Below are 57,671 nucleotides of genomic sequence, written 5' to 3'. Positions count from 1 at the left end.
AGGAGACACCAGACAATCGCGAAGTATTACTGTGTCCTCCTTTCACAGACTTAAGCGTATTGTCCAAATATTTGCATGGTAGCCGCATTCAACTGGGCGCACAAAACGTCCACTGGGAAGAAAATGGAGCCTACACAGGTGAAATTTCTGGCCCCATGCTCGCAGAAATCGGGGTGCGCTTTGTCATTGTTGGTCACAGCGAACGCAGACAATATTTTGGCGAAACAGACGCAACCGTTAACCTCCGGTTAAAAGCTGCACAGAAATATGGTCTTACCCCCATTCTCTGTGTAGGCGAAACCAAAGAACAACGAGATGGTGGTAAAACCGAATCCTTGATTATCAGTCAGCTAGAGAAAGGTCTAGTAGATGTCAATCAAGATAACTTAGTAATTGCTTATGAACCCATTTGGGCAATTGGCACCGGTGACACTTGTGAAGCCACAGAAGCAAATCGGGTAATTGGCATAATTCGCAACCAGTTGACTAATGCCAACGTTTCCATTCAATATGGTGGCTCAGTTAAGCCCAATAATATTGATGAAATTATGGCTCAACCAGAAATCGATGGCGTCCTCGTCGGCGGCGCTAGCCTCGAACCTGACAGTTTCGCCAGAATTGTCAATTATAAGTAATGGGCATAGGGCATGGGGCATGGGGCATTGAAACAATTTTGGATTTTGGATTTTAAATTTTAGATTGGAATCCACGCATCGCAAATCTAGCTTGAAAAGTTCAGAGCTAAGGAAGCCTTATCTGGTGACGCCAGATGCTTTCCGACGCAAGGTGACAGGAACGCACTGGCTCGACTTTTCGCAAAATCTCAAATTCCTTGTCCCCCCTAGTCCTTTGTCCAATGCCCAATGCCCAATGCCCAATGCCCAATATGCCAAACAACCTCATACTCCGGGGACGCTGTTTCCAATGGGGACAGCAAACCTATCTCATGGGCGTGTTAAATGTCACACCAGATAGCTTTAGCGATGGCGGGGAATTTAATAATATTCATGCAGCTGTAGCCCAAGCCAAAGCACTAGTAGCCGCAGGTGCAGATATTATTGATATCGGTGGACAATCCACTCGCCCAGGCGCAGAACAAATCACTCTGGAAGAAGAATTGCAGCGCGTTCTTCCAGTTGTGCAAGCGCTACGCGCAGAAATTAATCTGCCAATTTCTGTAGATACAACTAGAGCAGAAGTAGCAAAGGCATCTGTAGTGGCTGGTGCTGATTTAATTAATGATATTTCTGGCGGCACATTTGACCCGCAAATGTTACCCACAGTAGCCAGCTTGGGAGTGCCGATAGTGTTGATGCACATCCGGGGAAATCCGCAGAATATGCAACAACAAACTGATTATCAAGACTTAATCACAGAAATTTATAACTTTCTCGCACAGCAAATTACTGCTGCAACGGCTGTAGGCATTGACCAGCAGAAAATTATTATCGATCCTGGTATTGGTTTTGCCAAGAACTATGAACAAAATTTAGAAATTTTTCGCCGCTTGCAGTCATTAAAAACATTAAATTGCCCTATTTTAGTAGGGCCATCCCGTAAAAGTTTTATTGGTCGAATTTTAAATCAACCGGATGCCAAAGCACGGGTTTGGGGCACAGCTGCGGCTTGTTGTGCTGCAATTTTTAATGGCGCTGACATCCTCCGCGTTCATGATGTCAAAGAAATGCGCGATGTCTTGCTGGTAACTGATGCCATATATCGGCATTCAGCACCAGACTAACCGCCATTACCATTGCCTTCATGAGTGGCTGACTCAGCAATTACCTCTTTCATCAAGTCTCCGCTTTTACCGGGATCGACAAACACAACTTTAGCATTGGGGCTTTCGCCTAATCTGTAGCTAGCGTTGATATAGTCTTGAGCTACTAAATAACGCAGAATTTCCTTACTTTCAGGATTAGTCCGCAACGCCTCAGCAATTATCTGCATAGAAGTCATAGTTCCTTCAGCTTTCTTAATTGCAGCTTGCCGTTCTCCTTCAGCTTCCGAAATTAGCGCCCGTTTTTTAATTTCCGCAGCCCGTTCTTCTTCCATTGACTTGCGTACACTCTCAGGCGGGGTAATGCGTTGAATATCCAAGCGAATAATTTCCACACCCCAGCCAGCAGTTGTCTCATTTAACTGATCTAAAATGGCTCTATCCATTTCCGATCGCGAAATATTGGTTTCTTCGACACTATTCTGAGCGATAATTTCCCGTAGCGTGGTGTGCGCTAACTGTACCAGTGCGCCTTGCAAATCATCAATGGCGTAAAAGCTCTTTTCTATATCTTTAATCCGCCAATAGAGAATAGCATCAACTTCCAGGTAAATATTATCTCTGGTGATCACATTCTGGGGCTTAATGTCTATATATTGCTCCCTGGTAGTATCTTCCATGACAATCTGATCGATCAACGGAACAATAAAGTTCAGCCCAGGATTAAGTTTTCGATGGTATCGCCCTAATCTTTCCACCAAAGCTACATTACCTTGGTTAATTAATTTTGCAGATCCTAAGGCGTAACCTATAAGTGCTAACACTATAGCAATGATTGGCTCCATAGATGCTCCTATGCTCGCTTTTGGAGAAATTTTAGTTTAAAGGACATGGTACTATCTTGTCCTATCTCTAAGTCTAATGTTTTGAGTTTGTAATTTTTTAAACATCAACTTAAACATCGGTTCGTCGGTTGCAGCTGGTTTGCTACAATCAGAGCAATGTGGCTGAATGCACCCGCTATTAAAGCATCTTGCTCACATCCTGGCAAGGTATCTATCACGCAGTCAGGTTCACCCCTATCCTATGTCAAACCAATGTCAAACTAAAATTTTCTTGGCAGAATGCGCGAAGGGGTAGGTGTAAAAAAAGAAGTTTGCAGAAAAATTGCTGAAACTCTTTATCTGTCAGGTTTTTCAGGTCTATTTAATATCGAAGCACCCGCGCGCTTTACACAGAAAGACTTTCAGGGATTTTGGGTTTGCTTGTTCTCTATTGTGCATGTTATGATTACTTCATTCGCGCTACCGAACCTTGAAAACTCCATATCACTTGACTTTGCAGCTTCCGCAGTTGAAATTTCAAATAATCCCTATTAGGGATTGAAACACGCGCCCAAATTGCAACACTAAGAAGCAATAACGTTGAAATTTCAAATAATCCCTATTAGGGATTGAAACAAACATTTTTTTAAGTTTTATTTGACGTTCGCGTTGAAATTTCAAATAATCCCTATTAGGGATTGAAACATCAATTTAGAGCTAATCCCTAAAGACAGAAAACGTTGAAATTTCAAATAATCCCTATTAGGGATTGAAACAATAAGTTGTACTTCTAACTTATCTGCTAATTCACGGTTGAAATTTCAAATAATCCCTATTAGGGATTGAAACATTAAATCGGCGCACTTTTCACCTTCAGCTATGAGTTGAAATTTCAAATAATCCCTATTAGGGATTGAAACTTCGGGGATGTATTGCCACAAGGCAAAAGACAAAATGTTGAAATTTCAAATAATCCCTATTAGGGATTGAAACAAGCGTACCGGAGTAAGTTGTTCCGTCTGGAGCTTGTTGAAATTTCAAATAATCCCTATTAGGGATTGAAACGTTAGCAAGAATCGCACCCTTGCGACCACGACCAGTTGAAATTTCAAATAATCCCTATTAGGGATTGAAACACTGCCAGGGATAGGACGGACTAAAAGTGGCTCTAGGTTGAAATTTCAAATAATCCCTATTAGGGATTGAAACTACTGTGGTATTTTGTGTTTTGCTTGCTTCTACTGTTGAAATTTCAAATAATCCCTATTAGGGATTGAAACTACAATTCGATAAACCAGTAGACAATAAAGGCAAGTTGAAATTTCAAATAATCCTTATTAGGGATTGAAACACCTTTTATCTAATTCCTGAGACACTTCATCAATTGTTAAAATTTCAAATAATATTTGTGACACATCAATATATTCTAGAGGTCACGGCAGTGCCGTGACCCTACAATCTGTCGCATTTTTTTTTCAAATTGTATTGCTAAGTTGCAGCACGAGCGATCGCTTCAGCTAAAGAGGTAGGTTTTAAGATCAATTCTGCAAAAGCCGAATGAAAATGTCCCAAATTGGGATTTGCTGTCAAACTCAGCCAAGTTTTGATACTTCCCGGTAAATCAGAATTCAGCCGTAAAGGTATTTCCGGTGTAGACAGGGATTGAGCGTAAGCTGGGGTGAGAAATGATTGGTAAATATTCGCTTCTGGCGTTGATTGTTTGACAAACGCCAAGGTAACACCACGAGTTAACTGACGCAGAGAATTAGTTTCTGCACCGCGCTTTTCTTTCACAATGGTAGTCACTTGATTCATGCTATAGGTAGGATCGCTAATACTTAAGTGAGTACCACCTATCGCTGTCACCAAATATTTGTTACCTCGGAGTTGAGAAAAAGGCTGTATTTGATGCTTAAGTGCTGGGGTGAGAGAATCTTCTGTACTAGTTAAAAATAATACTGGGTTAGTAACTTGATTAAGACCTTTATCGCCAAAGAGGTTACCAATTAAAGGATTAAATGCGATCGCACTTTTGACTCGTGCATCTTTTAACTGGAGTTTTTTCTCAGTTAACGGAGCCGCTGCACATTGTAACCAATCTCCAGGAGCTTCGTTAAACGAGAGAGAATTTTGACAGAATTCGCGTACAGCGTCTAAATTTACTTCTCCCCCTAACAATGCTAAAGCCGTGTAACCGCCCAAAGAATGACCAATGACAGTAACATTATCAGTCAAAAATTTTCCTTGCAGTTCTCCTGATTGATAATTGCGCTTGGCTAATTCGTTGAGTAAAAAACTAATATCTTTTGGTCTTTCAATAAATTCTCTAGGCGCTAGCAGTTGGGCTAAATTTTCTGGTGGGGAGTTGCGATTAATCGAGGTAACCTGACTATCAGGATGTTCAATCGCCGCCACAGTCACCCCGTGGGAAGCGAGATGACGCGCCAAATAGCCAAAAAATCGCCGGTTAGCACCAAAACCGTGAGAAAGGACAACCAAGGGCGAGCGCGCATTACCTTGACTCCAATAAATATCGACAGGAATGGTTCTTTGGCGTTGTTGGTCTTGTAAAGTTACAGTTTGCTGCTGTATTACTTGTTTGCCAATAACTGCCGGATCGAATTCTGGTTTAAATGTAGTATTTTTAACAAATAAATCTCGTTCTAATAAAGTGCTTAATGCTTGATTTTGTAAGGAATTAGCATTAAAGGCTATAGCAATTTCTACGGCTTTAGTTGCATCTACAGTTACAGTTTCCCCAGGGTAAGCCCGTAAAAAGCCCACAAAACTCAAACCATTAACTTGACGCAGAGACAGGTTGAGTGCAGCTTGCAAGCCTTCTACCGTACTCCCAGGGATAGCTACACCTAAGGAAGCAATTAATTTTTGACCTTGAGGCGATCGCACCAAATCATCGAAGAATTTATCTGCAACCTCTGGATCTACCTCCAGACGACGATTCAGCAATTCTCGGACTTGTGGGGTTAATAAAGCACCATAGATTTTCAGGTTTTCTGGGAGTTTACCTGTTTTCGCAAATGTTTCTAAATCAGCGATCGCTATTGATTGCTGAAAAGGCCCTAACTTAATATTCACCTTTTGAGCAGCTAAGGTAGCAGGCACTGCCATACCCCAACTCAGAGCAATGGTCATGCTACACAGTAAACCTTGTAACCAAGAGATTTTACGCTGCTGTCTGCCCATTTGAAAAAGCATATTAGCCATTAGCTATGAGTTACCAATCATAACGCATAACCTTGACTAGTAAAGTGTTGGTTTTGTTGCCTTCTGGGGGTAGAAATATCAACCAATACCCCCAGTTAAGCACCAGATCTAAAATCCGCTGAATATAGTTCGCAGAATACCAAAAACAGCTCCTATAGGATTGAACAATACACCCAAGGTATCGCCTGTCCTAGCTGTACCATTACGGCTAACTACCACCACATCATTATTGCGGAGGATAGGATTAGTTTTTTCGTTAATTCCTTGAGAGAAATCTACCTGTACCACACGCTTAGTTACAGAACCATTGGGGTTAAGGCGAATCAAGTCTACAGCACCGCTTTTCGCTCTTGCATCGTTAAATCCACCCGCAGCTAGCAAGGCCTGATTTAAAGAACTATTAGGTTTGAGTTCTACAGAGCCAGGTCTTTTAACTTCGCCCACCACACCAACTTGAATGCTGGTAGGAGATAAGGTGGTAGTAGCTAATTGAGTAGCTTCTGCGGGGTTAATCTCAGTAGCAGTGGGTACAACAATTGTGTCGCCATCTTGGACAATCACATCTTGATTCACATCCCCACTCTGTAATAGTTGCCAGAGATTGACATCTATTGTTTGTTCTGTACCAGTTCTGGTGGGACGGCGTAACTTCAGACCACGAATATCAGCTTGTGCTGTAATCCCCCCAGCCAGTTGAATTGCTCTGGTTAAAGTTGGTAAACCTGTACCAGCTGCTCCTCCTTCTCCCCCTTGGGTGGAACCTGCGGTTACCAGATACGATCCAGGACGGTTAACTTCACCAATAATAGCGACGGTGCGCGGCCTGGTGGGGTCAGCCGCAAAGTTAGCAGCAAACAAATTGCGTGCTTCTGCTACGTTGAAGGTAGCAGCAGTGGGCACAACAATTGTGTCTCCATCCCGCAGGGTAATATCTTGGCCGATTCTACCTGTTTGGATCAGGTCTTTCAAATTGAGGGTAACTGTTTGCTCACCAGAACGTCCTAGCTTGCGGCGCAATTGCACTTGCGTGACATCTGCTGCTAATGTCACACCTTGAGCTGTGGTCAGGGCTGCTAATACAGTTGGGTATTGGACACCAGGATTATTTCCTGCTCCTCCCTGTAAATTGAGAGTATAAGCTCCTGGGCGTGTCACTTCTCCCGCAACAAAAATATTGATCGGCCGAGGTGACAATAAGTTAACAGAAATCAGAGGACGTTTCAAAAAGCGGGCGTATCTTTGAGCAATTTCGTCAGCAGCCTGTTCGGTAGTTAGCCCTAGAACAGAAACACTGCCAATTAAAGGTAAATTAATCGAGCCACCAGGAGGAACTTGGTATTCTCCAGTATATTCTGGTACCTCAAATACGTTTACACGAATGAGGTCACCACCGCCTAATGTATAATTTGTATCTATAGGTGTTGATACTGCTGGTGTTGTTGTAGTAGGTGTATTTTGTGATACTGGTTGTCGCTGAGCTAGGCTGGCAGATGGCGCAGCAACATTGACAGCCGTTAAAAAGACCACACCCAGACTTGATTGGATGAGGATTTTCAGCAAACCTGTATTAAGCATATTTACCCGATACTCTGAAACTACAATTGCTAAAGTACTGTCTAAACATTTTAATCGTGACTATACTGAATTATTCAAGCTCGCCAACATTCTTATTTTCTTAGAAAAACTTGACCTTCCGGAGGAGTATTTATTGAGCAGGTTTAAAATTTATATAAAGTTCATTTAAAGCTGAAGTCACTTAAATCGAGGAATATTGTAAATATCCTCATGGTTTAAGTGACTTCTTTGGTTAGGATACAAATTAATGTTGTTTACTGGCTAGAGTCAGGTGATATTTATTATCCAGTATTAGCTAAGTAAAATTATTTAACAGAATTAGGTTTTTGTTGGATTTGTTGGATAAAAAATTCTTCTAAAGAAGGACGAGACAAGTTCATCGCTATGACTTGACCCCCAGTCAGACGGAGATTAGCCAGAAAATCATAGTAATTATCTTGTTGTAATGTACCTTGCCAAGAACCATCAGCCTTAAATACTATACTGGGTATCGATTGTTGGAGAAATTCGCTATCACCGCCTAGACCTTTAATTTGATAGAGGCTGGAATTACCTAAAAGTTCTGAGAAAGATCCAGTGCAAATTAACTCACCTTGGGAAAGAATCGCAACGCGATCGCAAATTTGTTCTACTTCACTCAGGATATGACTATTGAAAAAAATCGTCTTACCTGCGGCTTTAAGTTTTAAGATAATTTCCCGCATTTGGTAGCGTCCCATCGGATCGAGACCAGACATAGGTTCATCTAAAAAGATTAACTGGGGATCGTTAATTAATGCCTGTGCCATCCCCACACGCTGTAACATTCCCTTAGAATAGCGACGCATTTGTTTTTTGCGTGCATCCGCTAAAGATAAACCGACTAATTCTAATAGTTCGGGAATGCGTTGGCGTTGAACATTTTGGGGAATTTGAAATAGTCCAGCTGCTAATTGCAAAAACTCCCAACCAGTGAGATAGTCATATAAATAAGGATTTTCCGGCAGGTAACCAATATATTGCTTCACGCTGCGATCGCCTAATGGTTTACCCAGCAATAGCCCCCGCCCAGAAGTGGGACGGATAATTCCCAGTAATAGTTTTAACAGAGTAGTTTTCCCAGCACCATTAGGCCCCAATAATCCAAAAGTTTCTCCTGGGTAAACAATCAAGGAGCAACTTTTGAGTGATAGAACTTTTTGCTGCATCCAAAAACCAGTACGATAGACCTTGCGCAAGTCAGAAGTTAATACTACTGGTGGAGTATCGGGAGTATTCAGTCGAGAATCAGAAACATCTACAACAGACTTCATCAGAAAAATGGGTAGAAACCCCGTCCTTCAAGGACGGCTTTACATAGAGCATGGTAAAATAGAGATGGTCAATGACCCACCCGCGACGATGGAGACATAAACCCTAACACCAAAGTTGGCGATACTTCGCAATGGGGAAGAAAAATCGGTAGACCGGGAAAAGAGGATGGGGTAATGGACAGTCCAACCCTGGAATCAAAAATATATCAGAAATTTCTGTTTGAGATTTCGATACATGAGAACCGCAGGGCTTGCGGGGATAGTCTGTGGAGCGAACATAAGACCAAAACTCCTTGTGGGTGGAGGCAGTTGCTATGAAACAGAAACCTAAATCGTGAGATTTAGGAATCACCGCGCCTTTAGGTCGGTGAGGATGTCAACTCGGTTCTATGCACCTTATGGCTGTAACTTTTTATCCAATTACAGGTTACCCATTGGGGAGCAAGAAATAACATGGGGCATGGGGCATTGGGCATGGGGCATCGGTCAACAGTCAACAGTCAACAGTCAACAGTCAAAAGCAATTCATGCCTCCCCCATCCCCTAATTCACAACACACCCTTAGAACTGGGAATCATCCCCCCACGTCGGGGATCGATTTCCACGGCGATACGCATTGCCCTTGCAAAAGCCTTAAATGTGGCTTCAATAATGTGATGGGAATTAATCCCATCTAGCTGACGAATGTGCAGTGTCAATTGGCTGTGGTTGACTAGCGCCACAAAAAATTCCCGTACTAGTTGGGTATCATAGGTACCCACTCGCTGGGTAGGAATCTGTAAACCATAGCTGAGATGAGGTCTACCAGAAAAATCCAGTGCTACTTGAACTAATGCTTCATCAAGTGGTGCGAGGAAATTGCCAAAGCGGATAATGCCCTTGCGATCGCCTAGGGCTTTACTCAAGGCTTGCCCTAAGGTAATACCCACATCTTCGTTGGTGTGGTGGTCGTCAATTTCCCAGTCTCCCTTGGCTTGGACATCCAAGTCAATCAAGCCGTGGGAGGCAATTTGATGCAGCATGTGATCCAAAAAGGGAATGCCCGTTGCTGCTTTACAGATTCCTGTACCATCGAGGTTAACCGTAACTTGCACATCAGTTTCACCTGTAGTGCGATGAACAGACGCAATCCTGGCGCTGGTAATAGATTGGTCGTATTGGGATATATTAACTTGGCGTTGGACAAAGTCCTTACCGGAAGTATCGCTGATTTGCATAATTAATGGCGAGATATGGGGGAGATGGAGGACAAGGAGGATAAGGGAGACGAGGAGGACAAATGCCCAATGCCCCATGCCCCTAACTAACTACATTCCCATAATTTCATATCCTGCATCCACATATATGACTTGTCCAGTAATACCGCTGGACAAATCGCTGCATAGAAAAGCGGCAGTATTCCCAACTTCTAGCTGGGTGACTGTACGTCGCAGGGGTGCAACTTGTTCTACATGATGAATCATATCCAAAATCCCGCCCACTGCACTAGAAGCTAAGGTGCGGATGGGGCCAGCAGAGATAGCGTTGACCCGAATATTTTGCGGGCCGAGTTCCGTTGCTAGGTAACGGACACTGGCTTCTAGACCTGCCTTGGCAACTCCCATAATGTTATAGTTAGGGATTGCTCTAATACTACCTAAATATGAGAGGGTGAGGATACTGCCGCCTTCAGTCATTAACGGTTTGGCTGCACCACTTAACTGTACAAGTGAGTAAGTACTAATTTGTAGTGCTGTGTTAAAGCCAGCGCGTGATGTTTGGCTAAAATCCCCGCTCAAATCGTCTTTATTGGCAAAAGCCAAACAATGAATCAGAATATCTAGTTTTCCCCACTGACTGCGGATAGTTTCAAAGGTAGACTGAATTTGTTCATCGTTTTGGACATCACATGGCAGAAATAAGCTGGGGTTAAGAGGTTCTACTAATTCAGCAACTTTTTTCTCCATCTTGCCGCGCTCATCTGGTAAATAGGTAATACCTAAGTTTGCACCTGCTTTATGCAGTTGTTGAGCAATTCCCCAGGCAATTGAGCGGTTATTGGCAATACCTGTAACTAGGGCATTTTTTCCAGTCAGATCCAGCATATAAATTTTTAATGTGAACAATCATGCTAGAGCATACTAGAATCTGAGGCTACTTTGACTTTGTTTGACACAGGTTTTTTCAAAATGATTACTGGTAGGAGTATTGACATCAATCCAAAAATCCCAGCACAGATCGCAATTTTTGTCAGCGCTTAGCGGTCAATGGCAAAGATAGATAAAAACCGCACACAAGGAAACGTAGTATTAAATCATATCCAAAAAAACAATTGACAACTGACAACTGACGAATGACAAGCAAAGCGTAATAAAATGATTGTTTATTTCTTAATAAATTCTCAAGATATCTTGATTTGTCCTTTAAAAAACCTATTGAATAGAGCCATTACAAGTGCGTTTTATCAAAGTTCTAGCTAAAAATATCAATAATTATGTATCATTATAAACAAATAACTATGAAGCAGGGATTTTGAGTATAGGAAAGTACAAAAAGGTTGACGGTGCTTTATTGATTTTTCAGGTGTATTCTTAGGTAATCAGTTTTTGTTTTTCCGGCATTGGGTAGGGGAAGGGAGATGATCGTGACACAAGATAAAGCCCTAGCAAATGTTTTTCGTCAGATGGCAACTGGAGCGTTTCCGCCGGTTGTAGAAACGTTTGAACGCAATAAAACGATCTTTTTTCCTGGCGATCCTGCTGAACGAGTTTATTTTCTTTTAAAAGGTGCAGTGAAGCTTTCTAGGGTGTATGAAGCAGGAGAAGAAATAACAGTAGCATTGCTGCGGGAAAATAGCGTTTTTGGTGTGTTGTCATTACTGACGGGAAACAAGTCTGATAGATTTTACCATGCCGTTGCATTTACGCCTGTAGAATTACTGTCAGCTCCAATTGAACAAGTAGAGCAAGCACTCAAGGAAAATCCAGAATTATCAATGTTAATGCTGCGAGGTCTGTCTTCGCGAATTTTACAAACAGAGATGATGATTGAAACTCTGGCACACCGAGATATGGGTTCCAGGTTAGTAAGTTTTTTATTAATTCTCTGCCGGGATTTTGGTGTTCCTTGCGCCGATGGGATCACAATCGATCTCAAGCTATCTCATCAGGCGATCGCAGAAGCAATTGGTTCTACTCGTGTTACCGTCACTAGGTTACTGGGAGATTTACGTGAGAAAAAGATGATTTCTATCCACAAGAAAAAGATTACTGTGCATAAACCTGTTACCTTAAGCAGACAATTCACTTAAAAGTAATTGGGGGAAGTAGAGTAGGCAGGTGTTGTGTTTTTAGAGATAACACCGATAATGGAGGTAGATCGCAAAATTGATGAAATACCTCCATTGAAAACGCAACTGTTGATGTTTGTCAGCGGTCAGTTGCTTTAAATCTATGTACCGCCAAGCCAGTTGCTCCAGAGTGGACATCAAAAATACCGCAGGGCGGCGACAAGAGGACGATACATTAAACTTTTATCAAAATGGCAACTGACAAATGACAAGCCAAGCAAGTAAATTCAGCTATTGTCAATCTCTGATTCCCCACAAAAAATGTTTGAAAGTAGTAGGCTGTATCTGGAAGCATTTCGGTAGCTGAAGATGACCACTGGGTACATCCTCATTGCAGCAATTTTATTCTTGGGGGGTATGCTAGCCACTTTGGGCGATCGCATCGGTACCAGAGTTGGCAAAGCACGCCTCTCTCTATTTAAGCTACGTCCGAAAAATACCGCTGTACTAGTGACAATTTTTACTGGTACTTTAATTTCCGCATCAACCTTGGCAATTTTATTTGCTGCGGATGAAGGATTGCGCCAAGGGGTCTTTGAGTTAGAAGATATTCAAAAAGATTTAAGGAATAAACGCGAACAATTAAAAACCGCAGAAACGCAAAAAAGTCAAGTTGAGGGTGAGTTAAACCAAGCAAGAATTGAACAAGCCCAAGCGCAAAAAGACTTGCAAGCAATTAATCAGTCCTTACAGGCGGCGAACGCCAAACAACAGGCCACCCAAGCCCAGCTTAACCGCACATTGACTAGACAAGCTCAAACGCAAAATCAGTTGCAACGGACTCAAAGTCAATTAGGTCAAGTTGTCGCCCAATATCAAAAAGCAATCAGCGAATTGCAAAGCGTTTACGACGAGAAAAAGAGTTTATTAGCAGAAATTGAACAACGCAAGATAGAACGTCAAAGGCTGTACGCCGAAGCCAAAAAAGCCATTGATGAAGCCAAAACTGCGATTGAAAACCGCGATCGCGAATTAGCCAACCGCCAAGCAGCCATTGAACAGCGAGATCAAAAAATTTCCCAATTGGATCAACTGATTCAAAAACGCAATCGCGAAGTAGTAGCGCGGGAACAAGTAATTACCCAGCGGGAATCTCGGCTCAAAGAATTAGAAAAACAACAAAACTATCTAGAGCAAGAAGTCGCCAGACTAGAAAAATATTATCAATCTTACCGCGACCTGCGCCTAGGCAAATTAGCTTTGGTACGGGGTCAAGTTTTGGCGGCGGCGGTAATTCAAATTCAACAACCAGCGGCAGCGCGTCAAGCAGTCACTCAACTGTTAAAAGAAGCCAATCAGAATGCTTTGCTCGAATTAGCCGAACCAGGGACAATAACAGGAGGTAGCGAACAAATACTGCACATTACCCAAGATAGAGTTGAACAATTGGTGAAGCAGATTGAAGATGGTCGTGAATATGTCATGCGGATTTTCTCTGCTGGTAACTACGTTAGAGGCGAAAAGCAGATAGAATTCTTTACCGATACAGCTAAAAACCAAATAGTCTTTTCTCAGGGACAGGTACTAGCGACGACTACCGCCGATCCCAAAACCATGACATCTTATCAGCTAAGACAGCGACTCGATTTACTAATTTCTGCTTCCCAATTTCGCGCTCGGAATGCGGGAATTGTGGAAACTGTGCAAATAGATGGGACTTTTTTACGGTTTGTCGCCCAATTAAGACAATTTGAGCAACCATTAGAGATTAAAGCGATCGCAGCTGAAGAAACTTTTACAGCCGGGCCACTCAGAGTAAAACTGATAGCCATATTCAACGGACAAGTTATTTTTAGTACTTAAAAGAATAGTAAATAATTAAATTGGGAATTAAAAATCATACCAGTTTGAGAAAGGCAGGTGGCAGAATATCTAGCTCTATTCTTCCTGAATATGTCTAAATTTCTTAATTTTGAATTTTGAATTGGAATGACTTATGAATCTCCGTGAATCATCACCGACACAACCAGTAATTTTAGGCTTCGATCCCGGTCGGGATAAATGTGGGTTAGCAGCGATCGGATTAGATCGACAACTATATTATCACCAGGTTGTACGTGCAAATGAAGCGATCGCGACTATTGAAAATCTACGTCAACGGTTTCCTGTATCCTTAATGGTGATGGGCGACCAAACTACAGCCAAGCAATGGAAAAAACGATTGACTCAAGAATTAGCCGAACCGTTAAATATTGCTTTAGTAGATGAACGCTACTCCACTTTAGAAGCACGCGATCGCTATTGGCAAATGTACCCTCCCAAAGGACTAACCAAGCTATTACCGCAGGGTATGCGTCAACCACCGCGACCGATAGATGACATTGTGGCCATTTTGTTAATTGAAAGATACTTAAATCGTCTAGTTGAATCAGTTAATAATTAACCTGACTCAATTTAGGGACTCGCGGCAAAAATACATTAACAATAGTTAGAAATACTTAAAGTTCAGCGCGAATAGTAAAGGCATAGTCTCCTCCGGGTTCTAATTGGTAATCTTGTTTTTCCAAAAAACGACCTAGAGGTTCTTTAATCAAGGCACGACCTTGAGAAGGCTTTACAGACAGTTCTCCCCGGCGAAAATGCCATTGGAACTGCCACTCATACCCACCGGCACTCACTTCACCCTCAAGGAAGCCGTGTTGCCAAGATTGGCGGGTAACTTTGACATAGGCGGTGGTTTCTGGCAGACGTTTAGCACTCACAATGCTGGATGTTTAGTTGGGAATTAAAGTTAACCAAGTAGGTTATTCTTGTAATACCAAAAATAACGTAAATTGAGAAACTAACAAAGTGAGTATTCAAAAAGTTAGGGGATAAGGGATAGGGACTAGGGACTAGGGACTAGGGACTAGGGAAGAGATATTTTTATATTTGGTTGTGTGTTTTTTCATGATTAGCTGACTTAAAAAAGTCATTTGTCCTCCTTCCCTTGTCCTCCTTCCCTTGTCTACTTAGCCGCTACCACCTCAAATGCGATCGCCATTCCGGCTAACTTCTTGGTATCAATTCCCCGCACTCCTGATGGGAGTTGTATCCCTTCCACATTAATCGCGCCACGAGTACCTGCATCCAAGTCATTGAGTAAGCTGCTGGTTACATCTAATAATTCATTAGTCACATCAATGGGAACGCTACGATTTTGAACTCCCCTAACTCTGGCAATTTCTTTTAATGCTTTCAATGCAGTTCTTAAAGGTGTGGTACTGGCAATAATTAATGCTTCAGAAATTCCTAAAGGTTCGCCAATAACTAACTTAAAAGTATCGCTAGATTGGGGAATAATTAATTTTTGCTTACCTTCTACTAAAGCTGCATCTTCTGCTGATGACCAATTATTCGGAAATATAATCGCCATTTCTCCTTGGGAATCAATCACTAAAATACTGATATATAGCGGTTGTGATTCATTATTTTGAATTTGAAAGTTAATTTGCGTCCCGATAGGTAACTTTTGCAGACCAGATTTTGCAAATGGCACAGGATTTGGTGACACTGGTTGATTTGTGCCTGGATCTGCTTTTTGCACTCCGCGAATAGGGAAAGTTTGACCAAGTATTCCTTGACTACCAGCAATACTCATAGAAGCAGTCACATTAATTCGCGATGAATTAATATTGCCTAATAATTGCTTGACAATTCGCGTTGCCAGTAGAGATTTGAGTTTTGGCTGCAAACGTTTAATTGCGTCACTTACTGTTTCATTATTTGCGCCAAAAGAAGTAGGAATTATATAAGTAAGTCCCGGTAAAAATAAACCAAAACTGCCAACTTCCGGCAAATTAGGTAATTTTCGTTTCCGTAATTCCTGGATTCTCGCTTCAGTCATTTTTCCAAAAATATATTGCACCTCTTGTTTTCCTAAAGGTTTAGGTTCAATGCGAGGAATACTTTGTAAAGCTTGTTGCGCTGCTTGCGTGTTATTTCCTAAAGATTCATCCAGCCCAATTTTTAAAGTTAAATCATTAGGAATACTGCGAATTCGTTCTTGTAATAAAGTTCCTGGTTGGACTGGTTGCGGAGTTTTGATCAGTTTACCTTGACCATTTAATCCTTGACGAGACTCTAACTTTACTAGTCCGCGTTCGCCACCTTTACCATCCAAAATTGTAAATACCGCATTTTTGGTAAATGCTTCCAAACTTTCCGAATCAAGTCCACCCAGCCACAATTTAACGTCATCACCTGTAACTTTAGTAACTACGCCTTCAGCAGAAACTGTGGGCGTAGGTGTAAAGTAAATTGGGGCATTAGGTTCTTGCTTGATGTTAGCTTCTAATTCTGGTTCTTGAAAATTACCTGTTTGTCTAGCGAAGATAGTTGTACTGCGACTAACATTAGCGATCGCACTATTAATCGCTTCATCACCTGGTTGTTGCCAAAGATACTGGGTAAATATATAAGTAAATGCCCCTGCATAAAAGTCATCAAAGGAAGTATCCGCAGCATATTGATCGCGTTTAGCGCTAGCAATGACAACGCCTTTAGCAACGTTTTTGCGGCGCAATTCGATAAATTGTTGGGGGGACATGCCCAATTTTTTCAGCCACTGACTTTGATATTCTAATTCCTCAGCGCTGGGAAGGAATTTTTCGCCACCTTCCACCGCCCGCACCCGGAAATTTCCCCGCTTACCGCCACCAGAGTGACAACTATCTAGGACTACGGTGACGTTTTCCGTATTTAATGCAGACATGAGTAAAAATAGTGTGTGCCCCATAATATGCTGCACCGGGCCAGCTTGTTGGGGATATCCCGGAGGTAAAGTAGCATCAATGGGTACCAGAGTGCTATTGAGTCCATCTGGTGCATCGCGATCGCGATCGCGTACCCGCGAACCATGTCCAGAAAAATGAAACACCACCACATCTCCTGGTTTGGCTTGCTTAATTAGGTGTTCTTCAAATGCTGAGAGAATACCCTTACGGGTAGCTTGGCGATCGGTTAAAGTCACAATATCTTGAGGATTAAAGCCAAAGCGGTGAATTAATAATTCCTGTTGCAACTGGACATCATTCACGCAGCCATATAATTTTGGTATATCTTGATACTCATTAATTCCCACTAATAGCGCCAGTTTTCGCTTTGTACCTTGGGCTAAAACTTGGCTGTAGCGTTCCCCTTGTTGAATAATATCTAACTGACTTAAACCCAGTGTAGCCAAAGTAGAGCCGGCAAATTGTAAAAAGTGACGGCGTGTAATCTGTGACATAATTCACTCCCCAAAAAATTGGTTTCCTAACATAAGACTTAGAAAACCACAAAAATTGCTCCCAAGATTACGAAAATAGACAAAAGAATGAGGCAGAGGAAGCAGCGCCTCCGCGACCCTCGACGACCGGAAGTAAAGGAGAGATAAGTAATTACTCTTGCAATGCCCCATGCCCAAAAACAAAAAATCCCACGCCTGTAAGACTTGGGAATTTGATTTGCCAATTTTTATTTAACTAAATTAAAATCGTAAACCTACGCCACCTTGCAAAGAGAAAGCAGTACCACTACCATCGCGGTAAGCATCAAAAGCAATAATGGCGTTACCAAAAATTACAGTGTTGCTATTGGGGACAACGTAATCAATTCCTGGTTGTAAAGCAAAACTAATTTTATTACCCACAGGAGAAGGATCTTCTCCACTAGCTAAAGTCAAGCCAGCACCTAAATAGGCATCAGTTTGCCAGTTTAGGGGAATATCATAAGAAACAGTGGGTACAACTGCTGTACCATTACCGACTAAAGCTTGAGCGCGGAAAGAAATTGGTGATTCTAAAAGCTTATAACGAAAAGCAATCACCCCACCAATTTGGGCACCATCACTCAATCCCACAGATGGGCCGACACCAACATAACTACCATAGGCAACCTGAGCTTGTGCAGGCTGAATACTTGTAGCCAGATTCAACAGCGAACCAGTACCCAGAACTGCAAGCAAACACCAAAGATTTTTCATTACTCCTCACACCCCCCTGAAATTATCAAAGTTTCTTTTAATACCTATGTTATCGCCGTTGTGAATAATAAGCATTGGGTATGGGGCATTGGGTATGGGGCATTGGGCATTGGGCATTGGGCAACAGTCATTCTTTCCCCTTCCCTTGTCCCCCCTGCCCCTTTCCCAATTCCTAAGGGCAACGAGGATGAATACCACCTTGAGTACAAATGTAAGCCAGTTGTTTAGTATCTAAGTTTTTGGCTTGAGAAAAATCAACTCCTTCGACTACAGCAGAAACGGAACCTTTTGATGGTGTTTGAACAAATTCATCGGCTGGATCTTGCTTGTTGGGTGAGAGAATGGTACCGCGAAAATCAGCGCCTGTAACATTGGCTCCCCGTAAATCAACTAAGCTGAGATCGGCATTTTGCAAATTGGCGTTTTGCATTTGTGCTGAACGCAACACTGCACCAGTCAAACGGGTAGCGCTTAAATTAGCATTGCTGAGATTAGCGCGTTCTAAATCGGCTCCAGATAAATCTGAGCCTTGCCAATCGGTTTTGGTTAAGTTGGCATAAGCTAATTGTGTACCTATGGCAGTAACGCGCCCTAAACGAGCTGCATATAAATCAGCTTCGTTGAGTTTGGCATCACCTAAATCGGCCCCAGTTAAGCTAGCATTTTCGAGAACAGCGCCACGCAAATCGGCTCCTACCAGTTGAGTGCTGCTGAGGTTAGCACCAATGAGACGGGCATCAGATAAGTTAGCTCTATTGAGGGTAGAACGGCTCAAATCGCTACGATTCATTGTGACGCGGCTGAGAATTGCATCGGTGAAATTGGCTTGCTTCATTTGCACCTGGCTCAAATCAGCAACCACATCGTCGTAGGTATCCCAGCGCCCATCTTCACCAACGCTACGAAAGCGACTACCGCGAAAACTACCTTGATTGAGATTTGCCGACTTGAATTTAATTCCCGATAAATCTATATTGTCTAATACCAATTTGAACAAGGGATTGGCTTCTGCGGCAGTGGAACCTAGTTGAGTACGACTCAAGTCTAAGCCTTCACCTTTACCACTAAAAACAGCAAGAATTTTGTTGATTGCTGTTTGGTTGAGTTGTAACCGCCTTTGTCGTAATTCTCGATCTGCGATCGCATTGTTGTCGCTAGATGCTAACTCACCAGCGAGAAACTGATTTTGATTTTTTAATTCCGGAATCGCGTTTAAACCTACATGGACTAAAGCCTGTTGAACTGTATCTACTAGGCTAGGATCGGTTTCCTTAACTAGTAAATCTGTGAGAAATTTCATCGCCTGGGGATCGTTGAGCGTCCCCATAGCGAGAATCGCTGTGCGGCGTTCTTCAACGGTAGCAGTTGAGTTGGGATTCAGCTGTTTGATCAGTTCTAGGAATTGTTGGCTGTTAATTTGTTGCGATTTACGTTGGGTTTCTTGAGTTTGGATGTAAATTTGCGTGCCGACTAGAGTTGTTAACACTGCTGTCATGCTCACCAGTGCTACAGCAATCAAGGTGAGATTAGGATTCTGCCGGATTTTCGCCAACAAAGGATGGATTTGTGACGTTTCTGCCTGTTCTGCTTCTGGAGACTGTTCCTGTCCATCAGGGTTGTCAACTGAGAGCGAACTGGGCAAAGGACGAGTGGCATCTATTACATGAGTACTTGCCAAAATATCATGGAATGAGCGCCGACCTTGCTTTGATGGTAAACCAATGCTTTCGGCAGCGATCGCCAATAATGCTAAAGCGGCAAATAAAGTTAAATTCGGAAAACCTAAGCTGTAGCGCCACAGTAAATAGGCGACAGATAAAGGTACAGTCCAACGCCCAACACCTTCACGCAATATAACTGCACCGAAACCGGGTGCTTTCCCTTGTTCGTTAACTACGCGAATCCCAAATCGCCGCTTGGGAAGGGTACTGCCTGTTTTTGCTAATAAATATAACTGCCAAGTAGATAGGGTTACGGGCGCGAATAAAGCTACGCTCCACAAGATATTGGTCGGCCAAGCTACATTCCGGATACTATAGCTCACAGGTAAAGCTAAAGGTCGGGCGATCGCTCTTTCTGTAACTATTAGTACCGAGTTCGGCTGTACACGGTTCAAATCGCCTTTGGAATTAGCATATGCACCTAAGCCGAAGGGAATTAACCCACTAGCAGCCACCAAGGTGATTTCAGCTGCCCAAGCGGCAAAACGTCTCGTTACTAATGACAGGGAATGGGATTTTTCGGGATTTTTTGACCGACTAGCGCGATCGTTACTACTCCTAACAACTGGGGTCGCCATCTTATTAATTACCTTTGACTTTACTTCTACACCGCTGTGGACGCGGTTTAACTCAGCTATTTTTTCTGTTGAAAATTACTAGACACAAAAAATTTGTATCCAACATACACCAACACTGCCAACACTGCCAGACTAATGACGGAGGCTACAAGTTTGAGCAATGCTTGTACCACTGCTATACCTAAAAGCGCCATCACCCCTAAAACTGCTAGCTTTCTCGTTCCCGTCAAGCTATTGAACCAGTTTTGCAATCTGATTAATTGGGAATTGAAGCTCTCAAAACTAAACCCAATACTTGGTTTTGGTGATTCTGATTGGGAAACTTCTTGAGACGAGGAATTAATCTCTGCCTCTAGGTTTTGCAGGCGACGCTGCAAGTCTTCTTCAGGTTGAGGATTCATGAATCTTTTCTACCTCAGCTTGTAGGCGGTTTTGTCTGTGATTTTAGCTGATGTATATGTTTGCCTGACTGTTTTAAATAACTTAAAAATATAATTTGTGTCAAAATTTCAATTTAATAGCTTCCTCAAACACCTTCATGGCAATGATTTCATGATTATTTGTCACTAATCCGGACATTCCAAAATAGTACAGGTGCGGTTACGAACAACAACATTTACTGCAAACTATCATACTGAGTATTTAAATTGTCTCAATCTCCGTATAGATTGCCTATTTAGAAATTATTTACTTCACAATTTTTTTATGGACTTTCTGTCTTATATTTCTAATATGTAAAGATAATAATTTATACATTGTTTGATGGAACATAATCTGATTATCATCGTCTAAAAACTTAGATTATGTTTAAAAATATCGCTTACTAATCAGTCGGGAGCATTTACTTAATAATATGAAAATACATAAACTATTTACGGTTGTTCCCGCAGCTTTGGCGATGAGTTTGGTATTGAGTGATGCTAATTTGGCGCAAACCCCTGCCAACATCATTAGTGCCAATTTACGCTCAGATCCAGTAGTATTCAATGGCAAGTCTGACGCTGCTGTAAAAAGCAATTGTGGTAATATTCCTGCAAAACCAAGTCAAGTGATTCAGGTACCAAAATCGCTGCCTTATTTGCGCGTCACGGTAGAGAGTAAAGGACAGCCAACTTTGCTGATTGACGGGCCTGGGGGTAAATTCTGTGTCCTCGCAGATAGTTCGGAAGGTAAGGCGGAACTAGCTGGTTACTGGCAATCTGGAGAATATTCGTTTTATGTAGGAGATGTATCTCAACGCCAGGTTAACTATACCCTCTCAATTTCTCAACAGCCAGAGAAGAAGTAGAGTCATCAAGAGGAAAAGGGGCAGGGGGCAGGGGGGAAGACTGTATCAAAATCTCTGACTAATATCGCAATATAGCCGTCACCCTCAAAGGGTGCGGCTAATAGCACAAAGCCTGTGGGCGGTATATTGTTAGCGATTAAATATAGTACATCAGTTCTTTGTCGCGGTGCTTGCTGCGGCGATCGCACAAATCTTGGAGAGTGTAACTTTCTAAAACTGCGTTAGCCGCTTGACGCGCTTCTTGCCACACTTCCTGGATAATTTGGGTTTCTAAGGTTTTGCCATGTTGCTCAACTTTTGGCGTGACTGCATCTACCCCTTCAATACAACTCCAAGCTTCCAGTAAGGTAATTTTGCGCGGTTCCCGTGCTAAGACGTAACCTCCCTTGGCTCCCCGGATGCTCTTAATTAAACCACCACGCCTCAAAGTAGCGAGTAATTGCTCTAAGTAGCGGTTGGGTATATCTTGCAGTACCGCCATCTGTCGGATTTGCAGAGATTCGCCACTAGAGTAACGGCTCGCCAACTCTAACAGCGCTAGAAGTGCGTATTCAGATTTGTTAGAGATTTCCACAAGTGTATTATATTAATTAATAAATTAAGTTTTACTGTTGACTTTTGTCTCAAAATATGAGCAAAAGTTTGCTAATCAATTTTAGCTTGACTAGCTGATATAACTTTAGAGATTCTTAACCATAGAAGCAAATATTTTTGTTTTTTAATTGGATAAATAAAACTTATTAATCAGTTGAAATTGCTTTCCTGTAAGGAATTGTGTATTTCTGAGGCTAGGTATTCCCGAAAGTACAAAAATAATCTCATCACAACTTTGTTGTATGTGAGTTCTGCACTAAGAGGCAAGCAACATGGAACTCAAAGCAGTGGCAATACAAATTCCCGAAGGCTGTAACATAATTTTGGGGCAAACCCACTTTATCAAAACAGTGGAAGACCTGCATGAAATTATGGTGGGTATATCTTCACAGGTGAAATTTGGGATTGCTTTTTGCGAAGCTTCAGGCCCTTGCTTAGTCAGAAGTACAGGAAGCGATCGCGCTTTGGAAGATGCAGCAATTAATAATGCGATCGCGCTTGGTGCCGGTCACAGTTTTATCATTTTACTCAAAGACGCCTATCCTATCAATTTTCTCAATGCCATTAAGCAATGTCCAGAAGTCTGTACAATCTACTGCGCTACCGCCAATCCTGTAGAGGTAATTGTCGCCCAAACCGAACAAGGTAGAGGTATTCTCGGCGTGATTGATGGATTTTCACCCAAAGGATTAGAAACGCCGGCGGATGTCAAAGCACGTCAAAGCTTTTTACGCCAAATTGGTTATAAACTTTAATTTTTACTGCCCGAAGTCATCATAAAATTCACAAGGACTAACTAATGGACTTCTTAAGACAGGCTGGGATGTCGCTGCTGGGAGGGTTTATTATCGGTGTGGTATTTGGTTGGATTAAGTTACCTGCTCCAGTTCCTCCATTACTAGGATTAATTGGGGCAGCAGGTGTATTATTAGGCGGATATGCTTACGAATTGATAGTGAAATTGATATTTAAGTGATGATGAAAAAGTGCCGATTCACATGGCTAATGTTTGCTTGTGTTTGCACTCATCAATTTCGCTTTTAAATTTGCCCATGTAATCCCGGCTAAACTAGGCAAAACTACATTAGCTGCACCTACACGTTCAACTGGGCCGAGTCCTACTGTGCACATTTGCGCTGCTAAACCAGCTTCAATCCCCGCAGCGGCATCTTCTACGACTATACATTGGTTTGCTGGTAATCCTAACTCTTGGGCGGCGAATAAAAATAAGTCTGGTGCGGGTTTGGGTTGCTGAACGCTATAACCATCAGCGATCGCATCTACTTTATCAGCAATCCCTAATTTCTCCACTACTGTGTGGGCATTTTTGCTAGCTGAACCGATCGCAATTTTGATTCCCGCTTGCCGTAATTCATCTAAAAGTGCGATCGCACCTGGTAATAAATCCTTTGGTGTAATATTTTGAATTGATTCTACATAATAATTATTCTTCCGCTCCATCATTTCTTGAAGTTCCGCTTCTGTATATGGTCTATTTTTGACAATCAATATCAGTGATTCCCGTCGCGATACTCCCCGCAATGCCTCGTTATCTTCTCGATTAAATGGTATTCCCTCTTCATCTGCTAGTCTTTGCCAAGCTCGATAGTGATATTCTGCTGTATCTGTTAATACCCCATCTAAATCAAAAATCACGCCGCGAATATCAGCAGATGGAGTTGCAGGCGATCGCAAATCAAATTCATGCCATTTTCCCCGCCAATGCAGTTGAAATTTCAAGCGCGTCCAATTTGGGGGTAATTGGGGATGAGCCACAGGGACATTTTCGGTCATTTGGATACCACCAAAACCAAAAATCACCGTTTGCCAGATTCCCCCAGCACTCGCCCCATGTATGCCATCGTTATTATTACCCCGGACATCTTCTAAATCTACCATCGCCGCTTGCATGAAGCGTTCGTAAGCATCTGCGGATTTCCCCAAGTCTGAGGCTAGGATAGCGTGAATCGCCGGGCCGAGGGAGGAACCGTAGGTGATATCTGTACGGGGTGCGTAGTAATCCCAATTTACCTGTAAAGTTTTTGCATCGTAGGGCGGTTCTCCTGATTGGCGCATCAGATATAGCAGCATTAACACATCTGGTTGCTTGAGGACTTGGCGCTTATTTGCTCCCTCTATCCCTAAGATTGCTTGCATGGAACGTGTACGCGGTTCATATTCATTTAAATCGATATCTTCTAACTGGAAAAACCCCTCGTACTGCTCAATCATTCCTGTGGTGTAATCTTGCAGCAGCCAAATATTAGCAATGATATCTTGCCAGCGCGATCGCTGTTTTGTACCCAGATGCAATTTCTCTTCTAGTTCCTTTGCTTTTTCCGGGAAGGTAGCCTTGAGCCAATTATAAACTTTGATGGCTCGTTCCAAATGCCATTGCACCATGCGGTTGGTGAAAGTATTGTTATGGACAAACTCGTGATATTCGTCTGCACCAATCACGCCGCGAATCTCATAACGTTCGTATTTGGGGTTAAATTCCACCCGACTACCCCAGAATATCGCCGTATCTAAGACAATCTCCGCCCCACAGTCGCGCATCCACTCATCATCCCCAGTGGCTTGCCAGTAGAACCAGACGGCATAAGCGATATCTGCACTAATATGAATTTCGCGATCGCGACACCAAATCCGCACATCTTCCCCATAGGGATCGTTCGGTAGCGCCCATCTAGGTGTCACCTCATCCCCACTATCGGCACTTTCCCAAGCATACATCGCGCCTTTATACCCATCATGAGCCGCCTTGCGTCGCGCTCCATTTAAGGTGTGGTAACGGTAACTTAGGAGATTTCTCGCTAATTCAGGTTGGGTATAGATGAAAAATGGCAGAATAAATATTTCTGTATCCCAAAAAATATGCCCGTGATAGCCGAAACCAGACAGGGTTTTGGCAGGGATACTGACTCGATCGTCATCTTTGGGAGCAGCAATTAAAAGTTGAAATAAATTGTAGCGAACTGCAAAAGCTGCTATAACATCCCCTTCGATTATGATATCACTTTTTTGCCAAATTTTTGCCCAAGCTTGTTGCTGCTCTAAAAGAAGTGTTTCATAGTTCGGTAAAACTACTAATTTTTCCCTTGCGGCTTGTTCTGCTGCTGACACTTCACGGGAGGTAAAAATCGTCACTACCTTTTCGGCTGTGACTGTTTGATTAGCTGTCGCCAGGAAGGTAGCGCTTAAGGTGGGATAACCAGGCGCACTGTAAACTTGTAATGATGCTTCTGCCCCAAAAATAGTCAACTTAGCAGCCAAACCAATATCAATTCGGGAGTTGCGCGTGCGACGATGTAACCAGATACCCTCATCTGTTTTGTCTTGTTCGAGACATTCCCAGTGATTAAAACCGGGATTTTCCGGATAACCGTTGATGCTAGCTTGAATTTCAATCACACCAGAAAAATCTAGAGGTGTGACTTGACAGCGTTGCCCTAACACATGCTGATCGGCAATGCTGGCGAAGCGCTCAAAATGCAGGTCTATTGTACTACCCTTAGGACTGCGCCAACGCACAGAACGAGTTAAAAGACCTTGGCGGACATCGAGTTGGCGGCTATATTTTAATATCTCACCTTGATCGAGACGAAAGCGATCGCCATTAATCGTCACCACCAATGGTAACCAATCAGGACAATTGACCAACTCTGTATAAACAACAGGAACCTCGTCATAAACACCGTGGATGAAAGTAGCGGGTAATGCACGCATATACCCTTCTTCAAAGCTACCTCTGGTTCCTAAATAACCGTTGCCAATGGTGAAAATCGTTTCTCTAGACTGCAATTGCTCGGGGTGAAACTGGGTTTCCGTTAAAATCCAGTCTTGATAAATAAAATCGCGGTAATTACCTTTAGTGTCCATTGTCAGTTGTCATGGGGCATTGGGCATGGGGCATGGGGCATTGGGCATGGGGCATTGAGCGAAGTCGAAGTGCCCCATACCCTAACGATGCATGTGCTTCGCCAAAATGCTATCGGCTCTGGGTTTATAAATTAGATGAAATAGTGTTTGCATATAGCGCAACCTGGCTTCAGTATTTTCTGGGGCGACAAAATTCCAGAAGCTATAAATTTTAGCTAGCAACAGCAACTGATTACTATGTAACTTCCAGTTATACTTATTGCGAACTCGTTGGATCATCCAATCGGAAACTTCTTGCCAATATTCGGGATGAGCATCGCATTGGGTACAGAAATCCCATATCCTGGTGGCAGAGCCTTCTAAATCTGTCGGATTCAGCCCAAATCTATGTTCTTGCTCTTCGATAATTTCTAAAGCACCGCCAAACTGAGTGGCGAAAGTTGGTAAGCCAGAAATCATGGCTTCGAGAATACTTCTGCCAAAAGCTTCAAAGCGAGCAAAATGGACATAAAGACCCTTTTTATCCGCTACTACACGATAGACTTCCCCGATATCCTGACTCGGAAGACGCATCCCCAACCAGCGAATATGACCGTGGAGTTGGTATTGATTGATAATATCGTGCAGCTTTTGGATTTCTGCGGCTTCTTCTGGGTTGGCTGCTTCTGATGTATGCAGCTTACCAGTTAATATAAATAAGTTGCAATTTTCTTGTAAAGCTTGACTTTTACCAAAGCACTCAGCTAAACCGGTCAGATTTTTAACCGAAATTATGGGAGCTACAGTTAAAATAGGTCGTTTATCTGGGTGCTTTAAAGAACCTAAAATCTGCCCATCTTCGCGATGAAAAAGTAGGTCATTTATTTGTGCTTGCAGTTTGGGATCTCGTTCTTGAAATTGGCTGAAGGGGAAAAATATATCCTCGCTAACTCCCGGTGCTACCACATTAAATTTATGATTAAATAAATCAATGCCATCAATGACATGATACAACTCAGGCATGGTAAAACATTTGTAGGATTCATACTGTCCAATAGTTTCCGGCGTGCCGACAATTTCTTGGTAAGATGAAGTCACGATAAAATCGGCTGCATTCATATTAATTAAATCGGCACTGAATTGCGCTGAAAAATGATATTTTTCCTCTAAATCTTGCCAATAAAGATTACTAAATAAATGTTTTGGCTTTTCTAAAACATGGGCAATATGGCAATGGGTGACTTTCAGCCGTTGAGCTAGGAGAAAAGCGACTAAATTACCATCACTATAATTCCCAATAACGAGATGGGGTTTACCGTGAAATTCTGCTAACAGTTCTTTTTCTGCATCTTGGGCAAATGTTTCTAAATAAGGCCAAATTTCATATTTAGAAATCCAATTATCGGTAATTTCCGGATTGAATTCTCCAAAAGGTACACGCAATATCCAGCCATTCTCTGTCCCAGCAATTTTTTCCCGTCGCAGGTTGCAGAATGTACCTTCACAGTTAGGAATGAGTCTGGTAAGAATAATTACATGAGGTTGAATACCTAAAAGGTTAAGACCAGCTAGTTCAATTTCTTGACGCAGGGTATTTTCTAAGCTACGCGCCTGTTCTAGAACATAGACAACTTGGCCTAAGGTTTCATCTTTACCGAGAACTCCTTCCTGTCCTACCCAACCATGTATGGAAATCAGCACCACTCGGAAGACAGCAGGAACCCGCGCCACAAATGCTTCTAAAATTCCTGGTTGGGGATTTTCAATCAGGTGTTGGAGAAGTTCTAAGGTTTCACTCATCCGCGAGGCTGTATTTCCCCAACCTGGTTCAAAGCCGAGTTTTTCTAATTCAAAGCGAAATTTGGCGTATGGGGTGTCAGGATGTATCTGAGTCAAGAATTTGCGGACTTGCTGCATTTTTTCGGCTAATTGGTCACCGGATTTAATGCGATCGTTAATCAGCAAGCCAATGCCATCATAATTTAATCGATGCAGAACTTGAAATAATACCTCTAAGCAGTATTGCGGATTTGTTAATACCTGACTGCATAGATAACGGTTGAGAAAGCTTAGACCTTGACCAATATTCCTCGGATCGCTAATTGTTGGAGAATTAGCATAAAAAGGATGGAGGTCTATATCTAAAATGTGAGGTTGGTAGCGATTAACTAAACGGTCTCTCACATCTAGTAATGCTTGAGGTGTCATCTGCTCAAAATCACTACCTTCGCCTGTTAATCGCCAAACTTCTTGACTTGCAATCCGGGGACGTGCCACAAACCAAGTACTGTCACCTTCTAAAATAATTTCATGACAGTAGTGAATGAGTTTGCCGATAGCAGAAGCATGATAAAAATAGCTAGGTCGGTGAGATTGCTGGCAATAATCAGCAAAAGCTTGTAAAATCTCGTTTCTCAAAAAATAACGCTTACCAGTAGATTTAATTGCCAAAATTAACTGGTAAAGAGCAATTTTATCATCACTGTTTAAAGCAGCTTGAACTAGTTCATACATGACTAAGTCCTAGAAATGTAAGTAGGTCACGACCTCATGAGTTCTCTGCTCAAAAAATATGGTTTTAGATCGCTGGTGTTTAGAGGTACATTTCCCCTTGCATTTTAAAAAAGAAGTCAAGCCCTTCACGTCTAGCTAGAGGATGAGATAAGGACGACTATGTCATCCCTTAACATACAAATATTGATATGCCCTCGTCCTCAGGTTAGACATTGCAGACATATAAATAAAAAGATGCAGATAGATAAAAATATGAAAGAAATTGTAAATTTTGCTCAAAACCTATTAGATTCTAGCTAATACTGATTATCACGTCAATATTCACCATTGGTTAACCTTAATTTAATCAGAGCTTAATTTAACTAAGAATGTAATTTTGTCGTATTTCTCCTGATTTGTTATAAGTAGTAAAAATTACCACGTAATCACATTTACTGAATTTATTGTTGTTGTATTTTTACCATAATTTTATAAAAAGCCACCTATTTTAAGGATATGGTGAAGAATTAGGTAAATCCGATAGAATTGGGTTTTTTCAAGTTGTCCTTTCTTGACAAAGCAATTGGTAAATGCTTAGTATTCTTGTGTGTGTACGTAGAAGCCTAGGCAGCAGCAAACAATTTTCAACCCTTCGGCTTGGCTAGCTAATTTTTCCCAGGTGGCATCTTATGTATCCGATACAATCTTTTAAATATATTGTCTGTAACTACAAAGTCCCTATATTAATGAGGTGGAGTCTGTCTTAATTACTATTTTAAGGCGGATAGCTAGGCTATACAGGTAAATTCTGAGTTTAGCATTGCAGATCCTGAACTATTAATACTATTCAGTATTTGGAGTTAGGCATTGAGAATTATCTATCTTACATAGAACTGAATCTGTATGAACTAGAAAGGTATCTAGGTTTATTAAGTAAAAGTCGCGGAAGTAGCGGTAATTTTACCAAGTAAATCTAGTTGCTGTAATGTAAAAAAAGAATTTGATCTATAACCGAGACAGATAGAGGTATTGTTCCCTAGTTTTGCGTTTTCTTACAAAGCATTTAGTAATGTCGCAAAAACCAGGATTGGTGTTGACAGTACTGTAATAGTGAGTAGTCATACATTTCTGGATCTTTTTGTGAGCAGTTAGTTATCACAATTAAATATAGATTCTGAGGAATTATAAGCGCAATTTAGGCGATATGAGTAATCGTTAGTTCAGAAAATGATGACACTACTTGCTAATAATTCCGGAGAATTGGATTGAAAAAATTTAATAAAAATTAAATCATACACAATTTTAAAAATTTATTAAGTCTGAGTAATGTATGAAAAAGATATTAGAAGTGGAAACAGGGATTAGTGGAGAGCAAAGTAACAGTCGTCAGATTTTAGACGAGATTTTGCTAAATATACTCTCGGAAAATAAAAATTTAGTATTAAATTTTAGCCAAGCATTTCAACTGAATGCTTTCTCCTTAGGGGAGGAAATTGTTAACTATAGTACATTCACAAACCTAGAAAAATCTGTTCAGATTGAACAAAATAACCAAGGTTTTTACATAGTGTGTGCAGGTCGAGTGCGCTTAGTGGGGTTTGATGTAGCAGCACAAAGGGAAGTACCATCTGCATTACTGGAAGCAGGAGATAGCTTTGGTACAGATGAGTTGTTTAGCGATCGCACTTTAGGTTATCGAGCGATCGCGGCTAGTACAGGTATTGTTGCTTTTATACCCACAGCCAAGTTGCAAACCTGGTGCGCCCAAATACCCAAACTCCCAGATTACTTACAGCACACCACAGCTACCAGGCAAATGTTGCTGTTCTTTAAAACTACAGTTGATTTACATCAACAAAAAGCAGGTTCCAAGATTAAAGAGGATCTGCGCAAACAACAATCGACAATCTCTCAAGAAACAGCAGTCAAAAAAGCAGTTGGGCGTCAGACATTACTTTCAAGCCATACTCTCAAAGAATTCTTACCCTACCTCAAAGAAATCAAAATACCCGCAGGCTCTGTACTCATACAAGCAACCCCAGCCAATAGCGGACGCTTCTTTTTACGGAGTGGAGAGATTCAAAGCCAAAACAACCCTTCACAACCACCGCTGGAAATAGGTGATAGTTGGGGATATCCCCAAGAAATCCCCGCAGATTGGATTGCACAAACAGATTTAGTAGCTTACAAGCTACCCCTAGAACATTGGGAAGCAGCCATAACAATTATTCCCACCCTTGCAGATTTAGATCCCCAAGGAGCGATCGCCACTACCAATAGAAACTCTCACAACCGCACTCGCCGGACTGTCGCACCAACAGTATTGTTTGAACAACCGACATCAACAGCATCAAACCAAAAGCAGCAGCCTCCTACCCTCCTACCCAACTCCCAATCAATCGCCTTTCCCCATCCTAATAAGTATCGCCGTCCTTGGTTTGGCAAACGCTACCCTTTTATTCAACAGCAAAGTACCTCTGATTGTGGTGCAGCTTGCTTAGCCATGATTTCCCAATATTGGGGGAAAAAATTTAGCATTAATATGCTGCGGAACTTAGCCAATGTCGGACGTGCTGGAGCCTCCCTGAAAAGTTTAGCCGCAGCCGCAGAAACCTTAGGATATCAAGCAAGACCGGTACGAGCCAGTTTTAACCGTCTAGTGGATCAGCAACATCCTTGGATTGCACATTGGCAAAGCGATCACTATGTAGTGGTCTATAAAGTCAAAAAGAATCAGGTGATAGTTTCCGACCCCGGAGTGGGACGGCGCAAGCTGAATGTCAAGGAATTTCAAGCAGGTTGGACGGGATACGCCTTGTTATTAACTCCCACACCTGCACTGCAAAACATACCTAATGCGAAACCCTCTTTAGGAAGATTTTGGGGGGCATTTTTGCCTTATCGCGGAATGCTCATACCCATCATCCTCTCCTCTATCCTGTTGCAAGTATTTGGTCTGATTACTCCCCTGTTTACGCAGATTATTCTCGATCAGGTAGTAGTCCACAAAAGTTTAAACACCTTGCAAGTCATGGCTATTGGTTTGCTGGTGTTTAGTATTTGGCGCATTGCTTTGGGGAGTATTCGCCAATACATGCTAGTGAATTTTTCCAATCGAGTAGACTTGACCCTCGTCAGTGGATTTATCCGCCATGCTTTAAACTTACCCTTGCAGTTCTTTGCTTCCCGTCATGTAGGCGATATCCTCACCCGCGTTCAAGAAAACCAGAAAATCCAATCTTTCCTGACCCGTCAAGCAATTGGTGCTTGGTTAGATGTGTTAACAGCAGTTGTATATGTGGGACTGATGGCATATTACAACTGGCATTTAACCTTATTAGTGCTGTCAATGCTAGTGCCCTTAATCTTGTTGACCGTTTTTGCTAGTCCGATTTTGCGCCAGGTGTCGCGAGAAATTTTTAACGAAGCCGCCAAACAAAGTTCCTCTCTAGTAGAAATGCTCACAGGTGTAGCCACCGTCAAAGCCGCCGCCGCAGAGCATGAGTTGCGCTGGCGATGGGAAGACCATTTAACCAGTACGATCAATGCCCAATTTCGCGGTTACAAATTGGGCATTGGCTTAGACGTTATTAGTGAATTAATTAATACCATAGGTAGTACCGCATTACTTTGGTATTCCGCAACATTAGTAATTCAAGAGCAACTGACTATTGGTCAATTAGTAGCTTTTAATATGTTGATTGGTAACGTCATCGGCCCGGTGATGTCCTTGGTGGGTTTGTGGGATGAATTGCAGGAAGTTATGGTTTCTGTAGAACGGTTGGATGATATTTTTAACACCCAACCAGAAGAAACTGCGGAAAAAGCCATGATGGTATTGCCCAAACTTCGAGGTGAAGTGCAGTTTGAAAATGTAACTTTTCGTTATAATGCCGATGATGAGCGCAACATTCTGCAAAATATTTCCTTTGAAGCCCATCCCGGTCAAACAATTGCCATTGTCGGTCGTAGTGGTTCTGGTAAGAGTACTTTAGTCAGTTTATTGCAGGCTTTATACCATCCGACTACGGGGAGAATTGTGATTGATGGACATGATATTCGCCATGTTTCACCCCAATCTTTACGCCGTCAACTGGGAGTAGTTCCCCAAGAATGCTTTTTATTTTCGGGAACGATTTTAGAGAATATTGCTTTATATCGGGAGCAATATGGCTTAGAAGAGGTTGTGGAAGTTAGTAAACTGGCAGAAGCTCATGCTTTTATCCAAAGTTTGCCCCTAGGATACAGCACCAAAGTCGGAGAGAGGGGTTCTAATCTTTCTGGGGGACAAAGACAGAGGATTGCGATCGCCCGCGCATTATTACCCAATCCCCGGATTCTGATTTTAGATGAAGCCACAAGTTCTCTGGATACAGAATCCGAACGCCGCTTTCAAAGAAATTTACAACACATCAGCCGCGATCGCACTACCTTTATCATTGCCCATCGTCTCTCCACAGTCAGAAATGCAGACAATATTCTCGTACTAGATCGCGGCGTGATCGTTGAGCAAGGTTCTCACGAGACACTCATCGCTCTCAAAGGTCTTTACTATCATCTCGCGCAACAGCAAATTGATGTTTAAAATTAATTTTTTATATCAATTTGCTGTTTTCCTAAAAACTGATTAATAGCAGAAAAAATCATGATGATAACTTGGCATGAGGTAGAGAGCCACAAAAGTCAATTCAATTATATTCATCTTCGGCTGACAAATAATTTATATTAATCATGTATTGACAATCCAGCCACATTATATTGAGCAGATAAATTTTGATTAATTGTGCAATTATATTGTCCTGAGTAGAAGATTTAATTAAGATAAAATTAAAAATTTTGCCAAACAGGAGAAAATATTAATCATTCAAAATAATATAATTCAATAATTGTTCCAATTTAGTTTAAGTTGGCAAATAATACTACATTTGGAATTTTTTCTTAAACGAAGAAATCACCAGATTTTTGCTATAAACAGGAATATTTAAGATAAAAGTTGGATAAATCAAGCAGAAACTAAGTATTTTCAGAAAATTAATGCTTTTTTGTTAGCCAGACTACATTTTTTAGAAAAAAATTAGCCAATTTGGCTAACGTCATTCCCAAGAGAGAGTATCATATAAGTATATACGTACATAATGAGTCATAGAGTTTCTACGAATCATTATGTATGGATAGAGAGAGTAGTAATTACTAAATAGTTGCTCAGTTAAAGTTGAATATCACATAAACTTTAACTAAAAAATAGTAGATAAAAATGGATATCCCGAACTTGGTATGCCGTGGTGAACTAGATATGAACCGAGAAGATAAGTTTTACAAATAAACAGTAGAGATAAACTTCATTCAACTGTTAATATTTGTAAGAAAAAAACTGACTCTTCAGTAAAGCTATTTACCCATAAAATTAGCTAAAAAAAGCGAAGTTTCAATTATAGAGAGCTTCCATGAAACAACCTTTACAATCTCTAGTTGATCAACATGTAAATTCATCAGCGATCGCCAGAAAATCTGAGCCATTAATGGCTATTGATGAAGATGACATGCTGCTAGATTTATCATCCGAAACAGCTTACCTTTACGGAGGTACAGCTGCTTCTGAACAGGTAATGACCAAGCAGCGTCATAATTTACCAGAAGATTTTGCGCCAGCAACGCCTAAGACATTTCCCGCTGAATCAGTCGATTGGTCTGGCTCTTTACAAACGGTTTTAGACGATCCACCTTCCTCTCTTCCCTATCACATAGTTTTGGGTGGAATCATCTTTGGTATGTCTGTTGTAGCTTGGGCGACAGTGGGACAGATTGATGAAGTGGGTAAAGCTTCAGGAAGATTAGTACCCCAAGGAGAGCCATATAAAATTCATGCAGTTGTCCCCGGTAAGTTAGCACGGATTAACGTTAAAGAAGGTGAGACGGTAACAGCCGGACAAGTACTAGCACAACTCGACAGAGAAATTGCTTTAAATGAAGTTGAGCGGTTAGCACAAGAGAGTGCATCTTATAAAACTCAACTAACTCAAACCCAAGCTTTAATTGAAAAAACCCACTTAGAAGCAAAAACCCGTGTAGCGATTACTAATGCGGAAATCAAGGCTCAAGAAGCAGTAATTAATCAAGCCAAAGCCAAAATTGAGAGTCAAAAAGTAGCGATCGCTCAAGGTCAACAAAAAGCTGATCTCAGCAAATCACTTGTAGCTCAACTGGATGTTGCCGCTAGTGCCGAACAGGAAAGATTAGAAAGATTAAAATCTTTAGCAGAGCAAGGTGCAATCTCCAAAGACCAAATATTTCAAGCACAGCAAAATTTAGGCGATCGCCAACGGAGTATTACCCAACAATTAGGAGAAAGCCAACAAGCTATTACAGAATCCCAACGACTACAAGCAGACTTACGCCAAGTGCTTGCAGAAGCCCAGCAACTACAAGAACAACTGGCTCAAAAACATGCTGAAGGTAACACAGTCCAAATACAGGCTCAGCAAACAATTCAAAAACTGCAAGTAGAAAAAACTCAGTTGTTTGCCAAAATGCAGCAGACTGAAAAACTTTTACAGCAGTCAAAAGCCCAATTAAGACAGCTTTCTTTAGCTGCACCCGTCGATGGTATGGTTCTGTCTCTCAATGTCAAAAACAGTGGGGAAGTGGTTCAACCAGGCCAAACAATAGCGGAATTGGCTCCTGAAAATGCACCGCTGATTCTGGAAACTGTAATACCTACTCAAGAAGCAGGCTTTATCCAACTAGGAAACCAAGCAAAAGTCAAATTTGATGCTTATCCCTATCAGGATTTTGGTGTAATTACAGGCAAAGTTATCTCTATTTCCCCTGATAGTAAGCCAGATGAGAAGCTAGGAACAGTCTACCGAGTTAGCATAGCTCTAGACCGAAATTATGTGAAGAAAAATCATCAAACTGTCAAATTTAAAGCAGGTCAGACAGCTAGTGCTGAGATTATTATCCGTCGCCGCAGCATTGCAGATATGATACTCGAACCAATTAAGCAATTACAAAAAGGCGGCATTAATTTATAAACCTCCAGTTAGTCCAGTTTAATAAGGGTTAATATTATGAGCTATCAAATGTCTTCTCCTCAAAAGAACTATCATAAAGCTATTAGTCCCGAACAATTGAATCAAGTAATAGAGGCAATTACTGAGGGCAGATATTCTTGGGCTTGCGTGCTACTGCTGCGTTTCGTTGGGTACAATCCATTGCACTTTATTCCCCAAAGAACTTACAGCCGTTTAATTAAGGAAAATAGTCAACCTCAAAGTACAATTGTACCTAATACTAATAGAAACCTATCAGCTAACCTGCCATCTTCCATGAATAACTCAACTCAAAGAGGTGGTTCTCAGGTTTTAAATAAAATTAATGACCTAGATTATCTAGAAACATCCGATAAAAAACAGACTAGTCTTAAGGGCGGTAATAAGGTGTTAGTTTTTCCCGAACCATTTCATCACAAAATGTTTCCCCCATTCTAAAAAATTATTTAAGATAACCCAAAACTCTTGACTCTATTAATCTGAAAATAGCCTTGAATCTTGACAGGAAAAAGAGATTTTCCAGCTTTAGTTGTGTGATTGATTAAACAGCATAGGGCTGATTTAGAGTGTTTCTCAAAGAATTACACCGATAGGGCACAACAATGTTGTGCCCTTAAGATAATTTATACCTAAAATGAAGAGAATCTACTGTATCGCTTGGGATTCCATTATTTACCAAATGAGGATTTTTAAGATATTGGTTAACGGCGGACATAAGATAAGTCTATGCTAAAAAATAAAAAAAAATCTCGCCAAAATGACCACCTTTTTGCAGAATAATTTTCTAATCTATAAATATCAATTAATTTGTTTTGAGTGAGCTAAATGCTGGACTATTTAGCTCACTTACTTGATTAGAAGCAGCAGATCTGCTACAGATTAATGCGTCTCAATAAATAGTAAAATTTGCACTTTTTAATAAATATTTAGAACAATGACAACACAGACCAAAATGATTGACTTCAAAGGACATATTATTTTTCCAGAAGAGATTATTGAATATCTCAAAAAGACTGTGCAAATTAAAGAATTGTGTAATAATATCTTATATCAAAAAATTATTGACAAAGCAGCTCAAGAAAGAGAGATAACACTGACTTCAGAAGAAATTCAGGCTGAAGCAGATCGCTTACGTTATGAAAATCGTTTAGTAAAAGCTAGCGACACTTTAGCATGGTTAGGAGATCAGCTAATTGTTGCCGATGATTGGGAAGCAGGAATTCGCGATAATTTGTTAACTAAAAAATTGTCGCAGAGTTTATTTAATAAAGATGTGGAAAAATATTTTTCCGAAAATCAACTTGATTACGATCAAGTTTTGCTTTATCAAATAGTAGTCCCACATATACAGTTAGCACAAGAAATCTGTTATCAAATTGAAGAAGGCGAACTCAGCTTTTATGAAGCTGCTCACATTTATGACATTGATGAAAAACGCCGCATTAATTGTGGTTATGAAGGAAAATTTTATCGCTGGAATCTGAAGCCAGATATCGCAGCAGTTATTTTTAGCACTAGACCGGGAGATTTGTTAGGCCCGCTGATCATAGACCAAGCAAGTTACATTTTTATGGTAGAAGAGTTCATTCCTGCTGAGTTAACGCCAGAAAGACATCAAGAAATTTTGGATAAAATGTTTAAAGAATGGCTATCTGCGGAACTCAACTATCTTTTAAATGCTTAAGAAGACAACCTTTGTGCAAAAAATATATATTGCAAATATCTAAAATTCTGGCGAGAAGTTAATTAATAATTGTGCTGACTAATCTTTTAAAGATTCAGCTTGCATTACAGTGATTTCAAAGTAATTTAAGGGCTTGGTAGACCCTGATAACCATACCCTTGAAGTCGTTTATCTGCTTTATTTTAATTTTACTAGCTGTCAGTTGGGTTGCCAATTTGCCATTTTGACTGAAGCGGAGAGTTTTGAATAATTAGCAATTCAACAAAAATCAGGATATGATAATCCATACCCTGAGTTAAAAAAGAGTTAACTGAACAGATTTTTGAGTGCAAACGATAGGATTAGTTGCGTAAAATCGCAGACAAAGAACTTTGCTTGCGAATATCCATCAAATCTGCCAAAGACTCTTTGCTTTTTTCCACACGATAGCCATGTTCTGGTGGTAGAACTGTCATGAGCGGTTTTGTCCGAGATTGCATAGAGGCTAGGGGAGTGAGTGATGAGGATGGGACAAAAACCGGGGGATTGTTGGCTGGTGGTGATTTTACTCTCTGTGGTTGGCTTTTGACGGTGCGTGTGGGATAACGTCTAACTTGTTTATGGGCTTTTTGCGCATTTGTAGGACGGTTGAGGACACGCAAAATTATTAAGCAACCACTAGCACAGCTAAGAGCGATCGCTGCAACCATCCACAAAGGTGTAGGATTATTATTCTCAGAGGGCGTATTGTTGACTGCTTCAGCTACAGTTGCAACATCTGGGTTGTGTTTATCTACCTCTTCTGGCTGTTGGACATTGCCAACAGAACCCAGGTTATATAAAGCAAGCACAGCACTTGCAACAAATACTGCTGATAACCCAATCAACAACAGCCAAGGATGGCGTGTAAGCAGATGTATCAGAAATTGCGAGCTACTGAATGCTCTCGATTTACTGTTTGTCAGCTCTGGAGTGACCCCAGTTTGGGTTGGCTCATGCTGTACACTCTGACTATTTTCCATAGATTACTTTCAGATTTGTACCCCTCTCGATCCAAGATCATACTGGAGGAAGCGAGTATCAGGTATCCGTAGTCAAATTTTGTAATCGAGTAACTTTTGTGTGCAGTTTTAGATACTAAATCCCTAAACTTTCTCTGAAAATCTGATTTTTCACCGATTTAAAGAGTGTCTGTTAACTGCATGGTTATGCTTAACTCTTTCCTTCGACTGGCGTATCTCTTTCTATAGCTAGTTGAATTAATTTATCTACTAATTCCGCGAAGGGTATGCCACTATATGCCCAAAGTTGGGGATACATACTAGTTGCAGTAAATCCTGGTAGGGTATTGATTTCATTGATCAACACCTCTCCTGTGGCTTCCACGTAGAAAAAGTCTACTCTTGCCAGCCCAGCAGCATCAACAGCAGCAAAGGCTTTTAATGCCATGTCCTGAATTTGACTAGCGATCGCTTCCGGTATAACGGCTGGTATCAGTAAATCTGCCAGTCCTTGAGTATATTTTGTTTCATAATCGTAAAAATCGCTATTATAAGTAATTTCGCCAATAACCGAGGCTTGGGGTTGATCGTTACCTAAAACAGCACATTCTACTTCTCTGGCGACAACTCCAGCTTCGACAATAATGCGACGATCGTAACTAGCTGCATTATCTAACGCCGCTTCTAATTCTTGGCGCGATCGCACTTTGGCAATTCCCACTGATGAACCTAAGTTTGCGGGTTTGACAAAACAGGGATAACCAAGTTCCGCTTCAATTTCATCGCATAATTTGGGGAATACGCAAGGATTTGACCAAATTTGCGCTCTCGTTACTGCCTTGTATTTTACTTGCGCTAGTCCAGCTTGAGCAAAGGCAACTTTCATGCCAATTTTATCCATCCCCGTTGCTGAACCTAACACCCCAGAACCCACAAAAGGAACTTGCATTAAACTGAGTAACCCTTGAATTGTCCCATCTTCCCCATTCGGCCCGTGGAGAATGGGAAACCATAAATCTACTTCTTGTGTTTGGGGAGGAAATTGCCAAAGGTTAGGAGAAGTTACAGAACTTTGATAAACAGCGCCAGAGTCTAAAACTTGTTGAGCAATTTCCCCAGATTGCCAAAAACCATCTTTTTGGATGTAAAATGGCAGAATATCATACTTGCTAGCATTTTGCTCCGCACTCAAAGCTTTAGCGATCGCTCTGGCTGAACTAATTGAAACTTCATGTTCTCCAGAACGACCGCCAAACAGCAAACCTACCCGCAGTTTAGTCATTTTCAGTACCTAATAGCTTTGTCTCGCAGTTAGCCTATCACAATCGGATTGGTTAGTTGTCAGTTGTCATTTGTCAGTTGTCAGTAGGGGCGGGTTTATTGAGAATAATCGTTGATCGGTGAGGATATTTGTGAACCCGCCCGTACAACAGTCATCAGTCAACAGTCATCTCTAAGTTGTTAATTTTTTTGGTTATATGTGATATAATATGTTGCTTTACATATTAATTTCCGTGTAATCGCTGGTTCACGCGCCTCAATCAGAGTCCATCGGTCAAAGTCTAAATCACAAATGAGACTCAGAAAGAAGAATTTAGAACTCAGCATTAGCCAACGACCCATTGCAGTTGACTTGTTCGCAGGTGCAGGTGGGATGACTCTTGGCTTTGAACAAGCTGGCTTTGATGTACTAGCGGCGGTGGAAATTGACCCGATTCATTGCGCAATCCACGAATATAATTTTCCCTGGTGCAAGGTGTTGTGCCAAAGTGTTGTGGATACTACCGGGGAAGAGATTAGAAAGCGATCGCCAATTGGCGATCGAGAAATTGATGTAGTAATCTGCGGGAGTCCCTGTCAAGGGTTCTCTATTATTGGTAAACGGCTTTTTGATGACCCACGCAACTCTTTAGTATTTCATTTTTATCGCTTAGTTTTGGAATTACAACCAAAATTTTTTGTGATGGAAAATGTTCGAGGTATTACCATCGGCGAACATAAACAAATCCTGCGAAATTTGATTACTGAATTTCAAATTAAAGGTTATCAAGTAGAAGAAAATTACCAAATTCTTAACGCTGCTCATTATGGAGTACCACAGGCGAGAGAAAGATTATTTCTTTTAGGAGCAAGGGAAGATGTAGTATTACCAAAATATCCCCACCACCTCACACAAATAGCTAAACCTCATACATCATCAAAGAAAAAATCATCTGTATTACCAATAAGTCCGACAGTTTGGGATGCAATTGGCGATATCCCAGAAGTTGAGCAATATCCTGAGTTGCTGCTAAGAGATTGGGTAGAAGCAGAATATGGTAAACCTAGCAATTATGCTCTTATACTTCGCGGTATTAGAACTTTAGATAATGATTATTCCTACTCGCGTAAATTTGATTCGCGAATTCTCACTTCTAGCTTTCGCACAAAGCATTCAGATGGGACTAGGGAACGCTTTGCAGCGACAGTTCAAGGCGAGAGAGAACCAATTAGTCGGTTTCATAAATTGCACCCTGCTGGTGTTTGTAATACATTAAGAGCAGGTACAGATATGTATCGAGGTTCGTTTACTTCACCTCGACCAATTCATCCTTTTACGCCTAGATGTATCACAGTTAGAGAAGCCGCGCGGTTACATTCCTATCCTGATTGGTTTAGATTTCATGTGACTAAATGGCATGGATTTCGCCAAGTTGGTAATTCTGTACCGCCACTTTTAGCTAAGTCCATAGCATTGGAAGTTATGAAGGCATTGAATATATTGCCATGTAAACCTGAAGTAATTCAAGAACTAGGCGATGAAAATTTATTACATTTAAAAATGTCGGAAGCTGCTAAATATTATTTATAATTTGTAATTCAATATCTAAAATTAAGTATGATAAATTTTGTGTACGGGTGAATCTATGAGGTGGGATATGACAGTATTGCGCGAGTCACCCTGGTATCAAGAAATTTTGCGTGAAGGCGAAATCCGTGGGGAACAACGAGGTGAACAACAAGGTGAACGAGAACAAGCGCTAGCAAATCTTCAAATGACGCTGGAAATGAAGTTTGGTAATGAGGGATTACAATTAATGTCACAAATTAGCCAAATTGCTGATTTGGATAGCTTAACAGCGATTTTTCGAGGCGCAATCGCATCTAACGCAATTGAAGATTTACAAAACTTAATAACTCAGGTGTGTAATCAGTCTGCATAAAATTGCGATCGCCAACCTATTGATGGAGTGAAGCGGTTCAAACCTAGCCAACACTACTCATATCAAAGGAATAACGATCGTGAAAACTCAAATTCTCTTAAATCTTGCTTGTTCTCTATCTTTATTAGGTGCTGTTACAGTTCCAGCTATGGCGCAACAAGTTCCTAGCGTACCACCTCAACCTCAAGCAATTAGTCAAGAAATTACTATTCCCCAAGATACAGCCATTATTGTCTCATTTCCCACACCTGTAACCGTTGATGTGGGGCAAAAGAAAGATTATCCTTTGACACTTCCTTTAGCGAGTGCAATTAAAGATGCTCAAGGTAATGTTGTAGCACCAGAAAATACTCCGGTAACTATTATTTTGAAACCAACTGATGGGGGTGCTAAAATTATCGCTCAGTCGTTAGTAATTAATGGTCGAATTGTCTCGATTAAAGCATCAAGTCAAATGATTCCTGGTACTACTATTACCCATAAACGAGCTAATGACAAAGCAGTCGAAAACGGTTCTGTTTGGGGTAGAATCACTGGCAGTACTTTAGGTTTTATTAGCAATGGCGATCCGGAACAATTTGATCGAGGTGCAATGTTAGGAAGCGCTATTGGCTTAGTTTCCGGTTTGCGTTCCGCAGAAAACACCAGAATTGTCCAGATTCCCCAAAGCAGCGTTTACGTTTTGTCACTAGAAGCACCTATCCAATTTTCTGGGCGCTAGTCTCATCTTCATGAGAAAAACCAGATTCTTTGGGATGTAATACTGTTAAATGAAAGCCATGTCTAGTTTCGATTTTTAAATACCGTGATTGCAATGGTTGCCACTGCTGCCATAATTGATAACGATTGTCTGCTAATAATTTATTCAGCCCATGCAAATGACTGTGCATATCTGACTTAAAGACATTCTCCAGCCACTCAGTTAAAACTACGCTATCTTGCATCGCGCCTAAAACGTCTTGAATACTTTTTACATCTGCAATGTAAGCGGCGTAAGATTCGCTATATAAATCAGCAAATAACTCCATTTGGTAGCGTACACGTTTAGCTTGTTTACGCAAATCATGTAATGTTTCACCTTCTTTGGTTAATTGCTGTTCTATCTTTTCTGCTTCCCAATTTTGATGAACTTTTAACTGTGATTCGACAAATTCAGTCCCAGCTAACCAACCAGGATGTAATAGAAATTGGCTCACTTCTGGTAATAGTAAATCTGGTAAAACCTGCCCGATACTAATATCAGCTAAATCGTGATAGGTGGGTTTTTCTAACCACTCTTCCATTGATTGTTTGAGTGACTTATAAGATTCATCCTTTAAGGTTGTCTGGACTATAGATAATGCATGTTCCCGTTGTTTGGCGATCGCATCAAATGCTGTATGCAAATATGTCTGTTCTTTATGTGATAACCGTGGTTTATAATCTTTTTCTAAATTCTCTTTGAGTACGTCTAAGTCTCTTAAACCACCAAGTTTGCGAGCAATTTTACCGATATTTTTATCACTGACCGGCTTCGGTAAATCTAAGACTATAGCGAATCTACTGACAGCAGTACGCAAGCGACGCATCCCTACACGCATTTGATGTAAAGCTTCTGGATCTTCATCCTTCTTGACTGATTTTTCCCACTTGAGAATTTTCTTATAATGTTTTTGTACTCCTTCGTAAGCGTAGTCTCCGAGAGTTTGCACTGGAGTATTTTTTGCTAATTCCATAAATTACACCAATTCCATACGCAATCTGATTACTGCATCATAACATTCGTTAAAGATTTGCATAGATAACTTTTGATGTTTTTTAAACTCAAATCTTCATTAAATTTTTTATTGGCACTAAGTATCAGTTATTATCTGCGATCGCTAATTTGATCTTAGCTATAAATGACATATACCGAAATAATACTAAAGGTAAGATTATTTCTATCTCTCCAGCTAGATTTAGTGTAAATTACAATACAAATAAAATGATACTAAGTCTAGTATGCAAATATTGTGCAAATAATACTGTAAGATGTATAACAATACCTTTTTAGAGCAAGTATTTTTAACCTTTGTTGAGAGTTTTGCTAAACACAGAAAAGACCTATCCGCAATCATGCTAACTCCACAACAGCATTTATGGTTAGGCTCGGATGAAAGCTCAACTCTAGAAAGACTCTCGTTAATTGAAAGTAACAAATTTGCTGACCATCAACAATTTAGAATAGCAGAATATATTGATTTACCAGCACCAGAAAGCGAAGAAATTGATATTGAAGGGCTTGCTTATGCAGATTACTACTTATGGTTTGTTGGTTCTCACAGCTACAAACGCAAAAAGCCGAAAAGCAAATATACTGATGTCAAAAATATTGAAAGATTAGCAACAGTTACATCAGAAGCTAACCGGTATATCTTAGGGAGAATTCCCCTAGTAAATGGAGAATTATTCTCATCTTGCTCCCATCCAGATAACCCAAATGAGCAATTAAACGCCGCTAAACTAGAGTTAGCTAACCAGGGTAATTTGCTCATGACAGCCTTAGCAAACGATCCGCATTTAGGATTTTATATTCAAGCAGCAATTCCCGGAAAAGATAATGGCTTTGATATCGAAGGACTCAGCATTTATCAAAACCGCATTTTCCTTGGTTTACGAGGGCCAGTATTACGAGGTTGGGCTGTAATTCTAGAAATAGAATTAGAAAATTATCACCTAGGAGTGATGACATTAAAGCCAATTGATGAACAAAACAAAGGATATAAAAAGCACTTTCTCTGGTTAAATGGTTTAGGAATTCGCGATTTGTGCCTAGATGGAGAGGATGTCCTAATTTTAGCTGGGCCGACGATGGATTTAGACGGCCCAGTGCAAGTTTATCGTTGGCAAGGTAGTCTCCATTCAGCAGAAAATACTCTGAGTTACCCGGAGTTAGTCCAAGATGTTCCCTATGGAAACAGGGAAGATCATGCAGAAGGTATGACTCTATTTAATGATGTGGCTGGTAAACCTTCATTATTGGTAGTGTATGACTCTCCGGCTAAAAATAGGTTAATAGACGATCGCACAGTCATAGCCGATGTCTTAGAGTTAGGGAAATAATTCAAAGATTAGTAGAGATTGCTTGCACGGGACAAGTAGGAATACACTGTTCACAGACAATGCAGCGCGATCGCGTGAATGTCAGCTTGTATGTTTCTGGATGCAGACTCAGCGCTTCAGTGGGACAAACCCCAGTACACAAACCACAGTGGACACAAGTATCTTCATCAATGATAATTTCGCCCAAGGTATGAGAGACATTGATATTTTGCGATCGCATCCATTCAATCGCCGCATCTAGTTGATCGATATCTCCCGATAGTTCGACCACCAATTTGCCTATTTGATTGGGCGCAACTTGCGCACGGATAATATTAGCAGCCACATTAAACTCTTTTGCCAGTCTATAGGTAACCGGCATTTGGACAGCGCGTTTCGGAAATGTTAAAGTAACTCTTTTTTTCACGGATTTGTTAGTTGTCAGTTGTCAATTGTCAGTTGTCACCCTAGTCCCTAGCCCCTATCCCCTAACCGCTTCCGCTAAACTGAAGATGATCCTGCTTAATATGTTTTAATAATTTTGTTATGACACCGGATTCACCTGTTAATTCTTCCGCCAAGCCTGAATCTATTTTAGGAGGGCGTGTGAGAAATTTCTTAATAGCCATAGTAGCGATCGCCCTCAGCGTCGCCTTAGTGTTAGGACTGCGAACCGAGACGACTTCTGCATCTCTGAGCAAGTTAGGTGAGTCCTCTACACCTCTAGAAGTTGCGATCGCTAACGGTAAACCCTCACTGGTGGAATTTTACGCTGATTGGTGTACAGTCTGCCAAAAAATGGCACCAGATATGGCTGAGTTAGAACAGCAATATGCTGACAAACTAAATTTTGTCATGCTGAATGTGGATAATACCAAATGGCTGCCGGAAATGTTGAAATATCGGGTGGATGGAATTCCCCATTTTGTATTTTTGGGTAAGGATGGAGAAGCGATCGCCCAGGCTATTGGCGATCAACCACGTACTGTCATGGCTAGTAACTTGGAAGCTTTACTCACTAATTCTCCCCTACCTTATGCCCAAACTAGCGGCAAGGTTTCTAAATTTTCTGCACCAGTTACACCTACGGCTAGTCAAGATGACCCCCGCAGCCACGGTTCCCAAGTGGTCAATTAACGCCGTAATTCTCAAAAAACAATATATTTTAACTTCTTAAACATGTACTGTTTAAGAGGTTTTTTATTGTCATATTTACGACTTTCATCTTTTTATATTGCTGAGATATCCTGATATCTACTTATTAATAATATAACAGTACTCTGATATTATTTTTTCACAAATATATAGATTATTAATGCAAATAATTGGGCTATTGTAGCGCATTCCAGTAGAGATTAACTAAAGAGTGCCAAAAATCATCCTACGGATTTTCAGAATCCAACTTTGGTATTAGATAAACTCTTGATTGACAAGTCATAACCTTATGAATTTTCCAGTTTGTTCTGATAACTACAACTGCTTGATATATAGCAAAGTATATTCAGAATAAGCTGGCGTAATTACTAGCGTTAATGACTCATAAGCTAAAAATTTAACTGAAAGTTAATTATTTCATTAATTTTTTAGGAATTGAGTAGAGACTTGCATCAAGCATCAAGCAAGTATTTAAAAAGATAACGACCGCAAATCTATATGGTTTGTTCCTAAGTCAATTACTCAAAATTCCCCAAAGCCCTATCAAGTAAAATTCTTATATTTTGTAATATGAACACAACAACCCAAATTAACCATAAACAAACGGCTCTAATTACTGGCGCGGCTAATGGTATTGGCTACGAATTAGCTTATATTTTTGCGATGAATGGCTACAACTTGGTATTAGTAGATAGAATTGCTCATAAATTAGCTGAAGTAGCCGATAAATTCCGCGATAAATTTGGAATTTTTGTCAAAACTATTGTCAAAGATTTATCTATCCAAACATCACCGGAAGAGATTTTTACTGAATTACAACAGGAAGTTATTCAAATTGATGTTTTGGTAAATAATGCGGGATTTGGGATTCATGGGTTATTTAATGAGACGAACTTAACAACAGAACTAGAAATGTTGCAAGTAAATTTAGTATGTCTCACCCATTTAACCAAGTTATTTCTCAAAGATATGGTTAAACAAGGTAAAGGAAAAGTTTTAAATCTGTCTTCTGCTGCTGCGTTTCAACCAGGCCCTTTAATGGCTGTTTATTTTGCCACTAAAGCTTATATTTTATCATTTTCCCAAGCACTAGCTAGTGAATTAGAAGGTACAGGTGTCACTGTCACGGCGTTATGTCCAGGCCCTACACAATCAGCTTTTCATGAGAGAACTGGAATTGCAGGTGCTAGACAGGTAGAAAATAATAATATGATGGATGCACAAACAGTTGCTAAAATCGGTTATCAGGCTTTAATGCAAGGTAAAACTGTGGCTATTCCTGGCTTGAAAAATAAATTACTGGCGGAACTTGTCAGATTTACGCCAAGGAATTTGGTCACAAAAATTGTCAAAAGTATGCAAGAAATTAAATAATTAGAATTGGCTAGGCGATCGCATTTGACTTGGCTTGTGGTTAAAGTAGGTAAAGTGCGATCGCACAAACCCAATGATCTCACCTTTGCACCTTGAAACCCTTTATGGCATAGGATGGAATAGCAAATCTGGGAAAACGAAGTTAAAAATAGCCCAGATAGAAAAGGCGATTGATATCGCTAGAACCGCCAGCACAGGGGCGAGTGAAAGATATTTCTGGAAATAGCCTGTTTGGTTATTTGTTTTCTGCATAGAGAAGCCTCTCATACCATTTGAGTAATTAACTTGGAAAAGTGCGGTAAACGGAACATTCCTATTTTTGTGATACGTAAATCACTGAAAAAATATCCTTCGTTTTCTCAGCAAGAGAAATCCGCGAATCAAAAATTCGACCGCACAACTAAAATATTAATTATTAATAATTTTTGAAACTTCTAACCCAAGTAATGCTTTGTATTAAATTATTTTGTAGTTATGCTTACTTTCAATAGTCAGCACTTGCATTTTTTTACTACAGTAGAGGCTGGTGTACAGCTATTGACAACAAGACCAAGAATTGATTAGTTTTCTATCTTATTTTGATAAGAATCTAAAATCCCACTGCGCATAATTAGCTGCGGCCAAATTAATAAAAAGAAACCCATCCAAATTAATATAGGGATAGAAATCAGAACCGTTAACCAAATAGTTTTAAATAGTAACCAACTACCGCTAATTATGGTTACACCTGTGAGGAGAATAGACCAAGGCTGACACCACCAAGGCTTAAAATTCCAAGGACTTAAGGGCTTATTTTCAGTCATTCTTTTAATTGCGTGAAATTACGAATTATCTTTGCTCAATTATGTTGTGGATTTGGCAATGCCAACCATATCATGATTTGGCTGGGCATTGCTACATAGATTTACACCCATCAAAATACTAGCCCTGAAAAGAAGATTACACTCACACCAACAATCAATATCTTTCTTCCTAGTCCCTAGTCCCTAGTCCCTAGTCCCTAAACCCTACCTTCCGTTAGGTTTCCATTCGGGCAATGGGATGTAATCATCTTTGAGAATATCGTAAACTTGGATTTCACCACCAGGATTTAAGACGCGAAATATATAAATCGTGTCAACGTGGTCTACATGATTCTCCACGACGCGAATGGTGTAGTAAGGTGTCTCTGGCGTTGGCGAACTATCGAGAATTGTCGCTACGCGGATAGTTCCGCGAGAAAGGCGTTCAATTTCTCTGGCTTTGCGTTTGACTTGTGGGAGTTTCTCCACTAACTTTAAAGCAGCTTTCTCATCAAGTTCACTAGGATTTTGAGCAAATTTTATAACCTTATTTGCGACAAAATCAGGAGATATTTGGACATAGTTGATCCCCATTTGAGCATCATTCATCGTGCTTTTAGCGATGGCTGATTGCCCTGCTACTGCTAGAAAAAATGTAATAATTAGAGGACTATAGGTGAACCTCTGCATAACCCTACCTATCAACATTCTGATTTGCTCTAAATGAGAACTCGTTATAAATTCAGCATATCGGCAGAGGAATCAAAATGTCATCTTTATTTGGAATAATGTTGATGATGCTGATAAAGATAAGATAAAGCCAAATAAGAAAGCCCTTGGAGTGGGCGAGAGAAAGTATGCTACAGCTGATATTCATAGTGTTTTTTGTAATTTTAGGTTCAGCAGTTTGCTCTGGTATAGAAACGTCGCTGTTTTCTGTTTCTACCCTGAGAGTAAGACAGTTAGCACAATCAAATAATCCTTCCGTTATTGCCCTGTTGGCGATTCGTGAAAATATGAATCGGCCCATTGCAACTATTGTTATCCTTAATAATACTTTCAATATTATTGGCAGTATTCTCACAGGTAATCTTGCTACTCAAATACTAGGATCTCAGTGGCTTGGTGTATTTTCAGGAGTATTAACATTTTTGATTATTATCTTTGGGGAAATAGTCCCAAAGACAATAGGGGAGCGTTATGCAGAACAAATTGCCATATTTGCAGCCCTACCTGTAACTGGACTTTCTATTGTCTTTACACCTTTAGTATGGATTTTAGAAAATGTGACGGCATCCTTCTCTAAAGGTAAAAAAAGACCAACAACGAATGAAGCTGAAATTAAATTCTTGGCGAAAATAGGTCAACAGGAAGGGATTATCCAGAGTGATGAAGCAGAAATGATTCAACGAGTCTTTAGATTAAATGATGTAACGGCCTCTGATTTGATGACACCCCGTATCATGCTGACATATATACGCGGTCATCTCACTCTTGCTGAGGCTAAAACAGACATTATTGCCTCTCAACATACCCGGATTATTGTAGTTGATGAATCTATTGATGAAGTAATAGGATTTGCCTTAAAACAGAAATTACTCACAGCAATGGTTGAGGGAAAAAACGATCAAAAAATTGCCACACTAACAAGAAAAGTTAACTTTGTTCCAGAAACTATTCGAGCAGATAAACTGCTAAAAAACTTTATAGAAGTTCGTGAACATCTTGCAGTCGTCGTGGATGAATATGGTAACATCGCTGGTGTCATCACTTTGGAAGATGTATTAGAGGTGATAACTGGTGAAATTGTAGATGAGACTGATAGAACCGTTGACTTGCAAGAGATTGCACGCAAGAAGCGAGAAAAAATGTTGCAGTCTTTTGAGAGAATCACAAACTATGCAGACTCCTAGAACACCAGGGTATCAACCTCTTTTTATCTCTCGACTACTTCCCGGACTAATTGTGCCAATTTATCAGCACTATCGGGAATAGCGATCGCTTTTGCTTTCTCTCCCATTTTCGCTAATTCTGTGGAGGAGTTCAACAAGTTTAAAACTTGAGTTTGCAAAATTTCCGGGGTTAACTCTGATTGCTTAAAGGCTAAAGCTGCGCCTGCTTGAGTAAAGACGTTAGCATTATAGGTTTGATGGTCTTCTGCTGCAAAGGGGTAAGGAATCAAAATCGCTGGTGTTCCACACACCGCCAACTCAGTTAAACTACCCGCACCAGAACGGCTAATAGCTAAATTTGCTCGCTGCAACAATGCCGCCATATTGTTATAAAATGGCAAAGCTATATACTGGGGATGTTTTAAACTCTCCGCCTCTGCATCATTCTCGCCAGTTAAATGCACGACATAAGCGCCAGCATCAAACCAAGCTGGTGTGGCGGCGCGAACTAACTTATTTACTGCGACTGCGCCTTGGCTACCACCAAAGACAATAATTAAGGGAACTCCATCAGGAATGGGTAAATCTAGCGATGCATGATGAGTTTCCTCTAAAAATTGCGATCGCACTGGCGTACCCACATATATACTTTTAGCACGAGGTAAATACTGGGCAGCGGCTTCAAAGCCTATCGCCACAGCATGACACCAAGGGCCAAAAAACCGCGTCACTTTCCCCGGTAAAGCGTTAGATTCGTGGAAAACTACGGGTATTCCTAAAGACCGCGCCGCAATCACCGCCGGGCCTGCAATATAACCGCCAGTAGTAAATACGCCTTGAAATTTGCCCTGCTTGAGGATGCGTCTAACTTTGAGAATCGAACTCAGCAGTTTACCTAAAATAGGAACAGAGGAAATGCCAAAACCTTGCTGAAACCCCTCGACTGCAATAGTATGCAATTGATACTGCTTAGGAACAAGCTGAGTTTCTAAACGATTGGGCACACCCAACCATTCAATTTCATATTCTGGCAGTTTTTCTGCCAAGGCGATCGCCGGAAACAGATGTCCGCCAGTCCCACTGGCTGCTACTAATAATCTAATCGGTGTTTCTTCTACCATTAAACCTCTACCATTTAGCGCTTAGCTTAACTAAGATAAAACAATTTCCTACCTTATCAAGTAAAATCAGTAAACTCTTGCCAATGACTAAGATTATTACTTTATTACTCAAACGCCACCGCAAATTCCCCGCTAGCATCTGGCTAATTTTATCCATACTGACAGTAAGTATTGCAAGTACTTGGCAATGTACTCAAGCTAGTACACCGCGTAACTTACAACCAGCTAAAAAACCCACATCACAGAGACTAGCCACAGAGAAATACGCCCAAAATGCACCTGCGCAATTAACAAATTTGTTAGCACAAATTGATGCAGCTGCTAACCAAGGTGATGTGAAAAAGGTAATCGAATTCTACAGCCCTAATTTTGCTCATGGTGACGGTTTAAATCGCCAAACCCTAGAAAAAGCCTTAATTGATCTCTGGAAGCGATATCCAAAATTAAGATACACCACTCAGTTGCAATCTTGGCGCACTGAAGGGAATGCGATTGTCGCAGAAACAGTCACTAATATCACTGGCTTACCTTCTGCTAACAGTAATAATATGGCGCTGAATGCCACAATTAAGTCCCGTCAGCGCATCACAGGTGGCAAAATCGTCCGTCAAGATATTTTAACCGAACGGACTTTACTCACTTCCGGCAGCAAACCACCGCAAGTTGATGTTAAGTTACCACAACAAGTGAGAGTTGGACAGCAATATAATTTTGATGCCATCGTCCAAGAACCTTTAGGCGACGAATTTCTTTTAGGAACAGCCATAGAAGAACCTATTCAAGCAGATAAATATCTCAACCCCACACCTGTAAATTTAGAATTACTCAATTCTGGCGGATTGTTTAAAGTCGGACGCGCCCCCTCTACCCCTGGTAGTCATTGGCTTTCTGCCGTAATTCTCAGGGGAGATGGAATGACAATGGTAACCCAGCGTTTACAAGTTGTGAAAAAGTGAATTGGGCATGGGGCATTGGGCATTGTTTGTTCGCCTTTATCCCTAGCCCCTAGCCCCTAGTCCCTAGCCTCTGTCATTAGTTCCGAATTATTGGACAATGGACAATGGACTGTTGACTATTGACTAACAATGATTTCCCTGCAAAATCAAATCATTCTCATCACTGGCGCAAGTAGTGGTATTGGTACTGCTTGTGCCAGAGTATTTGCTAATACAGGTGCAAAATTAATTTTAGCGGCGCGGCGGCTGGAACGCTTACAGGAACTAGCTGATACGCTCAAAAAAGAGTTTAATACTGAGACTCATTTAATACAATTAGATGTGCGCGATCGCGCTGCGGTGGAATCTGCTATTGCTAACTTACCTCCCGACTGGGCTGATATTGACATTCTCATTAACAATGCGGGATTAAGTCGCGGTTTAGATAAGTTACATGAAGGTAGCTTTGCAGATTGGGAAGAAATGATTGATACCAACATTAAGGGCTTACTTTACCTTACCCGTTATGTGGTGCCGGGAATGGTAAAACGCGATCGCGGTCATGTGGTAAATATTGGTTCGATCGCCGGACATCAAACCTACCCCAATGGTAATGTTTATTGTGGGACAAAAGCTGCTGTCAGAGCTATTTCTGAAGGTTTAAAGTTAGATTTATTAGGCACGCCAATTCGCGTTACTTCTGTCGATCCCGGAATGGTAGAAACGGAATTTAGTGATGTGCGGTTTCATGGTGATACCGAACGCGCCAAAAAAGTTTACCAAGGAGTTACGCCCTTAACTCCCGATGATGTGGCAGATGTGGTATTTTTCTGCGTCACGCGATCGCCCCATGTCAATATCAATGAAGTAGTCCTCATGCCTGTAGATCAAGCTAGCGCCACCCTGGTAAATCGGCGCACGTGAGGGGTAGGGAGACAAGGAGGACAAATGCCCAATGCCCAATGCCCAATGACTATTTTGCGATCGCAGGTAAAAACATCTGCGATTTTTTATTTTCACAAGTTGCAACTCATAATCATTTCGACTATGATTTATTTAGAGCGACGAAATAAATAACCCCAGCGATGGAAAGCTTAGTCATTGGTGCAATAGCCAGCTTAGGTGCAGGTATTGCCACATTTATTGTTACTTAACCAGTATTATTACCAATCAATCTGACGCAACGCTTAGAAACAGAAGGCACTATGGGTGTGATTTTGGGCTTTGTCATCATGATGTTTTTAGATACTGCCTTATGGTAGTGTCTCTAAACTTTCAATATGATGCTTAAAATCTCTTTTTTTCTGCGTCTCTGTGTGAGATTTATTTAAGTTTATTTAACAGACAAAACAATAATTATTCACCTTACTTTTCTAATTTATCGGAGCAAAGTATGAACATGATTCGCTTTGAACACATTAACCTTTCTTGTAAAGATATCGACGCCACGAAGAACTTTTATCAAACACTATTCCCAGATTGGTATGTTCGCGCCGAAGGTGTATTTAATGGCGATCGCTGGATGCATTTTGGTAATAACCAATTTTATCTAGCTTTGAATGATGATTCACAACAAGAAAGGGTACATAAACCTTATGAAAGTATTGGCATAAATCATGTTGGCTTCGTTATTAACGACGGCGAAGCCATGCAAAAATTGCTGGAAACTAACGGCATTGATTATTACACAATGACAGCCGCCGAAACCAAGCATAGAATTTATGTCAACGACCCCGATGGTAATGAAATTGAGTTAGTTGAATATCATCCCGACTATACCTTGGCTTAGTATGTATGGGGTGCGTTACACTTCGTAACGCACCCTATTTTGGCCTAATTCACATCAGTCCTCATTGGCATTAATTATTTAAATCTATCTAATGGTAGATGCAAAAATAATATTACAATTATTCTATATCATAAGGATGATCTACCAGCTTGCAATCTATTAAAATAAACCGATTGAGTAAGATGGTGATATAGAAGCTTAAAAGCTTCAAAGCGCCAATTTTGAGCGTTTTACGACGCAAGGAAAAAATTGATAAATATCATTAGTAAAAATTAATAGTAATTCTCAAATCTAGAGAAATCCGATTTAATTTTTGATTGAATTTATGAAAAATGTCAGTGTAGCGTGCGTTAATTGTAAGCCGTAACGCACGAAAATTTTTGTTGCAATGGAAAAATCCCACAACTAAACATAAAAATCTCGCTTCCCCTGTGCAATGTGATCTATTTCAAGCTATGGGGAAGAAAAATTTCGATATTTATTCCCTAATTATCTAAGCTATTCTGCTTTTGAGTTGCACAATCAATTGTGAAGGCTGTCAACAATCAACAATCAACAACCCTTGTTAGTAGTTATGCCATTTAGACGCACATTACCTTACCTCAGTTAGTTGCAAACTGCTGTATCAATATTTTGTTTGTGATTTTCGCAACGAAAAAAATTAATATAGGCTTTTTATATCTGCTGGTAATCTATTGATAAGCAAGGTATTCATAGACATATAAGTTTATGTTTTTATGGCGATATAAAATATTTTTGTGAATAGATAAATTAAAAATTAAAGAAGTCAGAGCTAGACTAAACTCGGCTAAAATCTTGAAAAATTCACATCAAAAATATTGCCAAATCACAAATTTTATCTACCCATTTTCATGGTGAATTTTGGCATCGCGGATACAGAAGAACTATTGAGTACAATATGCAGAACGATCATCTCTTCGCATTACCGACTCTCGCACAGGTAATCGATCCCCATCCTTTGACGGTTACACCCGATACTACTGTAATGGATGCGATCGCCTTTATGAGTCAGGCGCGAGATAGAAGTTGTAGTTTAGATGATGGAAAGTCCACATCAACACTGAGTTCTTCCTATTCAGGACTCAATAATTATGTGTTAGTGACAGAACAAGCAAATCTACGAGGTATCTTTACTGAAAGAGATGTAGTCAGACTAATTGCTACAGGGGTAAACTTAGCAAATATTAAAGTCAGTGAAGTGATGACACAACAAGCCATCACCCTGCAATATAGTGCTGCTTACAATGCGGCGATTCCCCTATCTCTGATGCGCCAGCATCAAATTCGCCATCTTCCGATTGTGGATAAGCAGGAAAAATTACTGGGAATTGTCACTCACAACAGCCTGCGTCAAGCGCTCCAACCTGCTAATTTGCTGAAATTGCGCCTAGTTCGGGAAGTAATGCTGACTCAGGTGATTCATGCACGCCATACCACCTCTGTACTCGATTTAGCTCAATTGATGAACCAGCATCGGGTTAGCTGTATCGTCATTGTCGAACCGCAAGCAGCAGACAACAGTGAATTACTTTACCCCATAGGTATCGTGAGCGAGCGAGATATTGTGCAATTTCGGGCTTTAAATCTCGATTTAGCCCATACCCAAGCAATAACAGTCATGAGTTCGCCTTTATTTACTGTCAAGCCAGAGGATTCAATGTGGGCTGCTTATCAACAAATGCAGCAACGTTATGTCCGCAGATTAGTAGTAACAAGCGATCGCAGCGAACTCTTGGGAATTGTCACTCAAAGCAGTTTTCTCAATGCCATCGATCCCTTAGAAGTATCGAGTGTAATTGTCACATTACAACAGCAAATTGCCGACAAAAGTAGTGAACTTGGCCAAGTCAGTCAGCAATTGCAGCAGTTAGAAGTAGAACTGTACCAGAGTAACGAGCGTTTAAAACTAGCGCTAGAGGCTGCTCACGCTGGCTCTTGGGATTGGGACATGGTGACGAATCAGACAATTTGGACACCTTACCATGAGATTATCTTTGGCTATCAACCAGGAACCCCAAACCGCAGTTATCAAGATTGGGCGGATCGAGTCCACCCTGAAGATTGGGAGCATATTCAGGCTTGTATGCAAAAAGCGATCGCCAATCGACAAAACTATATATGTGAATATCGGATAATTCTTCCAGATAATCAGATTCGCTGGGTAAATTCTCGTGGTAGTTTTTATTATAATCTGCGTGGGCAAGCAATACGCATGGTGGGAGTAGTAGATGACATCACCGAGCGGAAACTAGCAGAATCAGTCCTCCGTCAAGCCCGTGAAGAATTAGAAATCCGTGTAGCGCAGCGAACTGCTGAACTATCTCAAGAAAAACAAGCATTTCGAGCGCTAGCAGACAATGCACCCGATATTATTGCTAGATTTGATGCTAATCTTTGCCATCTTTACGTGAATCGAGTGATTGAAGCCGAAACAGGCTTACCTGCCCATGAGTTTATCGGTAAAACCAACGAAGAGTTAGGAATGCCAGCCGCTCAAGTGGCTATATGGAACGCAACTCTCACAAAAGTATTTACCACAAGACAGCCAGAGGAAATAGAATTTGAATTTCCCAGCCCCAATGGTGTGAAATATTACCAAAGTCGTTGTGTGCCAGAATTTGACCAAAATGGCAACGTCGCGTCAGTACTCACAATTGCGCGCAATATTACCAAGCATAAACAAGCAGAACTTGCTCTGCGCCAAAGTGAAGCCAAATATCGCTGTATTGTGGAAACTGCTATAGAGGGTGTATGGGCTGTAGATGCTGAGGGGAAAACAACCTTAGTTAATCAACAAATGGCCTCGATGTTGGGCTATACCATCGAGGAAATGCAGGAAAAATCGCTGTTTGAATTTATGGACGCACAGGGACAAGCGATCGCCTTACAATATTGGCAACGTCGGCAACAAGGCATTAGAGAACAGCACGACTTTAAATTTCGCGATCGCAATGGTTGTGATGTTTGGGCGATTGTCTCTGGAACTCCCATGTTTGATGAAAATGGTGAATATATCGGTGGTTTAGGCATGATTACCGATATCACAGGGCGCAAACAAGCAGAAGAGAAAATGCGCGAACAAGCAGCCTTAATTGATATTGCCACAGATGCAATTTTTGTCACCAATCTGCACAACCAAATCTTATTTTGGAGCTTAGGATCTGAGCGATTATATGGCTTTTCTGTCGCCGAAGCTATTAACAAGACAGGCCAAGAGTTATTTAATGATGATGCATCTCAACTCACAACAGCAATAAAAACTACTTTAGAAAAAGGCTGCTGGTGGGGAGAATTGGAGCAACGTACCAAAGCAGGTACAAAAATTATCGTTGAGAGTCGTTGGACTCTGGTGCAGGAAGAATCAGGAGAACCAAAATCTATCCTGATTGTCAACACTGATATTACAGAAAAGAAGAGTCTAGAAAAGCAATTTTTACGGGCGCAACGTCTGGAAAGTTTGGGAACTCTAGCTAGCGGTATCGCCCATGACCTCAATAATATATTTACACCGATTTTGGCAATTTCTCAACTTTTACCATTAAGAATTAAAACAGTTGATAGCAAAACCCAAGAATTAGTGGAAGTTTTAACTAAAAGTGCTAAACGTGGCAGCGACTTAGTTAAACAAATACTCATGTTTGCTAGAGGAACAGAAGGTAAACCCATCTGTTTACAAATTGGACATTTACTTTTAGAAGTAGCAAAAGTTATTACACAAACATTTCCCAAATCTATTGAAATTACCACCAACATTCCTGTGAGAACTTTGTGGATAGTCAAAGGCCATCCTACGCAAATGCATCAGATTTTTATGAATCTTTGTGTCAATGCTCGTGATGCGATGCCCAATGATGGAACTCTCAATATATATGCTGAAAATCAGTTTATTGATGAAATTTATACCCAGATGGATGTTAATGCCCAGGTGGGAAATTATGTGGTTATTACCATTGGCGATACAGGTATAGGTATTCCCCCAGAATTAATGGATCGGATTTTTGACCCTTTTTTCACCACCAAAGAACCTGGTAAAGGCACAGGATTAGGGCTTTCTACTGTGATTAGTATTGTCAAAAATAGTGGGTTCTTTAGTACTTGTTATGCTAAACTAACAATCAAAATGCCAGTTTAACAAGCATCTAATTCGGAAGTTTTCAAAGTTTCTAAATCCATAAGCCGAGCG

45 protein-coding genes and 1 CRISPR repeat array (1 of these 46 running past the window's edge) are annotated in these 57,671 nt (G+C 40.8%); of the genes, 23 read left to right on the top strand and 22 right to left on the bottom strand.

Annotated features, from left to right (window positions below; translation table 11 throughout):
• On the top strand, positions 1–635 hold the 3' portion of the coding sequence (tpiA, locus tag H6G41_RS18400; RefSeq protein ID WP_190747665.1) for a triose-phosphate isomerase. The gene continues 91 nt to the left of window position 1, outside the view; the window shows 635 of its 726 coding nt (coding positions 92–726); its start codon lies off the left edge, out of view; its stop codon occupies positions 633–635.
• A 251-nt stretch (positions 636–886) separates the two neighbouring features.
• The gene (gene folP / locus H6G41_RS18395) at positions 887–1,741 is read left to right on the top strand and encodes a dihydropteroate synthase (RefSeq protein WP_190747664.1); all 855 of its coding nucleotides are present in this window, start codon (positions 887–889) and stop codon (positions 1,739–1,741) included.
• On the opposite strand, the gene H6G41_RS18390 is transcribed toward folP, so the two are convergent.
• The 6 genes from H6G41_RS18390 to fabI all read right to left on the bottom strand — a co-directional run bounded on the left by H6G41_RS18390 (position 1,738) and on the right by fabI (position 10,720).
• Entirely contained in the window at positions 1,738–2,565 is an 828-nt protein-coding gene (locus H6G41_RS18390) for an SPFH domain-containing protein (RefSeq protein WP_190747625.1), read from the bottom strand. The two genes, folP and H6G41_RS18390, sit on opposite strands and share 4 nt — an antisense overlap.
• A 507-nt stretch (positions 2,566–3,072) precedes the next feature.
• Positions 3,073–3,967: a CRISPR direct-repeat array (repeat unit 37 nt; unit sequence GTTGAAATTTCAAATAATCCCTATTAGGGATTGAAAC).
• 65 nt (positions 3,968–4,032) lie between these two features.
• On the bottom strand, positions 4,033–5,760 hold the full coding sequence (locus H6G41_RS18385; protein WP_190747663.1) for an alpha/beta hydrolase: 1,728 nt from the start codon (positions 5,758–5,760) through the stop codon (positions 4,033–4,035).
• A 117-nt stretch (positions 5,761–5,877) separates the two neighbouring features.
• Positions 5,878–7,344, bottom strand: a complete 1,467-nt coding sequence (locus H6G41_RS18380; protein ID WP_190747624.1) for an SLBB domain-containing protein — start codon at positions 7,342–7,344, stop codon at positions 5,878–5,880.
• A gap of 305 nt (positions 7,345–7,649) precedes the next feature.
• Positions 7,650–8,636 (bottom strand): ABC transporter ATP-binding protein, encoded by a 987-nt coding sequence (locus H6G41_RS18375; protein WP_190747623.1) that lies wholly within the window; start codon positions 8,634–8,636, stop codon positions 7,650–7,652.
• A gap of 548 nt (positions 8,637–9,184) precedes the next feature.
• On the bottom strand, positions 9,185–9,853 hold the full coding sequence (gene hisB / locus H6G41_RS18365) for an imidazoleglycerol-phosphate dehydratase HisB (protein WP_199316214.1): 669 nt from the start codon (positions 9,851–9,853) through the stop codon (positions 9,185–9,187).
• A 90-nt stretch (positions 9,854–9,943) separates the two neighbouring features.
• Positions 9,944–10,720, bottom strand: a complete 777-nt coding sequence (gene fabI, locus H6G41_RS18360; protein ID WP_190747621.1) for an enoyl-ACP reductase FabI — start codon at positions 10,718–10,720, stop codon at positions 9,944–9,946.
• Positions 10,721–11,253: 533 nt separating this feature from the next.
• On the opposite strand from fabI, the gene ntcA reads away from it, so the two are divergent.
• The 3 genes from ntcA (at position 11,254) to H6G41_RS18345 (ending at position 14,347) form a co-directional block, all read left to right on the top strand.
• Complete coding sequence (gene ntcA, locus H6G41_RS18355; protein WP_010998529.1) at positions 11,254–11,925, top strand: global nitrogen regulator NtcA; 672 nt, start codon at positions 11,254–11,256, stop codon at positions 11,923–11,925.
• 348 nt (positions 11,926–12,273) lie between these two features.
• Positions 12,274–13,767, top strand: coding sequence for a DUF3084 domain-containing protein (locus H6G41_RS18350; protein ID WP_190747620.1), 1,494 nt, complete (start codon positions 12,274–12,276; stop codon positions 13,765–13,767).
• A 133-nt stretch (positions 13,768–13,900) separates the two neighbouring features.
• Entirely contained in the window at positions 13,901–14,347 is a 447-nt protein-coding gene (locus H6G41_RS18345; RefSeq protein WP_190747619.1) for a pre-16S rRNA-processing nuclease YqgF, read from the top strand.
• A gap of 55 nt (positions 14,348–14,402) precedes the next feature.
• Here H6G41_RS18345 and H6G41_RS18340 read toward each other — a convergent pair whose 3' ends face one another.
• The 5 genes from H6G41_RS18340 to H6G41_RS18320 all read right to left on the bottom strand — a co-directional run bounded on the left by H6G41_RS18340 (position 14,403) and on the right by H6G41_RS18320 (position 20,608).
• Positions 14,403–14,666 carry a DUF3146 family protein gene (locus H6G41_RS18340; protein WP_096641881.1) on the bottom strand — a complete coding sequence of 88 codons (264 nt, stop codon included), beginning with the start codon at positions 14,664–14,666 and terminating at the stop codon, positions 14,403–14,405.
• Positions 14,667–14,911: 245 nt separating this feature from the next.
• Complete coding sequence (locus tag H6G41_RS18335) at positions 14,912–17,173, bottom strand: caspase family protein (RefSeq protein ID WP_190747618.1); 2,262 nt, start codon at positions 17,171–17,173, stop codon at positions 14,912–14,914.
• Positions 17,174–17,413: 240 nt separating this feature from the next.
• Complete coding sequence (locus H6G41_RS18330; RefSeq protein ID WP_190747617.1) at positions 17,414–17,908, bottom strand: hypothetical protein; 495 nt, start codon at positions 17,906–17,908, stop codon at positions 17,414–17,416.
• A gap of 172 nt (positions 17,909–18,080) precedes the next feature.
• Positions 18,081–20,207, bottom strand: coding sequence for a pentapeptide repeat-containing protein (locus H6G41_RS18325; protein ID WP_190747616.1), 2,127 nt, complete (start codon positions 20,205–20,207; stop codon positions 18,081–18,083).
• 56 nt (positions 20,208–20,263) lie between these two features.
• Positions 20,264–20,608 carry a hypothetical protein gene (locus tag H6G41_RS18320; protein WP_190747615.1) on the bottom strand — a complete coding sequence of 115 codons (345 nt, stop codon included), beginning with the start codon at positions 20,606–20,608 and terminating at the stop codon, positions 20,264–20,266.
• Positions 20,609–21,060: 452 nt separating this feature from the next.
• Between H6G41_RS18320 and H6G41_RS18315 the strand changes: the two genes are divergently transcribed.
• Positions 21,061–21,495, top strand: a complete 435-nt coding sequence (locus tag H6G41_RS18315) for a hypothetical protein (RefSeq protein WP_190747614.1) — start codon at positions 21,061–21,063, stop codon at positions 21,493–21,495.
• A 136-nt stretch (positions 21,496–21,631) separates the two neighbouring features.
• Here H6G41_RS18315 and H6G41_RS18310 read toward each other — a convergent pair whose 3' ends face one another.
• Positions 21,632–22,069 carry an Rrf2 family transcriptional regulator gene (locus H6G41_RS18310; RefSeq protein WP_190631716.1) on the bottom strand — a complete coding sequence of 146 codons (438 nt, stop codon included), beginning with the start codon at positions 22,067–22,069 and terminating at the stop codon, positions 21,632–21,634.
• Between the two features lie 292 nt (positions 22,070–22,361).
• Between H6G41_RS18310 and H6G41_RS18305 the strand changes: the two genes are divergently transcribed.
• Both H6G41_RS18305 and H6G41_RS18300 read left to right on the top strand, forming a co-directional pair.
• The gene (locus tag H6G41_RS18305; RefSeq protein ID WP_190747613.1) at positions 22,362–22,844 is read left to right on the top strand and encodes an adenosine-specific kinase; all 483 of its coding nucleotides are present in this window, start codon (positions 22,362–22,364) and stop codon (positions 22,842–22,844) included.
• Between the two features lie 44 nt (positions 22,845–22,888).
• Positions 22,889–23,065 (top strand): XapX domain-containing protein, encoded by a 177-nt coding sequence (locus H6G41_RS18300; RefSeq protein ID WP_096641888.1) that lies wholly within the window; start codon positions 22,889–22,891, stop codon positions 23,063–23,065.
• Positions 23,066–23,091: 26 nt separating this feature from the next.
• Here H6G41_RS18300 and pgmB read toward each other — a convergent pair whose 3' ends face one another.
• Both pgmB and H6G41_RS18290 read right to left on the bottom strand, forming a co-directional pair.
• Positions 23,092–25,971, bottom strand: coding sequence for a beta-phosphoglucomutase (pgmB, locus tag H6G41_RS18295; RefSeq protein ID WP_190747612.1), 2,880 nt, complete (start codon positions 25,969–25,971; stop codon positions 23,092–23,094).
• Positions 25,972–26,052: 81 nt separating this feature from the next.
• Positions 26,053–28,464 carry a sucrose synthase gene (locus tag H6G41_RS18290; protein ID WP_190747611.1) on the bottom strand — a complete coding sequence of 804 codons (2,412 nt, stop codon included), beginning with the start codon at positions 28,462–28,464 and terminating at the stop codon, positions 26,053–26,055.
• Between the two features lie 1,309 nt (positions 28,465–29,773).
• Here H6G41_RS18290 and H6G41_RS18285 point away from each other — a divergent pair.
• The 4 genes from H6G41_RS18285 (at position 29,774) to H6G41_RS18270 (ending at position 37,176) form a co-directional block, all read left to right on the top strand.
• On the top strand, positions 29,774–33,028 hold the full coding sequence (locus H6G41_RS18285) for a peptidase domain-containing ABC transporter (protein ID WP_190747610.1): 3,255 nt from the start codon (positions 29,774–29,776) through the stop codon (positions 33,026–33,028).
• Positions 33,029–33,887: 859 nt separating this feature from the next.
• On the top strand, positions 33,888–35,474 hold the full coding sequence (locus tag H6G41_RS18280) for an HlyD family efflux transporter periplasmic adaptor subunit (protein WP_242037968.1): 1,587 nt from the start codon (positions 33,888–33,890) through the stop codon (positions 35,472–35,474).
• 36 nt (positions 35,475–35,510) lie between these two features.
• On the top strand, positions 35,511–35,930 hold the full coding sequence (locus H6G41_RS18275) for a HetP family heterocyst commitment protein (protein WP_190747609.1): 420 nt from the start codon (positions 35,511–35,513) through the stop codon (positions 35,928–35,930).
• Between the two features lie 514 nt (positions 35,931–36,444).
• Complete coding sequence (locus tag H6G41_RS18270) at positions 36,445–37,176, top strand: peptidylprolyl isomerase (RefSeq protein ID WP_190747660.1); 732 nt, start codon at positions 36,445–36,447, stop codon at positions 37,174–37,176.
• A gap of 341 nt (positions 37,177–37,517) precedes the next feature.
• Here H6G41_RS18270 and H6G41_RS18265 read toward each other — a convergent pair whose 3' ends face one another.
• Positions 37,518–38,177: a hypothetical protein gene (locus H6G41_RS18265; RefSeq protein WP_190747608.1), complete on the bottom strand. Its 660-nt coding sequence runs from the start codon at positions 38,175–38,177 to the stop codon at positions 37,518–37,520.
• 190 nt (positions 38,178–38,367) lie between these two features.
• Positions 38,368–39,438, bottom strand: a complete 1,071-nt coding sequence (locus tag H6G41_RS18260) for a D-alanine--D-alanine ligase family protein (protein WP_190747607.1) — start codon at positions 39,436–39,438, stop codon at positions 38,368–38,370.
• A gap of 291 nt (positions 39,439–39,729) precedes the next feature.
• On the opposite strand from H6G41_RS18260, the gene H6G41_RS18255 reads away from it, so the two are divergent.
• The 3 genes from H6G41_RS18255 to H6G41_RS18245 all read left to right on the top strand — a co-directional run bounded on the left by H6G41_RS18255 (position 39,730) and on the right by H6G41_RS18245 (position 42,080).
• Positions 39,730–41,007 (top strand): DNA cytosine methyltransferase, encoded by a 1,278-nt coding sequence (locus H6G41_RS18255; RefSeq protein WP_190747606.1) that lies wholly within the window; start codon positions 39,730–39,732, stop codon positions 41,005–41,007.
• A gap of 67 nt (positions 41,008–41,074) precedes the next feature.
• A complete protein-coding gene (locus H6G41_RS18250) occupies positions 41,075–41,359 on the top strand; it encodes a hypothetical protein (RefSeq protein ID WP_242037967.1) in 285 nt (94 codons plus the stop codon).
• A 79-nt stretch (positions 41,360–41,438) separates the two neighbouring features.
• Complete coding sequence (locus H6G41_RS18245; protein WP_190747604.1) at positions 41,439–42,080, top strand: hypothetical protein; 642 nt, start codon at positions 41,439–41,441, stop codon at positions 42,078–42,080.
• On the opposite strand, the gene H6G41_RS18240 is transcribed toward H6G41_RS18245, so the two are convergent.
• Positions 42,058–43,074 (bottom strand): CHAD domain-containing protein, encoded by a 1,017-nt coding sequence (locus H6G41_RS18240; protein ID WP_190747603.1) that lies wholly within the window; start codon positions 43,072–43,074, stop codon positions 42,058–42,060. The two genes, H6G41_RS18245 and H6G41_RS18240, sit on opposite strands and share 23 nt — an antisense overlap.
• Before the next feature lie 295 nt (positions 43,075–43,369).
• On the opposite strand from H6G41_RS18240, the gene H6G41_RS18235 reads away from it, so the two are divergent.
• On the top strand, positions 43,370–44,440 hold the full coding sequence (locus H6G41_RS18235; protein WP_190747602.1) for a DUF3616 domain-containing protein: 1,071 nt from the start codon (positions 43,370–43,372) through the stop codon (positions 44,438–44,440).
• Between the two features lies 1 nt (position 44,441).
• Here the strand turns inward: H6G41_RS18235 and H6G41_RS18230 are convergent, their stop codons facing one another.
• Positions 44,442–44,846, bottom strand: coding sequence for an NIL domain-containing protein (locus tag H6G41_RS18230; protein WP_190747601.1), 405 nt, complete (start codon positions 44,844–44,846; stop codon positions 44,442–44,444).
• A 119-nt stretch (positions 44,847–44,965) separates the two neighbouring features.
• Between H6G41_RS18230 and H6G41_RS18225 the strand changes: the two genes are divergently transcribed.
• A complete protein-coding gene (locus tag H6G41_RS18225; protein WP_190747600.1) occupies positions 44,966–45,556 on the top strand; it encodes a thioredoxin family protein in 591 nt (196 codons plus the stop codon).
• Between the two features lie 588 nt (positions 45,557–46,144).
• Positions 46,145–46,948, top strand: a complete 804-nt coding sequence (locus H6G41_RS18220) for an SDR family oxidoreductase (RefSeq protein WP_190747599.1) — start codon at positions 46,145–46,147, stop codon at positions 46,946–46,948.
• Between the two features lie 102 nt (positions 46,949–47,050).
• On the opposite strand, the gene H6G41_RS18215 is transcribed toward H6G41_RS18220, so the two are convergent.
• The 3 genes from H6G41_RS18215 to H6G41_RS18205 form a co-directional block, all read right to left on the bottom strand.
• Positions 47,051–47,200, bottom strand: a complete 150-nt coding sequence (locus H6G41_RS18215) for a PsaJ protein (protein WP_190747598.1) — start codon at positions 47,198–47,200, stop codon at positions 47,051–47,053.
• A gap of 308 nt (positions 47,201–47,508) precedes the next feature.
• Positions 47,509–47,751, bottom strand: a complete 243-nt coding sequence (locus H6G41_RS18210; protein ID WP_190747597.1) for a DUF6737 family protein — start codon at positions 47,749–47,751, stop codon at positions 47,509–47,511.
• 204 nt (positions 47,752–47,955) lie between these two features.
• Positions 47,956–48,438 carry a hypothetical protein gene (locus tag H6G41_RS18205; protein WP_242037966.1) on the bottom strand — a complete coding sequence of 161 codons (483 nt, stop codon included), beginning with the start codon at positions 48,436–48,438 and terminating at the stop codon, positions 47,956–47,958.
• Between the two features lie 149 nt (positions 48,439–48,587).
• On the opposite strand from H6G41_RS18205, the gene H6G41_RS18200 reads away from it, so the two are divergent.
• Positions 48,588–49,643 (top strand): hemolysin family protein, encoded by a 1,056-nt coding sequence (locus tag H6G41_RS18200; protein ID WP_190747596.1) that lies wholly within the window; start codon positions 48,588–48,590, stop codon positions 49,641–49,643.
• 23 nt (positions 49,644–49,666) lie between these two features.
• On the opposite strand, the gene murG is transcribed toward H6G41_RS18200, so the two are convergent.
• Positions 49,667–50,743 carry an undecaprenyldiphospho-muramoylpentapeptide beta-N-acetylglucosaminyltransferase gene (gene murG / locus H6G41_RS18195; protein WP_190747595.1) on the bottom strand — a complete coding sequence of 359 codons (1,077 nt, stop codon included), beginning with the start codon at positions 50,741–50,743 and terminating at the stop codon, positions 49,667–49,669.
• Positions 50,744–50,826: 83 nt separating this feature from the next.
• On the opposite strand from murG, the gene H6G41_RS18190 reads away from it, so the two are divergent.
• The 4 genes from H6G41_RS18190 (at position 50,827) to H6G41_RS18175 (ending at position 57,620) form a co-directional block, all read left to right on the top strand.
• Entirely contained in the window at positions 50,827–51,699 is an 873-nt protein-coding gene (locus tag H6G41_RS18190; protein ID WP_190747594.1) for a nuclear transport factor 2 family protein, read from the top strand.
• 129 nt (positions 51,700–51,828) lie between these two features.
• Positions 51,829–52,602 (top strand): SDR family oxidoreductase, encoded by a 774-nt coding sequence (locus tag H6G41_RS18185; protein ID WP_190747593.1) that lies wholly within the window; start codon positions 51,829–51,831, stop codon positions 52,600–52,602.
• Between the two features lie 469 nt (positions 52,603–53,071).
• A complete protein-coding gene (locus H6G41_RS18180) occupies positions 53,072–53,467 on the top strand; it encodes a VOC family protein (protein WP_190747592.1) in 396 nt (131 codons plus the stop codon).
• A 919-nt stretch (positions 53,468–54,386) separates the two neighbouring features.
• A complete protein-coding gene (locus H6G41_RS18175) occupies positions 54,387–57,620 on the top strand; it encodes a PAS domain S-box protein (RefSeq protein ID WP_190747591.1) in 3,234 nt (1,077 codons plus the stop codon).
• Positions 57,621–57,671 lie beyond the last annotated feature (51 nt).

Source organism: Tolypothrix sp. FACHB-123 (assembly GCF_014697075.1).
Classification (GTDB): Bacteria; Cyanobacteriota; Cyanobacteriia; order Cyanobacteriales; family Nostocaceae; genus Aulosira.
Note: the sequence above shows the minus strand (reverse complement) of the source record. Positions and strands in the feature narration are given on the sequence as shown.

What these genes read in the sequence shown, in the direction of transcription:
- folP (WP_190747664.1), top strand. Translation starts at nt 887, where the DNA reads ATGCCAAACAACCTCATACTCCGGGGACGCTGTTTCCAATGGGGACAG.
- H6G41_RS18390 (WP_190747625.1), bottom strand. Translation starts at nt 2,565, where the DNA reads ATGGAGCCAATCATTGCTATAGTGTTAGCACTTATAGGTTACGCCTTA.
- H6G41_RS18385 (WP_190747663.1), bottom strand. Translation starts at nt 5,760, where the DNA reads ATGCTTTTTCAAATGGGCAGACAGCAGCGTAAAATCTCTTGGTTACAA.
- H6G41_RS18380 (WP_190747624.1), bottom strand. Translation starts at nt 7,344, where the DNA reads ATGCTTAATACAGGTTTGCTGAAAATCCTCATCCAATCAAGTCTGGGT.
- H6G41_RS18375 (WP_190747623.1), bottom strand. Translation starts at nt 8,636, where the DNA reads ATGAAGTCTGTTGTAGATGTTTCTGATTCTCGACTGAATACTCCCGAT.
- hisB (WP_199316214.1), bottom strand. Translation starts at nt 9,853, where the DNA reads ATGCAAATCAGCGATACTTCCGGTAAGGACTTTGTCCAACGCCAAGTT.
- fabI (WP_190747621.1), bottom strand. Translation starts at nt 10,720, where the DNA reads ATGCTGGATCTGACTGGAAAAAATGCCCTAGTTACAGGTATTGCCAAT.
- ntcA (WP_010998529.1), top strand. Translation starts at nt 11,254, where the DNA reads ATGATCGTGACACAAGATAAAGCCCTAGCAAATGTTTTTCGTCAGATG.
- H6G41_RS18350 (WP_190747620.1), top strand. Translation starts at nt 12,274, where the DNA reads ATGACCACTGGGTACATCCTCATTGCAGCAATTTTATTCTTGGGGGGT.
- H6G41_RS18345 (WP_190747619.1), top strand. Translation starts at nt 13,901, where the DNA reads ATGAATCTCCGTGAATCATCACCGACACAACCAGTAATTTTAGGCTTC.
- H6G41_RS18335 (WP_190747618.1), bottom strand. Translation starts at nt 17,173, where the DNA reads ATGTCACAGATTACACGCCGTCACTTTTTACAATTTGCCGGCTCTACT.
- H6G41_RS18330 (WP_190747617.1), bottom strand. Translation starts at nt 17,908, where the DNA reads ATGAAAAATCTTTGGTGTTTGCTTGCAGTTCTGGGTACTGGTTCGCTG.
- H6G41_RS18325 (WP_190747616.1), bottom strand. Translation starts at nt 20,207, where the DNA reads ATGGCGACCCCAGTTGTTAGGAGTAGTAACGATCGCGCTAGTCGGTCA.
- H6G41_RS18320 (WP_190747615.1), bottom strand. Translation starts at nt 20,608, where the DNA reads ATGAATCCTCAACCTGAAGAAGACTTGCAGCGTCGCCTGCAAAACCTA.
- H6G41_RS18315 (WP_190747614.1), top strand. Translation starts at nt 21,061, where the DNA reads ATGAAAATACATAAACTATTTACGGTTGTTCCCGCAGCTTTGGCGATG.
- H6G41_RS18305 (WP_190747613.1), top strand. Translation starts at nt 22,362, where the DNA reads ATGGAACTCAAAGCAGTGGCAATACAAATTCCCGAAGGCTGTAACATA.
- H6G41_RS18300 (WP_096641888.1), top strand. Translation starts at nt 22,889, where the DNA reads ATGGACTTCTTAAGACAGGCTGGGATGTCGCTGCTGGGAGGGTTTATT.
- pgmB (WP_190747612.1), bottom strand. Translation starts at nt 25,971, where the DNA reads ATGGACACTAAAGGTAATTACCGCGATTTTATTTATCAAGACTGGATT.
- H6G41_RS18290 (WP_190747611.1), bottom strand. Translation starts at nt 28,464, where the DNA reads ATGTATGAACTAGTTCAAGCTGCTTTAAACAGTGATGATAAAATTGCT.
- H6G41_RS18285 (WP_190747610.1), top strand. Translation starts at nt 29,774, where the DNA reads ATGAAAAAGATATTAGAAGTGGAAACAGGGATTAGTGGAGAGCAAAGT.
- H6G41_RS18280 (WP_242037968.1), top strand. Translation starts at nt 33,888, where the DNA reads ATGAAACAACCTTTACAATCTCTAGTTGATCAACATGTAAATTCATCA.
- H6G41_RS18275 (WP_190747609.1), top strand. Translation starts at nt 35,511, where the DNA reads ATGAGCTATCAAATGTCTTCTCCTCAAAAGAACTATCATAAAGCTATT.
- H6G41_RS18270 (WP_190747660.1), top strand. Translation starts at nt 36,445, where the DNA reads ATGATTGACTTCAAAGGACATATTATTTTTCCAGAAGAGATTATTGAA.
- H6G41_RS18265 (WP_190747608.1), bottom strand. Translation starts at nt 38,177, where the DNA reads ATGGAAAATAGTCAGAGTGTACAGCATGAGCCAACCCAAACTGGGGTC.
- H6G41_RS18260 (WP_190747607.1), bottom strand. Translation starts at nt 39,438, where the DNA reads ATGACTAAACTGCGGGTAGGTTTGCTGTTTGGCGGTCGTTCTGGAGAA.
- H6G41_RS18255 (WP_190747606.1), top strand. Translation starts at nt 39,730, where the DNA reads ATGAGACTCAGAAAGAAGAATTTAGAACTCAGCATTAGCCAACGACCC.
- H6G41_RS18250 (WP_242037967.1), top strand. Translation starts at nt 41,075, where the DNA reads ATGACAGTATTGCGCGAGTCACCCTGGTATCAAGAAATTTTGCGTGAA.
- H6G41_RS18240 (WP_190747603.1), bottom strand. Translation starts at nt 43,074, where the DNA reads ATGGAATTAGCAAAAAATACTCCAGTGCAAACTCTCGGAGACTACGCT.
- H6G41_RS18235 (WP_190747602.1), top strand. Translation starts at nt 43,370, where the DNA reads ATGTATAACAATACCTTTTTAGAGCAAGTATTTTTAACCTTTGTTGAG.
- H6G41_RS18225 (WP_190747600.1), top strand. Translation starts at nt 44,966, where the DNA reads ATGACACCGGATTCACCTGTTAATTCTTCCGCCAAGCCTGAATCTATT.
- H6G41_RS18220 (WP_190747599.1), top strand. Translation starts at nt 46,145, where the DNA reads ATGAACACAACAACCCAAATTAACCATAAACAAACGGCTCTAATTACT.
- H6G41_RS18215 (WP_190747598.1), bottom strand. Translation starts at nt 47,200, where the DNA reads ATGCAGAAAACAAATAACCAAACAGGCTATTTCCAGAAATATCTTTCA.
- H6G41_RS18210 (WP_190747597.1), bottom strand. Translation starts at nt 47,751, where the DNA reads ATGACTGAAAATAAGCCCTTAAGTCCTTGGAATTTTAAGCCTTGGTGG.
- H6G41_RS18205 (WP_242037966.1), bottom strand. Translation starts at nt 48,438, where the DNA reads ATGTTGATAGGTAGGGTTATGCAGAGGTTCACCTATAGTCCTCTAATT.
- H6G41_RS18200 (WP_190747596.1), top strand. Translation starts at nt 48,588, where the DNA reads ATGCTACAGCTGATATTCATAGTGTTTTTTGTAATTTTAGGTTCAGCA.
- murG (WP_190747595.1), bottom strand. Translation starts at nt 50,743, where the DNA reads ATGGTAGAAGAAACACCGATTAGATTATTAGTAGCAGCCAGTGGGACT.
- H6G41_RS18190 (WP_190747594.1), top strand. Translation starts at nt 50,827, where the DNA reads ATGACTAAGATTATTACTTTATTACTCAAACGCCACCGCAAATTCCCC.
- H6G41_RS18185 (WP_190747593.1), top strand. Translation starts at nt 51,829, where the DNA reads ATGATTTCCCTGCAAAATCAAATCATTCTCATCACTGGCGCAAGTAGT.
- H6G41_RS18180 (WP_190747592.1), top strand. Translation starts at nt 53,072, where the DNA reads ATGAACATGATTCGCTTTGAACACATTAACCTTTCTTGTAAAGATATC.
- H6G41_RS18175 (WP_190747591.1), top strand. Translation starts at nt 54,387, where the DNA reads ATGCAGAACGATCATCTCTTCGCATTACCGACTCTCGCACAGGTAATC.